At 33.2% G+C, this 49,826-nt stretch carries 40 protein-coding genes; 14 read left to right on the forward strand and 26 right to left on the reverse strand.

The features are described from left to right. Nucleotides 1–46: 46 nt before the first annotated feature. Both ACODSB_RS21285 and ACODSB_RS21290 read right to left on the reverse strand, forming a co-directional pair. Nucleotides 47–1,189 (reverse strand): acyl-CoA dehydrogenase family protein, encoded by a 1,143-nt coding sequence (locus ACODSB_RS21285; protein WP_488938500.1) that lies wholly within the window; start codon nucleotides 1,187–1,189, stop codon nucleotides 47–49. A gap of 14 nt (nucleotides 1,190–1,203) precedes the next feature. Beyond that, nucleotides 1,204–2,079, reverse strand: a complete 876-nt coding sequence (locus tag ACODSB_RS21290; RefSeq protein WP_488938501.1) for a ComEA family DNA-binding protein — start codon at nucleotides 2,077–2,079, stop codon at nucleotides 1,204–1,206. A 286-nt stretch (nucleotides 2,080–2,365) separates the two neighbouring features. On the opposite strand from ACODSB_RS21290, the gene ACODSB_RS21295 reads away from it, so the two are divergent. Then, complete coding sequence (locus ACODSB_RS21295; RefSeq protein WP_053472310.1) at nucleotides 2,366–3,877, forward strand: amino acid permease; 1,512 nt, start codon at nucleotides 2,366–2,368, stop codon at nucleotides 3,875–3,877. A 72-nt stretch (nucleotides 3,878–3,949) separates the two neighbouring features. Here the strand turns inward: ACODSB_RS21295 and ACODSB_RS21300 are convergent, their stop codons facing one another. The 5 genes from ACODSB_RS21300 to ACODSB_RS21320 form a co-directional block, all read right to left on the reverse strand. After that, complete coding sequence (locus tag ACODSB_RS21300; RefSeq protein WP_007810860.1) at nucleotides 3,950–4,177, reverse strand: PspC family transcriptional regulator; 228 nt, start codon at nucleotides 4,175–4,177, stop codon at nucleotides 3,950–3,952. Nucleotides 4,178–4,272: 95 nt separating this feature from the next. Beyond that, the gene (locus ACODSB_RS21305) at nucleotides 4,273–5,544 is read right to left on the reverse strand and encodes a DUF2851 family protein (RefSeq protein WP_488938502.1); all 1,272 of its coding nucleotides are present in this window, start codon (nucleotides 5,542–5,544) and stop codon (nucleotides 4,273–4,275) included. A 74-nt stretch (nucleotides 5,545–5,618) separates the two neighbouring features. Continuing rightward, nucleotides 5,619–6,101: a 3'-5' exonuclease gene (locus ACODSB_RS21310; protein ID WP_488938503.1), complete on the reverse strand. Its 483-nt coding sequence runs from the start codon at nucleotides 6,099–6,101 to the stop codon at nucleotides 5,619–5,621. Nucleotides 6,102–6,187: 86 nt separating this feature from the next. Further along, on the reverse strand, nucleotides 6,188–7,549 hold the full coding sequence (locus ACODSB_RS21315; RefSeq protein WP_180858511.1) for a pyridoxal-phosphate dependent enzyme: 1,362 nt from the start codon (nucleotides 7,547–7,549) through the stop codon (nucleotides 6,188–6,190). 50 nt (nucleotides 7,550–7,599) lie between these two features. Further along, a complete protein-coding gene (locus tag ACODSB_RS21320) occupies nucleotides 7,600–9,579 on the reverse strand; it encodes a putative porin (RefSeq protein ID WP_488938504.1) in 1,980 nt (659 codons plus the stop codon). A gap of 171 nt (nucleotides 9,580–9,750) precedes the next feature. Here ACODSB_RS21320 and rnhB point away from each other — a divergent pair, with 171 nt between their 5' ends. After that, on the forward strand, nucleotides 9,751–10,419 hold the full coding sequence (gene rnhB / locus ACODSB_RS21325; RefSeq protein WP_488938505.1) for a ribonuclease HII: 669 nt from the start codon (nucleotides 9,751–9,753) through the stop codon (nucleotides 10,417–10,419). Nucleotides 10,420–10,768: 349 nt separating this feature from the next. Here the strand turns inward: rnhB and ACODSB_RS21330 are convergent, their stop codons facing one another. From ACODSB_RS21330 to ACODSB_RS21365, 8 genes are all read right to left on the reverse strand, one after another. Continuing rightward, entirely contained in the window at nucleotides 10,769–13,144 is a 2,376-nt protein-coding gene (locus ACODSB_RS21330; RefSeq protein WP_488938506.1) for a TonB-dependent receptor, read from the reverse strand. A 68-nt stretch (nucleotides 13,145–13,212) separates the two neighbouring features. Beyond that, the gene (locus ACODSB_RS21335) at nucleotides 13,213–13,794 is read right to left on the reverse strand and encodes a Crp/Fnr family transcriptional regulator (RefSeq protein ID WP_488938507.1); all 582 of its coding nucleotides are present in this window, start codon (nucleotides 13,792–13,794) and stop codon (nucleotides 13,213–13,215) included. Between the two features lie 133 nt (nucleotides 13,795–13,927). Beyond that, complete coding sequence (locus tag ACODSB_RS21340; protein ID WP_488938508.1) at nucleotides 13,928–14,782, reverse strand: nuclear transport factor 2 family protein; 855 nt, start codon at nucleotides 14,780–14,782, stop codon at nucleotides 13,928–13,930. 172 nt (nucleotides 14,783–14,954) lie between these two features. Continuing rightward, on the reverse strand, nucleotides 14,955–15,554 hold the full coding sequence (locus tag ACODSB_RS21345) for an NAD(P)H-dependent oxidoreductase (RefSeq protein WP_488938509.1): 600 nt from the start codon (nucleotides 15,552–15,554) through the stop codon (nucleotides 14,955–14,957). A gap of 79 nt (nucleotides 15,555–15,633) precedes the next feature. Continuing rightward, a complete protein-coding gene (locus tag ACODSB_RS21350) occupies nucleotides 15,634–16,452 on the reverse strand; it encodes a helix-turn-helix domain-containing protein (RefSeq protein ID WP_488938510.1) in 819 nt (272 codons plus the stop codon). A 202-nt stretch (nucleotides 16,453–16,654) separates the two neighbouring features. Continuing rightward, the gene (gene lipB / locus ACODSB_RS21355; RefSeq protein WP_488938511.1) at nucleotides 16,655–17,356 is read right to left on the reverse strand and encodes a lipoyl(octanoyl) transferase LipB; all 702 of its coding nucleotides are present in this window, start codon (nucleotides 17,354–17,356) and stop codon (nucleotides 16,655–16,657) included. 5 nt (nucleotides 17,357–17,361) lie between these two features. Next, complete coding sequence (locus ACODSB_RS21360) at nucleotides 17,362–18,117, reverse strand: hypothetical protein (protein ID WP_180858530.1); 756 nt, start codon at nucleotides 18,115–18,117, stop codon at nucleotides 17,362–17,364. A 265-nt stretch (nucleotides 18,118–18,382) separates the two neighbouring features. Continuing rightward, complete coding sequence (locus ACODSB_RS21365; RefSeq protein WP_488938512.1) at nucleotides 18,383–19,108, reverse strand: hypothetical protein; 726 nt, start codon at nucleotides 19,106–19,108, stop codon at nucleotides 18,383–18,385. Between the two features lie 256 nt (nucleotides 19,109–19,364). Here ACODSB_RS21365 and lysS point away from each other — a divergent pair, with 256 nt between their 5' ends. Together lysS and ACODSB_RS21375 are read left to right on the forward strand one after the other, a co-directional pair. Beyond that, nucleotides 19,365–21,068: a lysine--tRNA ligase gene (lysS, locus tag ACODSB_RS21370; protein WP_256637129.1), complete on the forward strand. Its 1,704-nt coding sequence runs from the start codon at nucleotides 19,365–19,367 to the stop codon at nucleotides 21,066–21,068. A gap of 93 nt (nucleotides 21,069–21,161) precedes the next feature. Next, nucleotides 21,162–21,302, forward strand: coding sequence for a hypothetical protein (locus ACODSB_RS21375; protein ID WP_165590690.1), 141 nt, complete (start codon nucleotides 21,162–21,164; stop codon nucleotides 21,300–21,302). 322 nt (nucleotides 21,303–21,624) lie between these two features. Here the strand turns inward: ACODSB_RS21375 and ACODSB_RS21380 are convergent, their stop codons facing one another. Further along, the gene (locus tag ACODSB_RS21380; protein WP_488938513.1) at nucleotides 21,625–22,221 is read right to left on the reverse strand and encodes a hypothetical protein; all 597 of its coding nucleotides are present in this window, start codon (nucleotides 22,219–22,221) and stop codon (nucleotides 21,625–21,627) included. 69 nt (nucleotides 22,222–22,290) lie between these two features. Beyond that, nucleotides 22,291–23,310, reverse strand: a complete 1,020-nt coding sequence (locus tag ACODSB_RS21385) for a 2-hydroxyacid dehydrogenase (protein ID WP_488938514.1) — start codon at nucleotides 23,308–23,310, stop codon at nucleotides 22,291–22,293. A gap of 187 nt (nucleotides 23,311–23,497) precedes the next feature. Between ACODSB_RS21385 and ACODSB_RS21390 the strand changes: the two genes are divergently transcribed. Beyond that, on the forward strand, nucleotides 23,498–23,938 hold the full coding sequence (locus ACODSB_RS21390) for a DUF4890 domain-containing protein (RefSeq protein WP_488938515.1): 441 nt from the start codon (nucleotides 23,498–23,500) through the stop codon (nucleotides 23,936–23,938). A 163-nt stretch (nucleotides 23,939–24,101) separates the two neighbouring features. Continuing rightward, nucleotides 24,102–24,842: a DUF4890 domain-containing protein gene (locus tag ACODSB_RS21395; protein ID WP_488938516.1), complete on the forward strand. Its 741-nt coding sequence runs from the start codon at nucleotides 24,102–24,104 to the stop codon at nucleotides 24,840–24,842. 184 nt (nucleotides 24,843–25,026) lie between these two features. Here ACODSB_RS21395 and hemL read toward each other — a convergent pair whose 3' ends face one another. The 4 genes from hemL to ACODSB_RS21415 form a co-directional block, all read right to left on the reverse strand. Continuing rightward, nucleotides 25,027–26,313: a glutamate-1-semialdehyde 2,1-aminomutase gene (gene hemL, locus ACODSB_RS21400; protein ID WP_232682897.1), complete on the reverse strand. Its 1,287-nt coding sequence runs from the start codon at nucleotides 26,311–26,313 to the stop codon at nucleotides 25,027–25,029. 111 nt (nucleotides 26,314–26,424) lie between these two features. Next, the gene (locus tag ACODSB_RS21405; protein ID WP_488938517.1) at nucleotides 26,425–27,318 is read right to left on the reverse strand and encodes a glucosaminidase domain-containing protein; all 894 of its coding nucleotides are present in this window, start codon (nucleotides 27,316–27,318) and stop codon (nucleotides 26,425–26,427) included. Further along, entirely contained in the window at nucleotides 27,311–28,219 is a 909-nt protein-coding gene (locus tag ACODSB_RS21410; protein ID WP_488938518.1) for a 1-aminocyclopropane-1-carboxylate deaminase/D-cysteine desulfhydrase, read from the reverse strand. The genes ACODSB_RS21405 and ACODSB_RS21410 overlap by 8 nt, the downstream gene beginning before the upstream one ends. Then, on the reverse strand, nucleotides 28,216–28,551 hold the full coding sequence (locus ACODSB_RS21415; protein WP_488938519.1) for a hypothetical protein: 336 nt from the start codon (nucleotides 28,549–28,551) through the stop codon (nucleotides 28,216–28,218). The genes ACODSB_RS21410 and ACODSB_RS21415 overlap by 4 nt, the downstream gene beginning before the upstream one ends. Before the next feature lie 117 nt (nucleotides 28,552–28,668). Between ACODSB_RS21415 and ACODSB_RS21420 the strand changes: the two genes are divergently transcribed. The 4 genes from ACODSB_RS21420 (at nucleotide 28,669) to ilvA (ending at nucleotide 33,394) form a co-directional block, all read left to right on the forward strand. Next, nucleotides 28,669–28,860, forward strand: a complete 192-nt coding sequence (locus tag ACODSB_RS21420; protein WP_053470521.1) for a C1orf53 family protein — start codon at nucleotides 28,669–28,671, stop codon at nucleotides 28,858–28,860. A gap of 298 nt (nucleotides 28,861–29,158) precedes the next feature. After that, complete coding sequence (gene hutU / locus ACODSB_RS21425) at nucleotides 29,159–31,135, forward strand: urocanate hydratase (protein ID WP_488938520.1); 1,977 nt, start codon at nucleotides 29,159–29,161, stop codon at nucleotides 31,133–31,135. Nucleotides 31,136–31,292: 157 nt separating this feature from the next. Further along, on the forward strand, nucleotides 31,293–31,829 hold the full coding sequence (locus tag ACODSB_RS21430) for a DUF4136 domain-containing protein (RefSeq protein WP_053470523.1): 537 nt from the start codon (nucleotides 31,293–31,295) through the stop codon (nucleotides 31,827–31,829). A gap of 320 nt (nucleotides 31,830–32,149) precedes the next feature. Continuing rightward, the gene (ilvA, locus tag ACODSB_RS21435; protein ID WP_291143036.1) at nucleotides 32,150–33,394 is read left to right on the forward strand and encodes a threonine ammonia-lyase IlvA; all 1,245 of its coding nucleotides are present in this window, start codon (nucleotides 32,150–32,152) and stop codon (nucleotides 33,392–33,394) included. A gap of 78 nt (nucleotides 33,395–33,472) precedes the next feature. Here ilvA and ACODSB_RS21440 read toward each other — a convergent pair whose 3' ends face one another. Then, nucleotides 33,473–35,623 (reverse strand): RICIN domain-containing protein, encoded by a 2,151-nt coding sequence (locus ACODSB_RS21440; protein WP_488938521.1) that lies wholly within the window; start codon nucleotides 35,621–35,623, stop codon nucleotides 33,473–33,475. Between the two features lie 370 nt (nucleotides 35,624–35,993). On the opposite strand from ACODSB_RS21440, the gene ACODSB_RS21445 reads away from it, so the two are divergent. From ACODSB_RS21445 to ACODSB_RS21460, 4 genes are all read left to right on the forward strand, one after another. Beyond that, a complete protein-coding gene (locus tag ACODSB_RS21445) occupies nucleotides 35,994–36,404 on the forward strand; it encodes a group III truncated hemoglobin (protein WP_488938522.1) in 411 nt (136 codons plus the stop codon). A 10-nt stretch (nucleotides 36,405–36,414) separates the two neighbouring features. Then, nucleotides 36,415–37,497 carry a leucine-rich repeat domain-containing protein gene (locus tag ACODSB_RS21450; RefSeq protein WP_165590665.1) on the forward strand — a complete coding sequence of 361 codons (1,083 nt, stop codon included), beginning with the start codon at nucleotides 36,415–36,417 and terminating at the stop codon, nucleotides 37,495–37,497. A gap of 132 nt (nucleotides 37,498–37,629) precedes the next feature. Beyond that, complete coding sequence (locus tag ACODSB_RS21455) at nucleotides 37,630–38,076, forward strand: hypothetical protein (RefSeq protein ID WP_488938523.1); 447 nt, start codon at nucleotides 37,630–37,632, stop codon at nucleotides 38,074–38,076. Nucleotides 38,077–38,213: 137 nt separating this feature from the next. Beyond that, complete coding sequence (locus ACODSB_RS21460; protein WP_488938524.1) at nucleotides 38,214–39,980, forward strand: aromatic amino acid hydroxylase; 1,767 nt, start codon at nucleotides 38,214–38,216, stop codon at nucleotides 39,978–39,980. 240 nt (nucleotides 39,981–40,220) lie between these two features. Here the strand turns inward: ACODSB_RS21460 and ACODSB_RS21465 are convergent, their stop codons facing one another. The 4 genes from ACODSB_RS21465 to ACODSB_RS21480 all read right to left on the reverse strand — a co-directional run bounded on the left by ACODSB_RS21465 (nucleotide 40,221) and on the right by ACODSB_RS21480 (nucleotide 49,625). Then, entirely contained in the window at nucleotides 40,221–40,850 is a 630-nt protein-coding gene (locus ACODSB_RS21465; protein WP_488938525.1) for a DUF4230 domain-containing protein, read from the reverse strand. Between the two features lie 179 nt (nucleotides 40,851–41,029). Then, nucleotides 41,030–43,345 (reverse strand): translocation and assembly module lipoprotein TamL, encoded by a 2,316-nt coding sequence (gene tamL / locus ACODSB_RS21470; RefSeq protein ID WP_488938526.1) that lies wholly within the window; start codon nucleotides 43,343–43,345, stop codon nucleotides 41,030–41,032. Then, a complete protein-coding gene (locus ACODSB_RS21475) occupies nucleotides 43,329–48,440 on the reverse strand; it encodes a translocation/assembly module TamB domain-containing protein (protein WP_488938527.1) in 5,112 nt (1,703 codons plus the stop codon). The genes tamL and ACODSB_RS21475 overlap by 17 nt, the downstream gene beginning before the upstream one ends. Before the next feature lie 228 nt (nucleotides 48,441–48,668). Next, entirely contained in the window at nucleotides 48,669–49,625 is a 957-nt protein-coding gene (locus tag ACODSB_RS21480; RefSeq protein ID WP_488938528.1) for a GSCFA domain-containing protein, read from the reverse strand. Nucleotides 49,626–49,826 lie beyond the last annotated feature (201 nt).

Here is a 49,826-nt window from a genome sequence, read left to right on the forward strand (position 1 = left end):
CTCTTTACTCTTTACTCTTTACTCTTTACTCTTTACTCTTTACTCTTTACTCTTTCAACAAATTTCTAGAGATAACTAATTTTTGAATTTCAGTTGTTCCTTCTCCAATTGTGCACAATTTAGAATCTCTGTAGAATTTCTCTACCGGGAAATCTTTTGTATAGCCATAACCTCCGTGAATCTGGACGGCTTCATTTGCAATTTTAACGCAGGCTTCTGAAGCATACATTTTTGCCATTGCACCCAATGTTGTGACTGGTTTATGCTGTTGCTTTAAATATGCTGCTTTGTGCAGTAATAATTCTGAAGCTTCAATTTCTGTTGCCATATCGGCTAGTTTAAATGAAATTCCCTGAAAGCTGCTTATTGGCTGACCAAATTGATGTCTTTCTTTTGAATATTTTAATGCAGCTTCATAAGCGCCTTTTGAAATTCCTAATGATAAAGCCCCAATCGAAATTCGGCCTCCGTCTAGAATTTTCATTGCCTGAACAAATCCTTGTCCAACTTCACCTAATCTGTTTGCATCCGGAACACGGCAGCTGTCAAAAACTAATTCGGCAGTTTCACTTGCACGCATTCCTAATTTATTTTCTTTTTTACCAGATGAAAATCCTGTCATTCCTTTTTCTAAAACAAAAGCAGTCATTCCTTTAGAATCTCCTTTTTCTCCTGTTCTAACAATTACAACTGCTACATCTCCAGAAATAGCATGTGTGATAAAATTTTTAGCTCCATTAATAACCCAGAAATCTCCGTCTTTAACAGCCGTTGTATTCATTCCTCCGGCATCAGATCCTGTATTATGTTCTGTTAATCCCCACGCTCCTATATATTCGGCAGTAGCTAATTTTGGTAAATACTTTTTCTTTTGCTCTTCGTTTCCAAAGGTCAAAATATGGTTGGTGCAAAGCGAATTATGTGCTGCAACTGACAAACCAATTGAAGGGTCCACTTTTGAAATCTCTTCAATAACTGTAATATATTCATGGTAACCTAATCCAGATCCTCCGTATTCTTCGGGCACTAAAACTCCCATAAATCCCATTTCGCCCAGTTTTTTAAACAAATCAACAGGAAAAATCTGGGCTTCATCCCACTCCATTATAAAGGGCTTAATATTTTTTTCTGCAAAGTCTTTTATAGATTGAGCAATCATCGACTGCATTTCGTTATAATCAAAATTCATTATGTACTATTTTTTTAGAACTCCAAATATAAACTAATTATTTTTGCTTTTTCAACAGGAAAACCTTTAATTTTTGACAAATCCTCAATATTATTAAAATTTCCGTTCATACTTCTATAGGTGACAATTTGTTTTGCAAGTGTATATTTAAAGTACGGAAACTGTGATAACTCTTTTAATGTCGCGTCGTTTATGGCTATCTTCTTAAAACCTGACGGCATAATTACTTTAAAATGGTTATTAAGCTGGGCAATAACTTCTGGCGAAAGTCCCCAAACTTCTTCAAGCTGTTCCATAGAAACAAAACCGCCTAAAATTTCTTTCTGCTTTAATATTCTTGATGACAAAGCTTCGCCAATACCATATATTGCAATTAAATCTTCTTGACTGGCTTGGTTTATATCTTTAATTATTATGCTTTCTTTTTTGAAAGATGCTTTTTGAACGTACTCTTTTTTCTCTGTTTTAAAATCATTTTTCTTTTGTGTCCAATCCGGGAATTTAAACAAGGGAGACATTACCTTTAATAATGAATCTGAAATTTGTGTTACTTTTTGAAATTCTTCGGCTGAGTTTACATATTTATCTTGTTTTCGGAAAGCCAATAAACGATCTATTTCTTCAACAGACATTCCGAGTTTGTATCCTTTATAATCCGAAATAAAATTTGGGTTGAAAGTATATACTTTTTGTTTGTCCTTATATTTTGTCTCTTTTGCAGCATCTATTTCTTTTTGTAAGGAGAGCCATTTCTTCTCTTCGGGAAAAGTTTTTTCATACTGGTTAAAATCTGCAAAAAAATAAATTAACTGCAGTGTGATGATAATTATAAAAAGTAAAAAAATACCGATTCTTTGCTTGCTTGTAAATTTAAAATATTGATTGAACATCTTGAAATTTGTGATTATTATAAATGTATTGCTATTATAAAAAGTATAAAATACGGGATAAATTTTATATTTATTAGGAAAAATACTAAAAATATTATTTCTGAATTTGATATTTCAAACTCAATCGATATAATAGAGATTAAAATAAACTCAGCTCTTACAGAAGATTGCAAACAGAATAAATCAAAAATTTAAATATTTTATAACTTAAAATATCATAATTGTTTTTATTTTTTACAAAAAACGATACATTTGGAGCTTAATAACAATAAACCAATAAAATAGTATGTCAATTTGGAGAGTTAAACCAATATCAGCCTTTGAGGCCGATATGAAAAAAAGTGATTTAAAAAGAGTTCTTACAAGATGGGGTTTAACTTCATTAGGAATTGGGGCAATCATAGGTGGAGGAATTTTCACTTTAACAGGAATCGCAGCTCATGATTATGCGGGTCCAGCTCTGGCTCTATCCTTTGTTATTGCAGGTATAGGCTGTTTATTTGCTTCTCTTTGTTATGCTGAATTTGCTTCAGTGTTACCGGTAGAAGGTTCTGCATATGCTTATGCATACGGAACAATCGGCGAAATTTTTGCCTGGTTCATTGGATGGAACTTGATTCTTGAGTACATGATGGGTGCCACCACCGTCGCCGTCGCCTGGAGCGGATACTTTGTAAAACTTCTCCATTTATTTGGAATTAATATCCCAATCTGGCTCTGCAATGATTTTCATACTGCTACAGAAAAAATCATTGAACATAATAAAGAGTTTCCTCACGATTTAATTGATCTTCCAACATTTGCTTTTAACTTACCTGCTTTTTTAATTACATGGGTTGTAACTGCAATTCTTGTAAAAGGAATTAAAGAGGCCGCAAGTACAAATAATATTATTGTAATTGTAAAAATTGCTGTAGTTCTTTTTGTAATTGTTTGTGGTGCTTTCTATATTAATACTGATAACTGGCATCCATTTATTCCTACTGAAGTTCCTGCTCTTGATGCGTTAGGAAATGCAACTGGAAAAATGAATTTTGGATTTGGAGGTGTATTAACGGCTGCAACAATTGTATTCTTTGCTTATATTGGTTTTGATGCTGTTTCGACTCAGGCCGGAGAAGCAATTAATCCTAAAAAAGATGTACCATTTGCTATTATCGCTTCTTTAATTATTTGTACAATTCTATATATTCTGGTTTCATTAGTATTAACCGGAATGGTTCATTACGATCAATTAGACAAAGCTGCTCCGGTTGCTTCTGCTTTTAGTGAAAACGGATTAACATGGGCTGTATTTATTATTACAATTGCTGCAACTGCAGGTTTAACATCTGTAATGCTTGTAATGATGCTTGGACAAACTCGTATTTTCTTAGGAATGTCAAGAGATGGTTTATTACCTCCATTTTTCAGCAAACTTCACACAACTTTCAAAACACCTTATAAAAGTACCTATTTAGTTGGAACAATTATTTCGATTGTTGCTGCGCTTACTCCAATTGAAAAAGTGAGTGAAATGTGTAGTATGGGAACATTATTAGCATTTGGAATGGTATGTGTTGCCGTTATGATCTTAAGATATAAAAAACCAGAATTAGAAAGACATTACAAAACTCCGGCAGTTTACTTAGTTGGAACTTTAGGAGTATCTTTCAATTTATTCTTAATGACTCAGGTAAGACACGATACTTGGATCGCATTTTTAAGCTGGGGAACTTTAGGTATTATTGTTTATTTTGCTTACAGTAAAAAACGAGCAAAACTTAACAATCCTCAAAACGAAACCGAAGAAATCTAAAAAAAGATTTATCATAAAAAAACCTGTTCAATTGAACAGGTTTTTTTATTTTTTATATCGTCAACTTTTGATTTATAAATCAAAAACAGAAGTCCTTTTTGCGCGGATTAAATCTTTAAGACGAATCCAGAAAGCCAATGTAAGGTAAACTCCAAAACCTAAACCTGCTGTTACAAACGAAATGTAAATAAAAAATAACCTTACGCTTGTAACACGCATTCCTAGTTTATCAGCCAGTCTGGATGATACATGAAAACCGTATTTTTCAAAAAAGAATTTTAATTTTAAAATAGCAGACATTTTTTGATTTTAGATTTAAGACATTAGATTTTAGATTTCTTTGACTTGCTTAAGGCAAAAGTACAAATTATCTCATTATCACATTTTCTAATTATCTAATTATTTTTAAGCAACTCCATTCCTATTGCGCATTTTAAACACGCTTTATGGTTGCAGTACTCATTTTTAAGTTCTAATAAAGTTTGGGTTTCAAATGCATTTTTAGATTTTATTCCGAAGGAAAAAAACTTATCGATAATCGCATTTTTTTCTGGTGCGACTTCATTCATAAAATCAATTAAATCTTCTGAAGCTGAATCTCCCATTATGTTAGAATAAGCAAACTGAATTGGAATTATGGTATTTATGATTACTAAATCAACAAATGATTTTGATAATGTTTTCGCTTTCTTCGGGCTTTCTTTATCGAATTGATAATGATTCTGCCAATAGGAACTTACTGAAACATTGAGCAGTTCATACACGCTTTTAGCTGATTTTAGCGCAATTATTTTCGAAAACAAGTTTTGATGTTTGTGATATAAATTAGCGAGCTGAGAAAGCCGAATTGTTGGGAAATTATCCGGTCGAAGTTTAAAAAACTGAACGGGATCTATAAATGTTTTTTCTAAATGATATTTATGCAGCAGATAAAAATACCTAAACTTTAAATCTTTAAAATAAACATCTTCTTTTTCTCCATCTAATAAATTTAAAGTTCCTAAAAGCAATGATTCCAGATTTTCGACTTCAAAACTTTCTTTTCTGATGATTGAAAAAGGAATTGATTTTGACATTTGAAGAAAAGCCAAACCGTTTGTATTTAAACCAAAGTTCTTCGCTAAAAGGCAAAACAAAACCGCTTCCCAATCCTGATTGGTTTCTTCCAGCAATTCGTAAACAAATTTTGATTTGCGTTCTAATCGTTCAAAAAATAATCTTTCCTGCCAGTTTTTAAAAACAAAAGCATCGATTTCATGTATTTGTTTTTCGCATGAAATCCAGGTTTTGGGAGAAACCAATGCATTGTAATTATCTAAAACTTCTTTTTCGACATAATCTTTAAGAACCAAAACCGGAATTTCGGTATTGTTTTCCCTAAAAATTGCGGTGTCGTTTTCCCAGACTACATGAAGAATCACATTTTCGTAAGCAGCATCTTTTTCATGATTGTGCAGATACCAATCTGAAGATTTTACGTGAATCTCAACATTTCCAGCCCATTTTTGACTGCCGATTTTAATATGGGCATTAAAAAAATCAGGTCCCGAAAGTTCTAAATAACCACCTGTTTTAATAATGGTAATAGATTCATTTTGAGCCGTTACGAGATTCAAAGTATCAAACTTTTTAAACCTCCAGAGATAATGAAGAAAGTCTTCTTTCATTTTTAGATTTTATATATTTCAAAAATCTAAAAATAGCAAAAAATTAATACTATTCTTACAAAAAATAAAACTATTTATCGAAGCATATATAATTTAGCACAAGCCCTTGCGTCTGAAAGTGCTTCGTGGTGATTTAATTGTATTTTCATTTCGCGACAGCAATCACTTAATTTTGTTGGCTTTAAACCTTTTGCTTTATAAATTTTAACGGTACATTCCCATTTTGGGGCAATGTTTAAATTTTCATAATTTAAACATTGCAGCAACATAGATTTCATTAAAACATTTCGGTCAAAACTTTCGTTGTGCGCCACCACAACCCTATTTTTTAATCTTTTCTCAATTTCAGGATATACCTGAAAAAAGGATTTTGCATTAATTGTATCTTTTGGATAAATACCATGAACACGAATCGTAAACGGATTATATTCGTTATTTGGCGGTTTAATTAAAGTAACGAATTCATCTACTATAATTCCATTTTCAACAGTAACAATTCCCACAGAACATGGATGATGTCCTGTTGCAGTTTCAAAATCTATAGCCGTAAAATTCATTCTTTAATTATTTTTAAAAGATAAAATCCATAAATCTAACTGTTCAAAAGCTAGATTTATGGATAAAAATTATTCTGATAAAGTTCTTATTTAATAGAACCAATAATGTCATATTTAGTAATAATATGATGGTTTCCGTTTCCTAAATCAATTAAAACGGCATCATTTTCTTTTGTAAATAATTTCGAAACCTCTTCGATTGGAGTTCCTAATTTTACAATCGGGAAAGGTTTTCCCATTACTTCTTTAATTGGTTTTTCGGCTACGTTTTTATCGGCAACATAACTTCTAAACAAATCTGTTTCATCAACAGAACCCACAAATCCGTTGATATCAACAACCGGAATCTGCGAAATTTTATATTTACGCATACGTTCAATTGCGTGCGAAACCAATTCTTCTGTACGAACAACGATCAATTCTTTATCGATATGATCTTTAATAACATCTTCGGCCTTTGTTATGTTTTCTTCTAAGAATCCACGTTCGCGCATCCAGTCGTCATTAAACATTTTACCCACATAACGGCTTCCTGAATCGTGAAATAATACCACAACAACATCATCTGGCTTAAAATGCTCTTTTAACTGCAATAAACCTTTGATACAAGCTCCGGCAGAATTCCCAACAAAAATAGCTTCTTCAAGTGCAATCTTTCTGGTATAAACCGCAGCATCTTTATCAGTTACTTTTGTAAAACCGTCAATTAGAGAAAAATCAACATTTTTTGGTAAAATGTCTTCCCCAATTCCTTCTGTTATATACGAGTAAATTTCGTTTTCGTCAAAAATTCCGGTTTCATGGTATTTTTTAAAAACAGAACCATACGTATCAATTCCCCAAATTTTAATGTTCGGGTTTTTCTCTTTTAAGTATTTTCCAACTCCTGAAATTGTTCCGCCAGTTCCAACCCCCACCACAAAATGCGTGATTTTACCATCTGTCTGTTTCCAGATTTCTGGTCCCGTCTGCTCGTAATGTGCCAATGAATTCGACAAGTTATCGTACTGGTTTACATACCATGAATTTGGTGTTTCTTCTGCCAGACGTTTTGAAACTGAATAATAAGAGCGAGGATCAGTAGGCTCGACATCTGTAGGGCAAACGACTACTTTTGCGCCAACAGCACGCAGAATATCCATTTTTTCTTTAGACTGTTTGTCTGAGATTACACAAATCAATTTGTAACCTTTTATAATTGCAACAAGAGCGAGTCCCATTCCGGTATTTCCAGAAGTTCCTTCAATAATAGTTCCGCCTGGTTTAAGTCGGCCGTCAGCTTCGGCATCTTCAATCATTTTCACAGCCATTCTGTCTTTAACAGAATTTCCAGGATTAAAAGTTTCGACTTTTGCTAGTACTAACGCATCAATTTCAGCAACAATTTTGTTGAGTTTTACCAATGGCGTATTACCAATTGTTTCTAAAATATTATTTGAAAAGTCCATTTTTATTTAAGTTTAATATTTGGTTTTTTAAGTAAAGTTACGCTTCGTTTTTATTGGAAGAAATTCCAGACTAAACCAAATCTGATTACAAAATCACGATATGGATTATTAGGTGTTGAGTAATAATTAGTGCTTGAAAATAAAGCATTTAAATGTTCTCCTTTTACATAAAAACGTGTCTGGCGAATTCTTGCATTTATGAAAACATCAAAAGTGGCATAATTTCCAATTTCTTTTTTATCCTGCACAAAAAACTCTCCAATAACAGGGTTGTAATCGTTAGCATAATATTTAGTAAAGTAATTAAATACAACTCCTGCCTGAGCATATAATGCTTTTTTGAAATAATAATTTGAGTAATAAAGCGTGTTTCTGGTTACAAAATCAGGTACATTTAAAATCAAATCTGATTGATCTACTTTTTGATATAAAAGTGTATTGTCCAAAGCAAAATTTCCAAATTTAAATTCTCTATTTGCTTTTATCTCTAAATAATTAATTGCATTTCCGTATTGGGCCGGTTTTATGAGTTGAGTTCTAACCGCATCGTCATCAGCATCAGATACATCTTCAAAATACAAATGATCTTTTAAAATGGTATAATTAACTTCGGCATTTAACCAAGGCGTATTAATGCTGGCTCCTAATGAATTGATTTTTTCATTTTTAAAATCATTCGACCAGTTGTACGATACATAACTGCTTTGGTACAAATTATAATTGTTGTTTGGCAGTTTATTGATGTTTCTGTATCTAAAATCAAACTGAATTTTATCGTTTAATTTATAACGCAGTTTTGCATCAAGATCAGAAAGCGATTGATTGGTGATTGATCTTGTGTACAAAAATCTACCGTTCCATTTATTTTTTTGATATTCATACTGTCCGCCTACATTATTAATCTGTAGAAATAAATTATCCTGAATTGTTCTTCCGTCTTTAAAAATAATAATTTTATCATACTGATAATTAGACCTGTAATCATCAACAAAGAAATTAAATTTTCCTAAAAGAGAATTTTCATAAGCAACTCCAACTTTATTATAAAGTCTTTCAAAATGTGTTTGATCGTTTATATTACTCGTTACATAGGATTCCCCAAAACGTTTTACCGGCTCATCGATTCCATCAACCGCAGAAAGTACAGTTGGCTGATTATATTCGAAAAATTTGTTTTCGTAATTTAATTGATGGTTTACATATAAATTATTGTCTCCATGTGTAGGATTTATTCTAAAAGCGTGATCAAAAAATAAACGTCTTCCTTTTAAAAATGATTTAGCATCTGTTAAATAAACCTGCAGACGCTGACGGTTTTTAAAATCGGGATCGTCGCTTTCAAAATCTTCCGGAGTTGTAATTCCACCGTTTTCTTCATTCGAATTATCCTGATATGTATAATGTGCATTTAATGCATATCTTCTGTTAGTAGTAGCGTAACTCGTTGTAAATCTAAAGTTTCCGGCACTTACTAATTGATTTATATAATCACCTTCTGAACGTAAACCTCTGTATGCAATAGAAAAATTAAGGTTTTTAGACACATTCAGTGTGATGAACGAATCAACATTTTGTCCTTTATTAATCGTTGTATTAAAAAACAATTCTGTAAAAGGTGTCGCTGCAGAGTAATATCTCACTTCGTCTGCTTGTATATAATTCGAATGCATGGCGCTAAAACCAATTTCCGGATACGGCGAAAAACTCGTTAAACTATATTGTAATGTATTTAACGGCTGACCAATATTAGAGGATTCTAAAAGTCCAAAAAGGTCTTTTCGAAGATGATTTTGTTTGTAAGCACTTTTTATTGTCAGCGACGTATCAGCATAAATAGTATCATGTTCCAGCGTAATAATTTGATACTGATCAATCGTTGCAATTTTTGCCTTCTTCTTTTTAACAGTATCTGTTATACTAGAATATTGCGTATTCATATCTAAATTATTTTTAGAAGCTGGTTTTGGTTTTTCCTGAGAAAACAATAATGCTGGTACAATTAATAGATATAGAAAAATGAATATTCTCATTTGATGGCTTTATATGTAATTATTTCGACAAAATTTGTTGAGCAAAGGTAAAAGATAAATATGTATAAATAAAAAAACACTTCAATTTATACAATTACCTTGGCAGACAGTATGAAAACGAATATTTTTGCATAAAATTTTATGATATTTGCCTTTTAAAATTTCAAAAAAATGCTTGCAAAAAATTTCTCGGGATTTGTTTTAGAAACTGGAACTGACGAGGCCGGCCGAGGCTGTCTTGCAGGTCCTGTAACTGCCGCAGCTATAATCCTGCCTGAAGATTTTGAACACGAAATTTTAAATGACAGTAAACAATTGTCTGAAAAAATGAGGTTTTTTTTAAAACCAATTATCGAACAGCATGCCGTATGTTTTGCTGTAACGCATTTATTTCCAGATGAAATTGACGAAATAAATATCCTGAATGCTTCGATGAAAGGAATGCAGGAATGTATTTTAAAATTAAAGCATGTTCCTGAATATATTATTGTGGATGGAAATCGTTCTATAAATGCAAAATTGGGTTTGAAAAACAGTTTTGGAAAACAGTTTTCTAAGGAAGAAATTGCATTACTAAAATCAATTCCCAATCAAAGCATTATAAAAGGCGATGCCAAATTCCTGAGTATTGCCGCGGCTTCTGTTTTGGCAAAAACGTACCGCGATGAATATATGGATCAAATTCATGAAGAATTCCCCATGTACAACTGGAAACAAAATAAAGGTTATCCAACAAAAGAACATCGTGAAGCCATTAAGAAATATGGCCCAACAAAATATCACAGAATGAGTTTCAGGCTTTTGCCGGATCAATTAGAACTCAATTTCTTTGAAGAATAAAAAAAGAAGCTGTCTTAAAAGTCGAGACAGCTCATATACTACAATTATTTTGTTTGTTTTTAGTGACTTAATTGGCCACTTTTTTAATATCCGATTTATCATTCCATAGGAATGTTTCGTTGGTAGATAAAAAATAAAGATCAGTCACATTTGCGTTCCGTAGGAACGTTTGATTATTAAAAAACAATTTAAAAATCAAACGTTCCTACGGAACGTAATCCATTATAACAATATAATTTCTAGCAATGAAATGTTCCTACAGAACAAGGAAACATGTAAAATAAAAAAAAGGCTTATCTAAATTGATAAGCCTTTTTGGTTTTAAAAATCTGCCCCAACACATTTTTAACTAAAACTGAAATTTATATCCAAAATCTGGCGAAAAACCAATTTGATCTTTTTGGTTTACGCTGTTTGTTAATCTGTTATATTCTCTTGTAAATACGTTAGTATTATTGGTTACGTTTTGAAGATCGATATAAAACTGGTGAAATCTCTTTTTTGTTTTACTGTTTAATTTAATTCCGAATTTTACATCTAATCGCAAATACGCATCATATTGCTTGCTGAAAGCATTTGCATCGTCTCTAATTTCATAACCTGCATTGTTTGATGCTGCTAAATCAACAGGCGTATAATAACGTCCGCCCGCAGTTGTAAATTTGGTATCGATTGAAAATACATTTCTTTTTGCTTTTCCAACTTTAAATTCTTTTCCGCCTAAAAGATTGATTACGTAACCATTATTAAAAGGAGAATTTCGTTCGATATTATCACTTCCTTTATATTTACTTTCAAAAAGAGAAGTTGTAAACAAGGCATAATAACCTTCACTAAAGAATTTTTCAACCGTAAATTCAATTCCCCGATTAAATCCCGTTCCTTTGCTTACCAAAGAAGTTTTATCTATCGAATATCCAAAATCGGCGCCTTCTGTTAAAGAAGAATAACTGCTTGGAAACGATTCAACCGCAGCTTTGCTAATATCCTGATAATACAATTCGACTTTTCCACGCCATTTATTCGCCAAACGAACATCATAACCTAAAACATAATGCTGACTTTGTACTAAATCCAGATTTTTATTGGTTTGAACCTGAGTTCCATTTACAAATTCATTCAAAAATAAAATAGGAACGGGAACACTTTGATGGTGAATTCCGAAACCAAAACTTACGGTGTTTTTAGGAGTTAAGGCGTATGATAAAGCAGTTCTGGGTTCAAAAACAAACTGCTCATTAATTGAAAAATACTGCCCGTGAATTCCCGCGTTGAAAGTTAATTTTTCCGTCAAGCGGAATTGCCCCTGCGCAAACGGCTGTACGACATTATAATTTCCGTTGTTATTAATTAAAGGAACAAAATCTGGATAACCGTCTCCGTCTGAATCCTGTTGTCTATCTCTTGAAGACATTTTTGCATCGAGTGTATAATTTTCATACAATAATCCCGCTCTAAAAGTTATTTTTTTATTGATTTTAGAATTGAATAAAGTCGAAAATGTAAATCTGTTTTCATCGTTTTTAATATCCGAAAACGGAAGCCTGTTTTCTGTTGGAGTGCCATAATTGTAATAACGATAATTTTTATACGAGTTATTAGCATTCGAATAACCTACAATGGTTTTTAGATACGATTTTGATCCAATCTCTAAATTGTGTTTTAATCCGAAAGAAGCAAATCCTGATGTTACATAACTGTCTTCGTCCTGCGGTGCAAAAGGATCTTCTTTGTCAATTTTATCACCAAGAAAATCAATATCAGAAACGCCGTAAATTCCGAAAACAGAAAAATTCCCCAATTTACTTTTTCCAAAATCAACATTAAAACTAATATCGCTGTAATTGGGCTGTGCATCAGTTCCGGCCAATCCGGTAATGCCCACAAAACCATATCTTGCCGCGGCAACAAACGATCCGCCTTTTTTACCCAGGGGTCCTTCTGCCATAAACTCTAATCCCGGATAAGCTCCGGCACTAATCATATATTCGTATTCGTCGGGATTTCCTTTTCTAAAACCTAAATCAAAAACACCCGCAATTGCGTTTCCATACTCTGCCGGAAAAGCCGAAGTAAGGAAATCAGAATTTGCTAAAAGATTTGGATTTAATGCCGAAACCGGACCGCCCGTTGTTCCTAAAGTTGAAAAGTGATTTGGACTTGGAACCGGCATTCCTTCAATTCTCCATAACATTCCAGACGGAGAATTCCCTCTCACAACAATATCATTTCGGCTGTCGTCTCCGGTCGAAACTCCGGCGAAATTAGAAACCAAGCGCGCCACATCACTTCGTCCGCCTGCAAATCTTGTAACTTCTTCTGTAGTAAATTGTTTTGTCGAAACCAATGCCATTTTATTTAACGGCTTTGCTTTGTTTGTCCCGGAAGTTACGACGATTTCATCAAGTGTATTAAACTTTTCAATTAGCGAAACTGTCAGCAGATTATCTTTTCCCGTAGTTACATCAAGATCTGAAACAGAAGTATTTTCATATCCTGTAAAACTTATATTGATACTCTGTCTCCCAAGCGGAATATTAATTAATCTAAAACTTCCTTCTGTATCTGATTCTGTTTGAATACTTTCATTTCCAGCTAAAGAAATAATGGCTCCGACGATAGGTTTTTCAGATTGCTTGTCTATTATTTTTCCCCTAACAACGCCCGTTTGAGCGTAGGAAATCAAGCCCAAAAGGCTTAAGACAATTGATATTATATTCTTCATTTTATTTTTGCTTTATTGGTTATAAAAGCAAAAATAGAATGCTGAGATTTCTTAAAAATTGACTTCGGTTAAGATTTGCTGCTTAAAGTAATTCGGGTTCTGATTCGGCTTAAACTTTCCGGCTGAATTCCTAAATAACTCGCAATATGTTTTAAGGAGACTCTTTCGACTACTTTTGGGCAGTATTTTAAAAAACGTAGATAACGTTCTTCCGGAGATAATAATGACATTGCCATATTTCTTCCCGTTAAACCTTTAATCGTGCGTTCCATCATAATTCGCAGGAAAGAATTAAAAACAGGATATTGCAAAACCAATTTTTCAAAATCTTCTTTGTAGGCCAAATAAACTACCGAATCTTCGAGAGCTTCAATATTTAATAAAGTAGGTTTGCCGTATAAAAAACTTTCGAAGTCTGAATACCAATCGTTTTCAAAAAAGAAATTTCCGGTTGATTCTACACCGTCAACCAAATAATAATAACGAATACTGCCTTCAGCAATAAAAATTCCGAAATTACAAATATCTCCTTCTACCAAAAGATGTTCGTTTTTTTTGACAGTTTTAAAGCGAAGTATGCTTTCAAAAGCCAAGCTTTCTTCTTCATTAAATTCTATCATTCGGGATAAATCTGTAATAACACATTCCATGATTATCAAGGTTTTAGAAATGAAATAGTTTTTAGTTGTTAAATAAATAACTTAAACTATCGAAAAAAATTGCGCTAAAAACTTTAATAAACAGAAACATAACATACTACATCGTTATTTAACTTCCCGTATGTTATTTTCTGCTTTTTAAGAATTCGGCAAATTGTTTAGTATCAAAATAAAATGGCCTGATTGCGGTAATTTTTCCGTTTTTCAAATCAAAATGTTCTGAAATAGGCATTGAAAGATATTTACCAGATTTTTTTGATTTGCATTTTATGGTAAAATAAATAATAACTTCATTTTTAGTTGCATCGCTAAAATAAGTAGGTTCTTTTTCAATTTCTAAATCAAAAAACTCAGCAGATTTTGCATACATTTTAGTCCATTCGTTAAACCCAATATAAGTTCCGCCGTAAGGCAAACCTTCTGCTTGACTATAAACTGCACCATCTTCAATTATTGCTGCCATTTTTACAAAATCCCTTGTTTTAAAAAGACATTCATAATACTGTGCTACAACTTTATAATTATCAGCTTCAAGATTTTGTAAAACTTCAGCATCAGACAAAGTAACTTCTGTATTCCAAAAACCAATAATTTTACTTACCTGACCTTTTCCATTTAATCTGGCAAAATCGCGGCCTCCCATTATAGGTTCTTTTTTCTTTGCGTCAATAATTTTCCACTCCCAGGTTACATAATTGTCTTTTACAACTTTTGCACCCGATGTCAATACAGCATCAGGAAACTTTTTATAAAACTCATTTATTACATTATTTAAAGCTGCCTGACCTTTTATAGAAGCCGAAGGATCTTCAAAAGTACTGTCGTCCAGCCAGATTGATTTGATTAATTTTAATCTTGCATCACTATTTTTCTCCTGCCAAACTTTTTCATAAATCGCAATTGGATTTAATTTATCTTTCTTTTGAGCAAAAAGGCCATTCAGCATAAAAAGGAAACATACAAAGTAGATTTTTCTCATAAGTTGTTAGATTATATTTAGTTAAAAGCTTATATTTTAAGTAGAAAACCAAATTTACCATAAAAACATTAGAAAACCACGATATTGCTGCAATTTACCATCAATTCAAAATCCTGAGCGTTTACTGACCATTTTTAGATTTTTTGCAATAATTCTTTTGAAAAATAAATTTCTATTGAAAAACAGAAACTTCATCAGCTAGTTTAAAAGCCTTTTTAAGTTCCTTTTCCCATTCTAAAACGCTTTCTGCCGAGGCTCTGTCTGCCTTGTCAAAATAAAAATGTTGTTTGATTTCAAATCCGCAATATTTGAAAACTCCAATATCTGAAGTTAATTCCAACGCTTTATCCATTCCCATTGCTTCGTATTCAGCATTTGATTTTCCGTGAGAATTTACAATAATGGCTTTTTTTCCTGTCAGCAGACCTTTTTGAACGCCCTGATCGTATCGATACGCAAATCCATAACTAAAAACGCGGTCAATGTAACCTTTCATAATAGCGGGCATTCCCGTCCACCAAATTGGATAAACAAAAATAATCTGGTCTGCCCACGAAATAAATTCCTGTTCTGTTTTGATATCTTCGGCAACTTGTCCCATTCTTTGTCCCTGCATATCCTGCAAAGAGAGAACCGGATTAAAATTGATTTCATTTAAATCGCGAACCACAATTTCTTGTCCTGATTTTTCTAAAGATGCTACGATTGTATTTTTGAAGAAATGGTTTAAACTTGCTTCGTTTGGATGTGCGTAAATAATTAAATTTTTCATGTTTTCTAGTTTTAAAGATTGAACATGACAAATGTATAACGCAGGTTTGGGGAGTAATTGTAAGAAAACGAAATCGGCTTTACTGAGGTTTTGAACTGCAGATGTCGTTTTGAAATTTAAGAAATTTTGTTGGCGAAATATTCATATAATATTTAAAGTCGTGAATAAGCTGGCTTTGATCGTAATATCCGCATTCGTCAACAATCGTTAACCAGTCTATTTTTAATTCGTTTAGAATATTTTTCTGAATTTGATCAACAGCTTTTAAAAACCTTTCATACCGATTGGCTTCTTTAACGGAATAACCAAAAACTTTCTTTTGATTCAATTGAATATTTCTTTCGCTTTGGTTTATCTGCGAAGCAATCGCTTTTATGGGATTCAAATTCTCGTTCTGAAAATCGTTTAAAAGAGTTGTAATTGTGGTTTGTTCCCTTAAATAAGGTTTGCAGAAATCTAAAATATAATCTACACGTTCTTTTGGATCATCAATATTCTGAAGTTCATCCCATAAAACCGTAAAACAGTTTTCATTAATTAAATCATCGGGATGAATGGGCATTGAATCAAAAAGTGCGTTGCCAAAGAATCTGTAAAAAGCATCTTCTTTAAAATTGGCAACTAAAATCTGGGAACCGGGTTCCAGAGTATAATCAAAAGCTTGTTTGATTGGGCCTAAAACAATGCATTTTTCAACTTCCAGAAAAGTATTCTGCTGCGATTTTAAAGAGGATTTTGTTCCGAAGTTAAAAGCCATAATGCTTTGAAAACTTGGCAATAAAGTTTTGATTATGGGAAATTCTGTTTTATTTTCGGCAAAGTAGAAATGCGAAAAAACAGTTTCAAATGCTGAAGGAACGGCAATTCTGTAATTGTTATTTTCTTCAGCATTTTTCATACTTATCTTCTAAAGTTTTTTAATCCGTTTCTATCTAAAAAAATTAAACACATAGAAACATAGCTTTTTAATGTGTAAAAAAGAGAATCAAGAGAAACTCATTTCTCACACATAGTATCTATGTATATTTAGAGTAAGTGAAACGCCTTTTTTAAAGTTACAAAATCTATGTTTCTATGTGTTTAAATTATATTTAACGCTTTTATTTAATAAACTCCGCTTCAAACAAATTAGCTACATGTTTGATAATTTTAGCCTTTACTTCTTCTTCGTCAACTTTTGCTACGCCAAGTTCTACGTTTAAAGAGGTAACGCCTTTTCCGCGAATTCCACACGGAATAATATTATCAAAATAACCTAAATCGACATTTACGTTTAAAGCAAATCCGTGCATGGTAACCCAGCGTGAAGCGCGAACGCCCATTGCACAAATCTTACGTGCAAACGGAGTTCCAACTCCAAGCCATACTCCGGTTTCGCCTTCGCTTCTGCCCGACTCTAAACCGTATTCTGCTAAAGTTAGAATCATTGCTTCTTCCAGAAAACGTAAATATTTATGAATATCCGTAAAGAAATTTTCTAAATCCAGAATAGGATATCCTACAATTTGTCCCGGTCCGTGATACGTAATATCACCGCCGCGATTGATTTTATAGAAAGCAGCCCCTTTTGCTTCGAGCTGTTTTTCGTTTAATAATAAGTTTTCAAAATCGCCGCTTTTACCTAAAGTATACACATGCGGATGTTCTACAAACAACAAATAATTTGGTGTTGGCAAGTCAAGTTCTTCTCTTCTGTTTTTGATTTTTAAGTCAACAATATCCTGAAAAAGTTCTTCCTGATATTCCCAAGTCGATTTATAATCCCGGTTTCCAAGATCTTGAAGTTGAATTTTTGTATTCATTTTAATTATTTTTCAAACTCAACGTCAAAGTTAAGTTTGTCAGGATTCTCCATATAATCCGTGAAAGTGTATTGAATTGTAATTGATTTTCTATCGTCGCTGAATAAAGCATTCGGGTTCGATACTTTTTTTATTTTCTTCGGAAAGTGATATTTGATAATATAATTAGATGAAGCGAACATCATTTTAGACATATCTGGTGCCGAATCTTTTTTTACTTCTGCCAGTTTCTGTTTATCGATTATGGCTTTTCTGGTAAATTTCTTTCCGTCGTAAGTATAACTTAGTTTGCTGTTATTGTTTCCAAAATTACTCCCCATTGGATTTGCCGCTGCTGCCCCGCCTTCTAATTTTTGAAGTGTACTTGCCGTTTGCAAAATATCCTGAAGTTCGTTTACGCTTTTAAAATCAGTCTCAAAAGTCATTAAAAACTGTTTTTTCTCAGCGCTCATTTTAGTATGAACTACAAAATTTTCAAGCTTTTTAATTTCCTGCTGTGCTTCGGGAGACATTTTTGCGATGCTGTCTTTTTTATCTGCAAATAATTGTTTGAAGGTAAAAGTAGAATCAATGTCTTTTTTAGCGTCGGCTCCCATCTGGCTGCCAACTTGGTCACCCGCCATTTCCATCAATGCAGAACCATCCATGTCTACAGAGAATTTTCCGCTTCCGTTATCGTTAATGTAAATATTTTCAGTGAAAGTACAGCTTGTTAATGTCGCTATTAAAAAAGAAAAACTAAGTAGTTTGTATAATTTCATCGTAGTATAATTTTTTATCAAATATACGAAGACTATTTTATTTTAAAGATACTAAGATTCTGAGATTCTAAGGTACTGAGATTGGAGTGTGGTTTTTAATGTTTAACTGGAAGATTGACCACGGATTTTACGGATGAAACGGGTTTAGACAGGTTATTGTTTAGCTGAACTTTGTCAAAGTTTAAAACTTTGACAAAGTTGCCCACAGTAAAAAAAGAAATCCGTGTAAACCCGTTTCATCCGTAAAATCCGTGGGCCATAAAACTTACTCTAAAACCACTTCTAAATTTGTCATTTCGGGATCTCGTAAACAATCTGAAAACTGAAATTCTAAGGTTAAAGATTTTTTATCAGGGCTGATAATCGCTTTTTCATTTGAAACTGATTTTATCTTTTGAGGAAAAGTATATTTTAAAGTATAAGTCTGAGTTAATTTTAAATTTCCGTATTTAGATTCATAGTTTTTATATCCGTCTTTTGCTTTTTGCAGTTCTTCTGCATTGATAATCGAAACAGAACGTTTGAAGGTTTTTCCGTCAAGATTATATGAAATCTTGTAATAATGAGTTTCTGCAGTTAAGGCATAATTATTTTGAAGATCGTCTGCATAATCTTCTGTTTTATACAAATCCGGAATTTCTGAAACTTTATCAAAATGAAGCGAAAATACACTTCGAAATTCTTTCTCAAACGAACTCTTTTTAAGATGTACTTTTACATTGCTATATTTTTGAAATAGCTTTTGCTCCTCGGGCGTATATTTTAAAAATGTTTCCTTGTATTTTTCAATGTATTCCTTAAAAACATATGTGGTGTCCTGAAACACATTTTCACGTCCGTACGATTCTCCCGCCAATTGCATATAACTATTTTCTTCGCGAAGCTGCTCCATTTTAATATCTCCGCTTCCGTCAGAATTAATTGTAATGGTTTCGGTAATTTGACAGCTTGTTAATAGAATTAGAAATAGAAAGGCTGATAGGTATTTCATTTTTTTTGGAAGGTTCTGAGGTTCTAAGTTGCTAAGATACTGAGTTTTTTTATTTAATTTCTTACAGAAATTTCGGTTTGTGTGTCCTTGCGAGGAGCGAAGCAATCTCACGATCAAAATGAAAACAATCCATCCATTTTCCCATTCATTTTAAAGATTGAAATCCAATAAATTGCTATTACAAAAAATCTAAAACCTGCATTCTAAAATCTACATTCTTTTCTTTATCTTTGCACACTTAAAAAAAGAGCACAAAATGGCATTATCAGAACAAGAAATCATCAGAAGAGAAAAACTTCAAAACTTACGCAGTCTGGGAATCAATCCTTATCCAGCTAATCTTTTTCCTGTAAATCATACTTCTAAGCAAATAAAGGAGTCATTTGAAGAAGGTAAGAAGGTTATCGTTGCGGGTCGTTTGATGAGCGTGAGAGATCAGGGAAAAGCTTGTTTTGCTGAATTGCAGGATAGCGAAGGACGTATTCAATTGTACGTGAATCGTGATGTTTTGTGTGAAGGTGACGATAAAACTTTATACAACCAAGTATTTAAAAAATTAACTGATTTAGGTGACTTTATTGGTATTGAAGGAGAATTGTTTACTACACAAGTTGGTGCAAAATGTATTCGTGTAAGCGGATTTACTTTCCTGAGTAAAACATTACGTCCGCTTCCTTTACCAAAAGTTGATGAAGAAGGAAATGTACACGATGCATTTAATGATGCTGAGTTACGTTACAGAATGCGTTATGTAGATTTAACAGTGAATCAACATGTTAAAGAAACTTTCATCAAACGTACTAAGTTATTTAGCGCTATGCGCGGGTACTTTAACGATGCAGGATATCTTGAAGTTGAAACTCCGGTTTTACAGCCAATCCCGGGTGGAGCTGCAGCACGTCCGTTTATCACGCACCATAATTCGCTTGATATTCCGCTTTACATGCGTATTGCAAACGAATTGTACTTAAAAAGATTAATTGTTGGTGGATTTGAAGGTGTTTATGAGTTCTCTAAAAACTTCCGTAACGAAGGTATGGACAGAACGCATAATCCTGAATTTACGGCAATGGAAATATATGTAGCTTACAAAGACTACAACTGGATGATGGAATTTGCTGAAGGATTGCTTGAACATTGTGCCATTGCGGTAAATGGAACAAGCGAAGTTACTTTTGGCGAGCACAAAATCAACTTTAAAGCGCCTTATGCACGCGTTACAATGACAGATTCTATCAAACATTTTACTGGTTTTGATATCTCAGGAAAAACGGAAGAAGAATTGTTTGAAGCTGCAAGAGGAATGGGAATTGAAGTTGACAAAACAATGGGTAAAGGAAAATTAATTGATGAAATTTTTGGAGCAAAATGCGAAGGAAACTACATTCAGCCAACTTTCATTACTGATTATCCGAAAGAAATGTCGCCTCTTTGTAAAGAACACCGCGACAATCCTGAACTTACAGAGCGTTTTGAATTAATGGTTTGTGGTAAAGAAATCGCAAATGCTTATTCTGAATTAAACGACCCAATTGATCAGCGTGAGCGTTTTGAAGATCAAATGCGTTTATCTGAAAAAGGTGATGATGAAGCAAACGGTGTTATCGATGAAGATTTCTTAAGAGCGCTTGAATACGGTATGCCTCCTACTTCTGGAATGGGAATTGGTATGGATCGTTTGATTATGTATTTAACAAACAATGCTTCTATTCAGGAAGTTTTATTGTTCCCGCAAATGCGTCCGGAGAAAAAACAAGCTCAAATTGAACTTTCTGATGAAGAAAAGGTAATCATTACTTTATTGAAAGGAAATGAAAATAAAATGGAATTAGGACAACTAAAAGTTACGGCTAACTTAAGCGGTAAAAAATGGGATGCGTCTATGAAAAACTTATCGAAACATGGTTTGACTAAAGTTGTCGTTGACGGCGAGTTTAAAACTGTGGAATTGGTGGAGTAATTTTTAGTCTTATTTTATTACAAATACAGCCCGATAGGTTTATAACTTATCGGGTTTTTTATTTAAAATTGTATAACCTTAAAAAATCGAATTATGAATACTTTAAACGTTTATCAGTTTAACCAACTTGAATTAGATATGCTTAAAGAAAGCGAAGAAGATATAAAATATGGCAGAGTTATTTCTCAGGAAGATTTAGACAAAGAAGATCTTGAATGGCTTTCTCAAATATGATATTAACCTCGACAGGAAACCATCGGTTTTTTTATGTCTTATTGTTGTCGAATTAGATTGCGTAGACGCACTGCTGTGCGTCTCTACGGAATATCTTTGTGTACTTTTTTACGCATAGTAAACCCGACAGGTTTTAAAAACCTGTCGGGTTTATTTTTACAATTCATATATCCAACTGAAACCTCATCAACTGGACTAAAGTCCAGCCCTACAATATAAATCGAGCTGAAGCTTTTTTTTTAGTTCCGAAGGAACAAATCATATTGTAGAGCTGGACTTCAGTCCAGTTTAAATAAATTTATATTTACATTAAAATTGGAATTTAAAACGAATACTTCCCCAACTTCTTATCATAAATATCCAAAACCTTTGTACTTTCTTTTGGAACATCTCCTTTCCATTTTTCCTCAACAGATGGATTTGTTGGATATTTTCCATTTTTCATTTTTAGATGATGAAATAAACCGCCACTTTTTAGTATAAGATCATAAAATTTTTCCGTTGAGGAAGTCGTAACATAAATTGGAAAATCGGTAACGGTGAAATGATTAATTACACTTCCATCATTATTTAAAATATAACCGGAACAGCCTCCGCTTCCGCAGAAATAGGAATTAGAGAAACCAACAAAATATTCGTTTTTCTTATCATTATTTAAATCAAAAGCTTCGTAATAAAAAAATCGGTCTTCTTTTGTCATTGTGAGAATATCTTTCTTTAATAAAGCATTCAATTGTTTCCGAATCAATTCGGCTGCTTTATCATCTTTTGCGGGAGCATTACTTACATCGGCAGTTCCTCCAATTGTTTTATATAATGTATCCTGAACAATTGTTTTAATAATACTTTTTGATTCCGTTTTACTTTGACAAGAATACAATGCCAGAATTGCGAATAGAATTAGAATTTTATTTTTCATAATCTGATATTTTAAATCTACATCTTCCTTTACAACTAATTAAATTACGAAAAATATTCGACAAGCTCATTAAACCAGCTGTGCCGCTTTATTTTCAATATCATTTTGCGTCAATAATGATTTTATATTATTGAAAGTTACCAAAGCAATCTGCGTTAAAGCTTCGTTGGTAAAAAACGCCTGATGCGCCGTTACCAAAACATTCGGAAAACTCATTAAACGCTGAATCGCATCATCCTGAATAATGTCGGCAGAAAGATCTCTAAAGAATAATTTCTCTTCCTGTTCGTAAACATCAATTCCTAAATAACCTATTTTACCTTCTTTTAAACCTTCAATAACACAGGCCGTTTCTATTAATCCGCCACGGCTTGTATTGATAATCATAACGCTTTCTTTCATCAAAGCAATTGAATCTTTATTAATAACATGCTTAGTTTGATCGTTTAGCGGGCAGTGAAGTGAAATGATATCGCTCGATTTAAATATTTCTTCTAAACCAACAAACGAAACGCCGTCTTTCACCATTTCATCATTGGTAACAATATCATACGCCAAAACTTTACAGCCAAAACCCAAAGCGATTTTAGCAAAAGCTTTTCCAATATTTCCAGTTCCGATAATCCCAATTGTCTTTCCAAACAAATCAAAACCTAACAATCCGTTTAAGGAAAAATTTTGCTCCCGAACTCTGTTATAAGCTTTATGCGTTTTTCGGTTTAAGGTTAAAATCATCGCCATGGCATGTTCTGCAACTGCCTGCGGCGAATAAGCCGGAACGCGGCACACTTTTAAATTGTATTTTTTGGCAGCTTCTAAATCTACATTATTAAAACCTGCACAGCGTAGTGCAATGATTTTTACTTTTTTCTCTGCCAATTGTTTAATTACAGCTTCGTTGACAATGTCGTTTACAAAGACACAGACAATTTCTGCTTTTTCAATTAAAATTACCGTTTGTGGATTTAATTGTGTTTCGAAAAAATCCAGTTCAAAACCAAAATCGGCATTGTATTTATTGAAGAAAGTTTTATCGTAGGGCTGCGTTGAAAAGAAAGCAATTTTATGGTTTGATAAAGAAGAGTTCATGATAATTTGTTTTTGGATTGTATTTTATTGGTTTCCTAAAAATAAGAAAATATTTTCAATATGCAGGAAAGCCTCAATCTTAAATATTTACATTTCAAAAAGTTAAATAAACAACAATTCAAACAATATTAATTAAACCTATTCAGTTTAATAAAGTCTAAACACTATAACCTTAAAAGAACAAATCATGAAAAAATTATTTATCGCAGCTATGCTATTGATCGGAATAGCAAGTTTTGCACAAGATGGCGACCAAAAGCCGGCACGTGAACAAAGAGAAAAATTAACTCCCGAACAACGTAACGAGAAACAATTACAAAAGTTAACTACAGAATTGGGTTTAGATGCAAATCAACAAACGCAGGTAAAACAACTACTGGCTGAAAGAAGCGCTAAAGCAGAAAAATTCAGAGAATCAAGAGAAGCAAGAAAAGACAGCGATGTAAAACCAACTGATGCTGAAAAAGAAGCTTTTAAAAATGAATTGAAAGCAGAAAAAGAATCTAATGAAGCAAAAATGAAAGCAATCTTAACTGCAGATCAATATACGAAATGGCAATCTTTAAGAGAAAAAAATAAAGAGAAAGCCAAAGACAAAATGAAAGATTACAAAAAAGAAAACAACTAAATATAGTTTACAAAAAGAGGCGGCTGCGCCTCTTTTTTATTTTCAAAAATGATTTATGTTTTCCTTAATAGTTTCTGTTAATTAAAAGATAAATCTGACAATCTCATTAAACTTAATAAATCTGTTGATGTCTAATTGCTATAAACCTTTAAAAAAAACGAAAATGAAAAAATTATTTATCACAGCTTTATTATTCGTTGGAATAGTAAGTTTTGCGCAAGACATCAATCAGAAACCGGCACGCGATCAAAGAGAACATTTAACTCCGGAACAGCGTAATGAAAAGCATTTACAAAAATTAACTTCTGATTTGAATTTAGATAAAAAGCAGCAGGAGCAGGTAAAACAACTTTTGGCTGAAAGAAGTGCTAAAGCAGAAAAATTTAGAGATGCCAGAAAAGACAGTAAAACAAAACCTACTGATGCAGAAAGAGAAGCTTTTAAAAAACAAATTACTGCAGAAAGAGAAGCAAACGATGCTAAAATGAAAGCAATTTTAAATGCGGACCAATACACGAAATGGACGGCTCTAAAAAAAGAGCATGAAGGCCACCGAGGAAAAGGAGATCATAAAGATCATAAAACGCCGCAAGAACGAAATCAGTCACATTTGCAAAAATTAACGACTGACTTAAACTTAAACGCTGATCAGCAAAAACAAGTAAGTGAACTTTTATCTGAAAGAAGTACCAAAATGGAAATGCTTAAAAAAAGCAGAAAAGATTCTGATGCAAAACCAACTGACGCTGAAAGAAAAGCCATGAAAAAACAAATGGAAGAAGATCACAAAGCTGCCGATGCAAAAATGAAATCTATTTTAAATGCAGATCAATATAAAAAATGGACTGCCATTAAAAAAGAACATAAAGACAAAATGAAAGATCACCGAAAAGATAAAATGTAATTGAGATCAAAAAAAAAGAGGCTTTTTAAAGCCTCTTTTTTGTTTTTATAAACACGGATTTCACAAATTGACACCGATTAACTTGTTGTTGCAATAAATTCCACAAACTAGGCTAAATGAAAATTTGTGAAAATTCGTGAAATTCGTGTTATCCCGTGGGCTTTAAAAACCTCTTTTTTATTATTTAAAATGTTTTCGAAACCTTATCGATCGCATTAATAGTAAAGTCTAAATCTTCGTACGTTAAAGCATCAGTAATAAACCATGTTTCGTATGCAGATGGCGCGATGTAAATTCCTTCCTGCAATAATCCGTGGAAGAATTTTTTAAACGTTTCGTTATCTCCTTTTGCAGCAGTTTGGAAATCTGTAACCGGATTTGCATCAAAGTGAACAGAAATCATAGAACCTACTCTATTGATGGTAAAAACAACATTATTTGCTTTTAAAACCCTGTCAATTCCTGCTTCTAGATAAGCCGTTTTTTCTTCTAAGCGCGTAAAAATTTCACGGTCATTATCTAACGCTTTTAACATTGCATATCCAGCCGCCATTGCTAACGGATTCCCAGATAAAGTTCCTGCCTGATAAACCGGGCCAAGCGGTGCTAAATAATTCATGATTTCTTCACGGGCAGCAAAAGCTCCAACCGGAAGTCCGCCGCCAATTACTTTTCCGAAAGTTACAATATCAGCATTGATGTTATACAATTCCTGAACTCCTCCGCGAGCTAAACGGAAACCTGTCATAACCTCATCAAAAATCAATAAAATTCCGTTTGCAGTACACAATTCTCTTAAACCTTCTAAGAAACCTTTTGCTGGCGGAATACATCCCATATTTCCTGCAACTGCTTCGATAATTATCGCAGCGATTTCACCTTTATTAGCTTCGATTAAAGTTTTCACATTCTCTAAATCATTGTATTTAGCTAACAAAGTATCTTTTGCAGTTCCTTCTGTAACGCCCGGACTATTTGGCGATCCGAAAGTTACAGCACCACTTCCTGCCTGAATCAAAAATGAATCAGAATGTCCGTGATAGCAGCCTGCAAATTTTATGATTTTATCTCTTTTTGTAAATCCACGAGCCAGACGAATTGCGCTCATACAAGCTTCTGTACCAGAATTTACAAATCGGATTTTATCAATATTCGGAACCATAGAAACGGCCAAAGCTGCGATTTCTGTTTCTAGTTCTGTCGGCATTCCAAATGAAGTTCCCAGTTTTGCTTTTTCGATTACGGCATCAACAACAGGCTGATAAGCGTGACCCAAAACCATTGGTCCCCAAGAGTTGATATAATCTATTAATTTGTTTCCGTCTTCATCATATAAATAAGCACCTTTGGCGCTTTTTACAAAAATTGGAGTTCCGCCAACTGCCTTAAATGCTCTAACTGGTGAATTTACTCCTCCTGGAATTACTTTTTCTGCTTCAGCAAAAAGCTGACTACTTCTTTTATATAACATTTTTTATTTTAGATTTTTGAATTCAGATTTTAGATTGTAAACTGAAAACTTATTTTTGGATTATTAGATTATTTCAAAACCAGACTGAAAACTGAGACTGCGACTGAAAACTTATTTAACCTTCAACCTTTGCCCAATTGAAATGGCATTATCAGTTAAATTATTTTTTTGCTTTAAGTCATCAACCAATAAATTGAATTTTTTTGAAATTGAATATAGCGTATCTCCTTGTTGTACTTCATACAAATTAGGATCGTTTGAATTTGAATTTGAACTTTTAGCCGGAGTTGTACTTTTAGTTGGGCTTGCAGTTGTTTTACTAATTGGCGTATAATTTTTTCCGGTAACCTGACAATCATATTGATGCAGATTATAACGCTCGATATAACTGATTAATTTATCGGGATAATTAGGATCTGTTGCATAACCTGCTGCTCGCAAACCTTTTGCCCACGATTTATAATCGTCTTTTTCGTAAGTGAATAAAGTTGCATATCTGTTTTTTCCAACTAAAAATAAAGCATGATCTCTGTATGATTCTGCGGCTTCAGGATATTTTCTAAAACATTCCTGTGCCGAGTCATCGTCGTGACGAACACTTTCTCCAAGCCAGTCTTTGTGACATTTAATTCCGAAATGATTATTCGCTTCAAGCGCTAAATCTCCTTTACCAGCACCCGATTCTAAAATTCCCTGCGCCAAAATAATACTTGCCGGAATTCCGTAGGTTTTCATATTTCCCATTGCAATATCTTTGAACTGCAAAATGTAATTATTGATTAAATCGCTGGTTACAACTGTTTTTGAAGTAGATTGAATAACCTCAGTTGTATTATTTGTAGAAGGGTAATTTTTAACTGCTGGTTTGCTGTAGACTGGTTTTTTCGTCGTCGCTACTCTTGGCTTTTGAACCGTCGTTTTTTTCGTTGTAGCGACAGCTGGTTTGCTTGACGAACAGCTTGCCAAAACTAGTATTGTAAAGAGCAGTACAATTTTTTTAATCATTTTTTTTAAGTATTGGTAATTTTTTCTGCTTCAACTTTATATTCATTCCTTCAATTCCCTGTAATCCGCCGGTGTGAATGAGTAGTATTTTTGAATGTGCAGGAAAATAATTTTTGTTAATTAAATCTATAACGCCAAAAACCATCTTTCCTGTATAAATTGGATCTAAAGGCACTTTTGTTTCTTCAAAAAAACCATTGATAAATTCAATTAATTCTAAATTTATCTTGCCATAGCCTCCAAAATGATAGTCAGAAATTAAATTCCAGTTATCTTTTTTTGCAAAAATACAAATTTCATCGTTTAAAAAGTCACCTTTTAACGCCGGAAAGCCCAAAATTTTCTGATTTTCCTTAGCACTATTTATTAATCCGGAAATTGTCCCACCCGTTCCAACAGCGCAGCAAACGTAATTAAAAACCGAATCTTCATTAGTTAAAATCTCTTCGCAGCCTTTTACAGCCAGTTCGTTTGTTCCGCCTTCGGGAACTAAATAAAAATTGCCAAACTTATCTTTTAGCTTTTCTATATAGGACGTTTCATTTTTTAAACGATATTCTTCGCGAGAAACAAATTCAAATTGCATTCCGTTTTCCTGAGCGAATTTCAAAGTTGGATTTTCAACGATTTTATCAAAAAGTTCATCGCCGCGAATAATGCCGATCGTTTTAAAACCCTGCTCTTTTCCGGCAAAAGCTACTGCCGCAATATGATTGGAAAATGCGCCTCCAAAAGTCAATAACGTTTCTTTATTTTCGGCTTTTGCCTGAAGTAAATTGTATTTTAATTTTCTGAATTTATTTCCCGAAACAAATCGATGAATTAAATCTTCACGCTTTATTGTCAAAGAAATATCATTGGGAAAATCAATAGAAATATGTTGATTGAAAACTGGGTTCATTTTAATTTAATGTAATGTAGAAACTGAAAAAATGATCGGTTTTTTAAATATGTAAAGTCGGTTTCTTTGGCGTAAGCTTCTCTTTCAAAACTGATATTTCGATAGGCCAGTTCCGCATTTTTATATTGAAGTAAACGAATTAAATATTCAAGAAAATACCAGACAAAAAACGGAATTACTAAAAGTTCTAACTGCTGTCTTAAATGTATTTTTTCATGATTAACAAAAACTGCATTTGCTTTATCAAAACCATATTTTACAATCACAAACGGAAATACAGCCATTCCGCGATATCCTTTCGGAATTAAATATTTGGCAACAATCAGAAACATTGGCTGTAAAATTTATAAATTTGTAGCTATAAAATTGTTCGATTTCAATAAAATCATAATCAAATATTTATATTTTTGATTTTTAAAGTTACCGAAACACGAACGCGAAGCAGATTTATGAAAGAGCAAAGTAATGAAAATAAATTAATCGAAGGCGAAGATTTTTACTATACTCCCGAAGGTTACAAATGCTTTACTGAAAAACATCATTTAAAAAGAGGCTACTGCTGTAAAAGCGGCTGCCGTCATTGTCCGTACGGTTTTGATAAAAGAACGGGAGAAATCAGAAAATCAAATCCCAAATTTTAAATTCCAAATTCCAATCTAAAATCTAAAATCAACAATCTAAAATATCATATGGATATCCATTCAAGAAAATTCAGGATTAAAATCCACAAGTCTTATCACAGGTCGGATATCCGTTATCCTTAGTTTTTTAATATAAATCCCAATCCCGAAACCTCGGGATAAATTCCAAATTCCAATTGTATCAATTAACTGTTGGTCGAATTTGAACTTCAAAGGAATTACATAATTTAAAAAACAAAAAAATTAATCTGTTGTTAATCTAACTAAAATACCTTAGCAACTCAGCATCTCAAAAAAAATGACTTTTCAAGAAGAAATAAAACAGGGAATTCCAAATATATTACCTCAAAAAAAGGAGTACGATCCGGCTATTAATCACGCTCCGAAAAGAAAAGAAATCCTTTCGGCAGAGGAGAAAAAACTGGCTCTTAAAAATGCATTGCGTTATTTCGATCCAAAACATCACGCTGAATTAATTCCCGAATTTTCAGAAGAATTAGAAAAATACGGACGTATTTATATGTACCGTCTTCGTCCGGATTACAGAATGTACGCGCGCCCTATTGATGAATATCCGGGGAAATCATTGCAGGCAAAAGCGATTATGCACATGATTCAGAACAATCTGGATTATGCTGTGGCGCAGCATCCGCATGAATTAATTACGTATGGCGGAAACGGAGCTGTTTTTCAAAACTGGGCGCAATATTTATTGACGATGCAGTATTTGTCTGAAATGACAGATGAGCAGACTTTAACTATGTATTCAGGACATCCGATGGGATTATTTCCTTCGCATAAAGAAGCACCGAGAGTTGTGGTTACAAACGGAATGGTGATCCCAAATTATTCTAAACCGGACGATTGGGAAAAAATGAATGCGCTAGGAGTTTCGCAATACGGACAAATGACAGCGGGAAGTTATATGTACATTGGCCCGCAGGGAATTGTACACGGAACTACGATTACTGTTTTAAATGGTTTTAGAAAAATAAAACAAAATCCAGAAGGAAGTTTATTCGTAACTTCTGGTCTTGGAGGAATGTCTGGTGCTCAGCCAAAAGCCGGGAATATTGCGGGATGTATTACAGTTTGTGCCGAAATAAACCCGAAAATCACTAAAATTCGTCACGAACAAGGATGGATAAATGAAGTTGTGACTTCTACAGATGAATTAGTTGCCAGAGTAGCTTTGGCGAAAGCCAATAAAGAAACGGTTTCGATTGCATATTTAGGAAATGTGGTGGACGTTTGGGAACGTTTTGATCAGGAAAATATCAAAATTGATTTAGGTTCAGATCAGACTTCGCTTCATAATCCGTGGGCTGGAGGTTATTATCCTGTTGGAATTTCTTTTGAAGAAGCAAATGATTTGATGGCTAATAATCCGGATTTATTTAAAGAAAAAGTTCAGGAAACATTACGTCGTCACGCAGCAGCAATTAATAAACATACCGCAAAAGGAACGTACTTTTTTGATTACGGAAATGCATTTTTATTGGAAGCTTCTCGTGCCGGTGCAGATGTAATGGCCGAAAATAATATCGATTTTAAATATCCTAGTTATGTTCAGGATATTATGGGGCCAATGTGTTTTGATTACGGATTTGGGCCTTTTAGATGGGTTTGTACTTCGGGAAAACCAGAAGATTTACAAAAAACAGATACTATTGCAAGTCAGGTTTTAGAAGAATTGGCGAAGACTTCTCCAAGTGAAATTCAGCAGCAAATGCAGGATAACATTAAGTGGATTAAAGGTGCGCAGGAAAATAAACTGGTTGTAGGTTCTCAGGCAAGGATTCTTTATGCTGATGCTGAAGGCAGGATTAAAATTGCTGAAGCTTTTAACCAAGCGATTGCAAAAGGTGAAATTGGCGCTGTTGTTTTAGGACGCGATCATCATGACGTTTCTGGAACTGATTCGCCTTATAGAGAAACTTCAAACATTTACGACGGGTCTCGTTTTACGGCCGATATGGCAATTCAAAACGTAATTGGAGACAGTTTTAGAGGAGCGACCTGGGTATCAATTCATAACGGCGGAGGAGTTGGCTGGGGAGAGGTTATAAACGGCGGATTTGGTATGGTTCTTGATGGTTCTAAAGAGGCTTCAAAGCGTTTAGCATCAATGCTTTTTTGGGATGTGAACAACGGAATTTCAAGAAGAAGCTGGGCCCGAAATGATGAAGCTATTTTTGCTATAAAAAGAGCTATGCAAGTCGAGCCTTTATTAAAAGTAACTTTACCTAATATTGTTGACGAAAGTTTACTTTAACTTTTGTAAAAGAAATTTTAAAGTAACCATAATGTCATCCTGAGCGAAGTCGAAGGCTTATAGAAACAAAAAGGGCTTCGACTTCGCTCAGCCTGACAAACGTAAAAGTTGCTTTTATGATAAAACAACCAGAACAAGAACATTTAATTCTAATAATATGAAAACATTCAAGTTAGTTCCGATTTTTCTGCTTTTGATACTTTCATCCTGCAGCAGTGTTACTGTTTATTCTGATTACGACAAAAATGTCGATTTTGCGCCTTATAAAACTTATGCTTTCTTTAAGCCCGGAATTGACAAAGTTGAGATTTCAGATTTGGATAAAAGACGTATTCTTCACGCCATTGATAATGAAATGGCGGCAAAAGGTTTCACAAAAAGTGATAATCCTGATTTATTAGTAAACATTTTTACTAAATCGAGAGAACAGGTAAACGTAAACCAATTTAGTGCTGGCTGGGGTTACGGCTGGGGCTGGGGTTGGAATCCTTATATGATGTACGGTGGACAAACTACTGTTTCGACTTCTACAGAAGGGACTTTGTACATTGATTTAATCGATGCTAAAAAGAAAGAAATGATTTGGCAAGGTGAAGGTTTAGGAACTTTGACTAAAAACGTTGATAAAAAAGACGAAAAAATTGCTGAGTTCGTAAACAAAATTTTAGCGCAATATCCACCGGTTAAAAAGTAGTATTCAGTTTTTTTACAAAACCGCTGTTTATTACTTTGAAAAAAATAAGTACATTTGTTACTCTATCAGTTAAAAATGAAAAACTTTAATAACATTATTATCGCGATTATCAGCATTATTGCAATTCAGCAATGATGGCGAGGTGTTATATAAATAAGTAAAATATAATTTATAAAAACCTCCCACATCGGGAGGTTTTTTATTTTTAAGAATAATTAAAAGCCGCCACGAATTACACGAATTGACACGAATTATTTTTCTTTGGGATAATAAAAATTAGTGCAAATTCGTGTAATTCGTGGCAAAAAAAAACAAACATTATGAGTTTATTTAACGAAGTACTTAATGCAAAAAAGCAACTCGAAAATGTAGTTGCCGCGACGCCCCTTACCCAAAATTTAAATCTTTCAGACGAGTTTAAATCTACAATTTTATTAAAAAGAGAAGATTTACAAATTGTTCGTTCGTATAAAATCAGAGGCGCTTACAACAAGATTTCTACGTTAAATGATAAGGAAAAAGCAAACGGAATTGTTTGTGCAAGCGCAGGAAATCATGCGCAGGGTGTTGCTTATTCCTGTAATTTACTGCATATAAAAGGCAAAATTTACATGCCGAAAACAACTCCAAAACAAAAGGTAAAACAAGTACAATTGTTTGGAAAATCGTTTGTTGAAATTGTTTTAACCGGAGATACTTTTGATGATGCTTACGCTTCGGCAACGGCAGATGCAATTAAAAATCATAAAACCTTTATTCATCCTTTTGATGATGAAAAAGTTATTGCCGGACAAGGAACTGTTGGGCTTGAAATTCTGGAAAGTTATACAAAACCAATCGATTATGTTTTTGTTCCGATTGGCGGCGGCGGACTGGCTTCTGGTTTATCTGAAGTTTTCAGGCATTTAAGCCCGAATACTAAAATTATCGGCGTTGAGCCAAAAGGCGCTCCTTCGATGAAAACTTCTATTGAAGAAAATAAAAATACAGCGCTGAAAACGATCGACAAATTTGTTGATGGCGCGGCTGTAAAACAAGTTGGCGATAAAACTTTTGAAATCTGCCGATATAATCTGGAAGATATTATTTTGGTTCCCGAAGGTAAAGTCTGCACGACCATTTTACGATTGTACAATGAAGAAGCTATGGTTGTTGAACCTGCGGGTGCTTTGACCATTGCAGCTTTGGATTTTTATAAAGATAAAATTAAAGGTAAAAATGTAGTATGCGTTGTCAGCGGAAGTAATAATGACATTGAAAGAACCGCCGAAATAAAAGAACGTTCTTTACTTTATGAAGGTTTAATGCATTATTTTATGATTCAGTTTCCGCAGCGTCCCGGAGCTTTAAAAGAATTTGTAAACAATATTTTAGGACCTGACGATGATATTACTTATTTTCAGTTTGCCAAGAAAAACAGCCGTGAAGTTGGTTCTGTTATTGTTGGTTTAGAATTGAAAAAGAAAAAAGATATTCTGCCTATCAAAATGAAAATGACGCAATACGGATTTGAATTTCAATATTTAAACGATAATCAGGATTTGTTTACACAACTAATTGGATAAAAAATAAAAGGCTGCCTAAAAATTAGACAGCCTTTTAAACATCAATATAAAATTACTAATTGAATTCTCGATTTGTAATTATTGCTTTAATACTTTTTTAGAATAAGATCCCTGATTATCCGTTACTCTTACTACATAAACTCCTTTTGGAAGTCTTGAAATTTCGATTTCTGTTTGATTTCCTTTTACAAAGTTTACATTCTTCTTCAAGATGCTTTGTCCAGCAATATTAAATATTGCTACATCTGCGCTTCCTTCATGATTGGTATCAATTTTTAAATAATCGTTTGCCGAATTAATGAAAATTGCCATATCATTTGTGCTTTCAGCTTCTTCAGTTATTGTCAAAGCTTTTTTTGCTGTCGCTTCCACCTGAACAAACTGCCATTGCTGATTCAATCCGCCAGTATAATCCCAAACCTGAATATTAGCTCCATTTGCTGTAGAAACATTTTCGACATCAAGTGATTTACCTGTATTTACATTGGTAACTTTATAATATCCACCGCCAAGACTTGCAACCGTCCATTTAAATTCATTAGAGCTAGAGAACGTTTTTTGCTGTACTTTTAGTCCATTTGCTGTTCCATTATTTTCAACTGCCAAATACATTCCAGTTGATTTTACAATGATGTAATAATTTCCTGCTCCGTCAGAAACAAATTTCCAGCGCTGGTTATTTCCGCCGCCGCGTGTTACATCATATTGCTGTATTCTTCCGCCGCTTGCAGTTGAATTATCTGCTACATCCAGTCCTTTATTACTGTTTCTTGAAATAATATTATAATACCCCGGAAAACCTGTTGGTGGCGGTGTTCCTGCTCCCCACGTAAAAGTAACTGCTGATGATCCCGGAACTGTATAATTAAATGCTGATGATCCTGAAACCACTTTTATGGTATTTGATCCTCCGGAATTGTAAATTACAAGTGCTGTTGAGCCATCAGGATTTTTGAATCCAACTGACAAAATACTGCCGTTTGTACTTGAAGAACCAATTCTTACTGCACCCGGTTTAACATATTTAGAGATTTGACCAATGATATAATAGGCCACATTTTTAGTATAACTTGTACTATTATTTACTGTAATCGCTCCTAAACAAGTATTACATCCTCCAGGTGTACGTGGCCCTAAACTTGAGTTGTTTGCAGCATTCCATTCTAAAACTGTTTTAGACCAGTTGTTTGTACTCCCTATAACAACGTTTTGCATGTGCCAGCCAAAATCTCCTCCAAAGCTTCCACCAGAACCTGTATATTGTTCTGTAAAATAGACGTTTTTGTTAGTTGAATTTCGTACTGTAGACATCGCTGAGATATTTCCTAAATACAAGTGAAACGCCGCTCCGTCGACATAACTGCTGTTGTTTAAAACATCAATTGGATAAGCTGTATTATCGCAATTGTGATCAAAAGCAATAATTTTGACACCTCCGTATCCAGCTGCAGCCATTTGTGGCCCAAGTTGTTGATTGATGAAATTCTTTTGTTCGGTAGAATTCATCAGCATACTTGGTTCGTTGTTTGGATTTTCAGGTTCGTTTTGCGGAGTGATTCCCCAAATCGGAATTCCCTGCGCCTGCATTGCAGCAATGTATTTTACAAAATATCTTGCATAAGCAGCATAATATTGTGTCTGCAGACTTCCGCCAACCCAAGAACCGTTGGTTTTCATCCAGCGTGGCGCTGACCAAGGTGTTGCCAAAATTTTGATGTTTGGATTAATCAGCTGAATCTTTTTGATAATCGGAATCAGATATGTCAAATCTGGTCCGTTTAAGCTAAAGTTATTCATATTAGTATCTCCGGAAGTTTCGTTATAACTATAGGAAGAGTTACTTAAATCTGAAGCTGCAATACTAATACGAATTACACTTGCGTTTAATCCTGTATTAGGATTATACAAATCATTCAGTAATTGATTTTGCTGCGTTGCTGCCATTCCGCTGATCACTTCGGCGCTTCCTTCGGTAAGAGTGTAACCAAAGCCGTCCATTGTTTGATACGTTGTTCCTGCATTTACAGTAACTGTAGAAGGATTTGTTCCTGAGTTTGTTCCGAAACTTACAGTTGCCTGCTGTTGTAATAATCTCGTCTGATCACCTGATGTTATAAAAGGTGTAACCGTCTGTGCATTTGTTTTGGTAATAAATAAAAGCATTACAATAATGACTTGTGTCATAAAAGCTCTTACTCGGTTTGTAGGTTTTTGAGTAATTTTGTGCATCTTTTTTGTGGTTTTTGTGGTTTGTTGATAGTTAAATTTTTCTCATTTTATTATGATTATTTTTATTAAAACGATTCAAAAATATATCAATTTTCACGAAATCGTTATAATTACAACTTTACAAATACACATCATTTATAAATATTACCTTAACAAAAACACATCTTTATTTTTTATAAATAATTTAAAATATTAAAAACCATAAAAAACTTACATTTAAATTTCAGCATTTAGAAAAGTTTTAAAATCAGTAATTAAATTATCGTTTTGAATCTAAAAATGCAACTTATAATTATTTCATAAATGACAAATATCATGGAACGAACCTAAAGTTATATCGTATTTTTGCATTTCAATTTTATTAGAAAACATGGAAACGCTTAAAGATATTTCGACCATAGAAGATATTAAACAAATGGTGAACAGCTTTTATGATAATGGTAGAAAAGATGATCTTATTGGTCCTATTTTCAATGATAAACTTCAGGATCGCTGGGAACCGCATTTGCAAAAAATGTATGGTTTTTGGCAGACTATTTTATTTGATGTTCGCGCTTATTCCGGAACACCTTTTCCTCCGCACAAACAATTACCGGTTGATAAAACTCATTTTGACCGCTGGATACAAATTTTCAATACTACAATCGATGCGCAATTTGCAGGAATAATTACGGAAGAAGCAAAAATGCGTGCTACAAATATGGCTTTTATGTTCAATCACAAAATTGAGTATTTTAGAAATGCCGAAAATGAGTTACGAAATTCATCTGGTAAATCTTAAAGCCCAACTTATGAAGAAAATATTAGAAAAAATTCTCAATGAAAAAGATACAATAAAAAAAATAGATTTATCTGGACAACATACACTAACAGAAATTCCAGAAATCATTAAAGATTGTCTTCAACTTGAAATACTTAATATTTCTTATACCGAAATTAATGAAATCCCAGATTTTGTCTTTAAACTTCCAAAACTTAAAGAATTAAATTATTTAGGATGTACAAAATTAAAGAGCCAACCTAAATCTTTTTTTTCCAATCAAAGTCTTAAAAAATTATCCATTTATATTTCAAAAAAACACATTCTTACAGAAGAATTAAAAGATCTATTATCTTTAAAATCGATTATATTAAATGGAGAAATAAATCAAGTTCCTGATTTAATTTATGATTTGAACAATCTTGAAGAATTAGAATTCTTTGACACCAAAATTTCGACTGTTTCGAAAAAAATAGAACAATTAAAAAATTTAAAAAAAATCTCTTTTTGGCAAGCATTGTTTTTGGATGAGAAACCTATTAAATTAAAACTTGATGAAATTTTTCTAAATATATCAAAATGCAATAATTTGAAAGAACTGAATCTTAATAAAAATGGCATTACAGAAATACCTAACAATATATCATCACTAAAACAATTACAAAAATTTTCTGCTGGTGACAATAAACTTACTTCATATCCTGACTCCATTTATAGATTAAATAAACTTAGGGAAATTGATTTAGGAATAAATCAGTTAATTGAAGTTAAAGAAGGAATTGGAAATTTAAAAGAATTAAGAATTCTCAAACTAAACTCAAACTGGAAAAATAAAATTGACACCAAAAATCTATTTAACGAAATAAGTCAACTTGAAAATCTAGAAATTTTAGAATTATGGAGTTGTCAAAGCATAAATAAAATACCAGAAACTATATCTGAATTAAGAAAACTGAAAAAACTTGATTTAGATAATAATCTTTTAGAAAACTTGCCTAAAAGCATTTTAACCATGAAACAACTTAAAACATTAAGAGTTTCGACTAATAAGATTTCTCAAACAGAAATAAATGAAATAAAAAAGCATCTAGTATCAACAAATGTTATTGCTTAAATATATCTGTTGAAACAAAAAAATAAAATGTGTTCAAAAAAATCATAAAAACTAATTCGCAAATAAGAAAAAGATTTCTAATTCAATATATTTGATTAATTGAATTAAACCCAAATCTATATTCTTTATTTTATGAAAAAACTTATCCTGTTCTTTATAATCTGTTTCTCTTTTTTTAATCACTTAAACGCACAATCACAAGCTCCAGCTTTTAATTTATATAAAGGAACTGTCGACGGAAAAATAGCTGTAACCGTTTATATCAAAACAGAAGAAAATCCATGTACTGCCGATTTGATGTATACTTCTATGTATCGATATGATAAATCGAAAAAATGGATTCAGCTTGATATTACGCAGAATAAAAAGAAAGAAAATGAATTTGTTTTAGTTGAACACGGATTTAGTGGTGTTTTAATTTTAAAGAAAACCGGAAATACTTTTACTGGTTTATGGATTAGTTCAGATACTAAAAAGCAATTACCAGTCGACTTGAAAGAAGCCGCAATGACAAAGAAAGAGCTTGAAAACTTCGAGAAAACATTGGATAAAGTTAATTATGAAAATAATGACTGCTAAAATTTAGTTTTCTGCCAAGTTCAAAAAATCTATAAAAACGCAATAAAAATCACTTTAGAATAAAAATTTTGTGATGAATAGCAAAAAATAGCGACCTAAATTCGTAATTTTACATTCTAATCTACAACGTTTTCGAAATGAATGCATCTATAGAAACCAATCCGTTATTAGAACGATTGCCAAAACATTTAAAGCAATTTATTAAGCCTCAGGATTATAGTAATTATACACCTATTAATCAGGCGGTTTGGCGATATGTTATGCGTAAAAATGTAGATTACCTTTCTAAAGTAGCGCATCATTCGTATTTAGAAGGTTTACGTAAAACCGGAATCGAAATTGATTCTATTCCGAGTATGTACGGAATGAACCGTATTCTAACTGAAATTGGCTGGGCTGCAGTTGCTGTTGACGGATTTATTCCGCCAAACGCTTTTATGGAGTTTCAGGCTTATAATGTTTTGGTTATTGCTTCGGATATCAGACAATTAGAACATATTGAATATACACCAGCACCAGATATTATTCACGAAGGTGCAGGCCACGCTCCTATTATTGCCAATCCTGAATATGCGGAATATTTGAGACGTTTTGGTGAAATTGGCTGTAAAGCAATTTCATCTCACAAAGATTATCAAATGTATGAAGCGATTCGTTTGCTTTCAATTTTAAAAGAAGCCGAAGATACGCCGCAGGATAAAATCGACGAAGCCGAAAAAGCAGTTGCTGATTTACAAAACGATATGGGCGAATTGTCTGAAATGGCTCAAATTAGAAACCTCCATTGGTGGACGGTTGAATATGGCTTGATTGGAACGGTTGAAGATCCGAAAATTTACGGCGCAGGATTACTTTCTTCGATTGGAGAAAGTGCCTGGTGTATGACCGATAATGTAAAGAAAATCCCTTATGATATTTCGGCTGCAAATCAGAATTTTGACATTACGCAATTGCAGCCACAGCTTTATGTAACGCCTACTTTTTCTTATTTAAGTTTAGTTCTGGAAGAGTTTGCTAATAAAATGGCACTTCGCACCGGAGGACTTTCGGGAATTAAAAAATTAATTCAATCCAATGCTTTAGGTACAATTGAATTAAGTACGGGTTTACAAATTTCGGGAGTTTTTACAAATGTTATTGAAGAAGAAGGAAAACCGGTTTACATTCAAACAACCGGAAAAACAGCTTTATCATATCGAGAAAAAGAATTAGTCGGTCACGGAACTTTAACGCATCCACACGGATTTGGAAGCCCGATTGGGAAACTGAAAGGTTTTAATCTGGCAATTGAAGACATGAGTCCGAAGGATTTGCAGGCTTATAGCATTGTTGAAAACGAAACTGTAAAACTGGAGTTTGAAGGTAATATTATTGTTGAAGGTGAAATTATTACGGGTTCCCGAAACTTACACGGAGAAATTATCCTGATCAGTTTTAAAAATTGTACTGTTACTCATGGCGAAACTGTTTTGTTTCAGCCTGACTGGGGAAATTACGATATGGCAATTGGTAAAAAAGTGATTTCTGCTTTTTCTGGCCCAGCTGATGTAAACAGTTTTGATTTAATAAATATTGTTCCGACAACTAAAACCATAAAAGCAAAACATACTGATAAACGTGATGAATTGGAGAATTTATATGCGTCAGTTAGGGATATTAGAAAAAATAAAACTTCTAAAACGGAGTTGAAATCTATTTTTGAAAACCTAAAAAATAGTCATTCAAACGACTGGTTATTATCTGTTGAAATTGCGGAGCTTTTGAAGGATTCAGATGAGAAACAGCTTTTACAGGAAGTATTGGTTTATTTAGATCAATTGAAAGAAAAACGTCCTGAAATTGCGCATTTGATTTCTGGGGGATTGGATTTGATATTTGATAATTCGTTGCCACAAAGGCACTAAGACGCGAAGTTTTTTGCCCGCAGATTTTACTGATTTAAACTTATATGCGCTGATTTATTTTTCATAAAGTTTTCCACAATCTTGTCATTTCGAGGAACGAGAAATCTTCGCAAGTAACTCCGCAACGAGAATCCAATCTTTGTCGAGTTTCTCGCGAAGATTTCTCGTTCCTCGAAATGACAAACATTAAGATTAATTATTACTTTAAACTTCGCGTCTTAGTGCCTTTGTGGCAAACCTCTACAGCTTCAAATCCTGATTCAACTCAGTCTCAGACTCAATAGTTTTTCCGTTGTATTGTAATTTCCAACCCATTGAATTTGTCATTATTAAGATTTTTGACAGTTCGCTTATTAATCTATTTTGGGCGTTTGTTTTTAGGGTTGATTTTTCGATTTTTTTAGCCAGGTTGGCTTTTACCGATTTATTGATTTTATTGTAATCGTCGCCCGTAAACGGATTTAGTTTGCTTTGTTCGACATCATAAAACTGAATGTCTGGATTAATTGTGATTTCTTCTTTTGGGATATTTAGAATTGTGATGGTTTTGTTTTTTTTGTCGATATCGTATTTCATTTTATGCAAATCGTAGGCAACGGTAACATTGGCATTGACCACAATAAGTGCCTTTTTTTCAAATGAAATCATATCCATCAAATACTTCTGCTGATTTTTATAAGTGATCACTTCAGAGAAATGTCCTTCGGTAACAACCAATTTTCCAACATTTAAAATTTGCTGCTGAATTAAATTGGTATTATAATCGATTGTAGAATCGTCGTCTTTTTTAAACTGGCAGTATTTAAAAGCCAGAACAATGACTAAGATAGTAATACCGATACTAATAATTCTTTTGATCAAGTTTTGCATTCTTGTAAAATATTTAGACGAATTTACTTCTTTTTTTTGAAGGTGACTAAAGTTTTTTCGCCACGAATTCCACTAATTTTAACTAATTCTATGCGCTGTATTTATTGGTCAATTCATAAATTAAGCATCTTCAAGAAAATTCGTGAAAATTCGTGAAATTCGTGGCGAAAAAGAAAAATCTAGAATGGATATCCAATAGCAATATTCAAGATTAGATTATCTTTTCGCCATGGTCCGCTTCCAAAATTAATATCATCAATTACCCATCTTTGTCCGTCTGGGAGCGCTGGATTTCTAAGAGGGAAAGCCAAATCAGTTCTTAAAACAAGGAACGATAAATCAAAACGCAATCCTGCTCCTGCTCCAATGGCAAGCTCTTTCATAAAATCTTTTGAGATTTCGGCTCCGGGTTTATTAGGATCTGCATTTAAAAGCCAAATATTTCCTGCATCTATAAATAAAGCGCCTCTTACAACACTAAATAATTTTGCACGATATTCCGTATTGAATTCCAGTTTTAAATCGGCCGATTGATCTGGCGTATAATTGTTATTTGTCGTTGGCGGAATCACATAACTTCCCGGCCCTAAAGTTCTGGCTCTAAAGGCTCGAATACTATTGGTTCCTCCTACTACAAATTGTTTTGATGTAGGTAATGTATTTGAATTTCCATAAGCAAATCCAGCACCAACGATTAATCGGCTGGCTAATTCACTTTCTTTTCCTAATTTCAAATAATGCCTAAAATCTGATTTGATTTTCACATATTGGCTAAACGGAACATCAAATATGGTTTTTACTTTATTTGGATAATCTGCTCCTGTAACTAATCCCGTTATATTTCCCGCCAAATCTAATTCTCCATTAAAATAGATCGTATTTTTTCGGCGTTTCTGCATTGTGTTTGTATACGTATAACTGTAAGTCGGGCCAAAAATCAATTGTTTTTCGATTACCTTTTCTAATGCAGGATCTTGCTTTATATCTTCTAAATATTCAGCCGTAACATGGTTTGGACTCACATAAGTTATATCCATCACATTTAATTGATGTTCTTTTCGAATATTTTCTTTCCATAAATATCCAAAAGAGGCATTAAAGGAATTCAACGCATACAATTGTGTTCTTTTTTGATATTCATATCGTAGTGTCGCTTTGGTTCTTGGCACATATTCACTGTTTCCCTGAATATTAAAAGGCGATATAAATCTCGGCCAGGTCAAACTAACTTCTCCTCCAAGTTTATAAATATTTTTCCCTTTGTTAACTCCACCAAGCTGGAAATCGGCACCGCCAAAAACAGAAACTGTAAATAGTTCCGCCCCTTTAAAAAAGTTTCGGTTATTCCAGTTTAGATTAACTTCTGTCCCTGTATAACTGGCTGAATTAGTTTTTCCTAAAACCTCAACCCTAATAAACTTTTTAGGCAGAAGCGTTAAGTAATAATACGAATCTAAAGTCTTTGGAATACTGTCTGATGGTTTAAATTCATTTTTTACAAAGCTGAATGTTCCCAGATTTACAAAACGGTTTAAGGTTAAATTATGATCTTTTCTATTGTATAAATCTCCTTTTTTAAAATATATCGTTCGATCGTAAATCCTTGGCTTAAAGGTTTCAGTTGTATCGATGATTGTAAAATCTTTGTATTTTGTAATATCTCTTTTTCTATAAACCACACTGTCATTCGAAAGAGAATAATTGGGATACACATAAATATTATTGATTTTATACGCTGTAAGGGCTTTTGGCGGCGTATCTGGCTTTATTACAATTCTAACTTTTACTTCGTGATCGCCTTTGCTGCTGTCTACCTGAGCCAAAAGGTAATCTGGGTTAAAATAAAAATAGCCTTTCTCTTTAAGTCTGACGTCAATTCGTTCTCTTTCGGCTTTTATAACGTCCAAATCATACGGCTTTCCAACTTTCAATAAACTTCTTCGGCTTGATCTTCCTATAATTCTGGACATTGCCAAAGAGTCATCAGGAAAAGTCACGCTTTTAATGATATATTGTTTTTTAGGAATAACGGTATATTCTGCCGTAACTCGTTTGTTTCGAACTGTAGAATCGGCGCTGACACGGGTTTTAAAATAACCTCGGTTTTCGGTAAAATTTCTTAAAACAGAAGCATTATAATCTAAATCGACTTTACTGAAAAGTACAGGCGGCTCACCTACTTTATTTCGAAGCCAATATCTGGTTCCTTTTTGTTTTTTAGGCTCTCCGGCAAGATTGTATATCCATAATTTAGGACGTAATCCTAAAATTTGTTTGTTTGGTTTTGGACGCAATAAATCTTCTAATTCTTTTTCGAGTGCTTTTCTTTCTTTTTTCTTTATTAAAGAATCTTTGACTTTTACAGAACCGCCAACGTAAAGCAAATCGCCTTCTGGCAGATATTTAGTATTACTGCAGCCTAAAACAAAAAACAGGCAGAACAGTACAAAATACTTTATATATTGATTTTCTATATGATTATGTTTTTTGTTCATTTCCTTCAATTTGATTTTCCTGCTGATCTTCTTCTAATTTTTCCTTTTCTTTTGCTTCTTTCTTTTTTTGTTTTTCTTTCTCTTTACGGACTTTTTCTTCACGTATCATTTGCTTTTCTTGTTCTGAACGATGAAAAAGCTCTCTGAATTTATTGTAACTCATCGTAATGATGAAAGCAACACCCGTTTCTACAACCTGACCTTCAACTGCTACCTGATATTGATTTTTTCTGTAAGCACGAACCATATAACGTCCGTCTTTTGTAAGCTGATAATCGAGTGCTACGTCTCCGGCAATATTCGTACTTTCTTCGTTCGCGCGTTCTGCACCTTCAACGCCAAAACTACTTCCAACGGTTACTTTTAATCTATCATCAAGCAGTTTTTTTGAAACGGCAACATTCAAATCGGTTCTGTTTTGCATGGTTCCGGAAGTATAATCTTCGGTTGATTCTAAATCAAAATTGACTTCAAATCCGTTAATTAATTCGCCTGCCAGATTGTTTAATTGCTGCGAAAGAATCTTGCTCACACTTTGTCTTGCTAACGATTCTGCATTTGTACCGCCGCTTTCACTAGCAAACGGATTTTCGCCCACAAATCGATTTAATAATAAAAGTGCAAAAACCTGTTTATTTAGTTCTGCCGGATCTTGTTCTAATTGTTTCAGCTTGGTTTGTGTAAGCTCAACCACATCTGAAGAAACATCGTAATTCCCTTCCGGAAGTACAATTCCAAAAGAAATTTCCGGCTTCATTAATTCTCCCTTCATTTTCAGTAAAGTCTGAAACGGAAGTTTTTGTTTGTATGTATTCCTTACGGCTGAATCATCATTCCCAAGCTGATTTCCGAGCAAATCGATTGGCGCAGCATTTACTTTATAAATTGCCGTAATATTTAAATTTGCCATTGTAGGTTCACCGTTCCAGGTAATAAAACTTCCTTTTTGAATATCAAATTTTCTTCGGATTCCGTTAAAATTCATTTCATACGCACCATCTGTAAACTCGTATTTTCCGGTCAAAGTTGTTTTTCCAGATTTGTCGATTCCGCCAACTAATTCAGCTTCACCTTTCAGTTTCAAATAATCACCGTTTCCTTTGTCAATAAGCAAAGTCAATTCTGCTTCTTTATCAATCGAAATGGCTACATTCACGTCCATTCCTTTCACATCAGATTGATTCAGTTCATTTTGCAGCTCAACAGTTTGTTTCAGGTACATATTATCTTCATCAACAAACTCTACAATTCCTTCACGATCTGCAATAGATGGATCTGACTGCGGCATGACAACCGTAAACTTGGTTTCTTTATTGATTTTAATTGTTCCGTCGACAACCGGACTGTCCAGATTTCCTTTAATATTTAGTTTTGTATCCAAAAACATATCGCCATAAAACAAATCGTTATCGACTTCTTTAGAATGTATGGCTCTAAAATCATCTGCTGTAACAACTAAATCAAAATTATAACTCTTGAAATCAGGGGACTGAACCGTTCCGTCTACAGATAATTCGTTGTCGTTTTCGTCATTAAGCGTGAATTTATCAAACGTAATTACATCATTATTAAAAGTGATTTTTTCATTATCGGTTTTAAAGAAAGAATTCAGCTGTGTGATTCTAAAACCGGCATCGTTAAAGTTTAATTCGCCCGCAATTTTTGGACTTGATGCGTTACCTGCAACTTTAAAATTTCCGGATAAATATCCCGTTCCGTCTGTTACGTTACCCATTGTAAAACCCTGAATACTTTTGATATACAATTTATTGATATCTAAATTTAAATCAAGATTTCCGTCATCCATTTTGTAATTTCCAGTCAGGTTTACTTCATTTCCTTCTCCAGCTAATGCCACATTTGCATTTAATAAATTATTGGTTTTATTATCCACTTTTATTTCAATGTCACCAACTGCATCCCCTCTAAAAGCAAAATCATCAATTTTTAAATCAGAAGTAAAAGTTGGGTTTGTCATTACATTTTCAACAACAGCATTTCCGTTAATTAAACCCTGCATTAACAGTTTATCTTTTTTAACCATATTCATAATGGTTTCGATTTTGAAGTTTACAAAATCGACTTGCAGCGGCGCATTGTCCTGTGTTCCCTGCGATTGAATTTTTAATTCATTTCCGTTATTATTCAGGAAAAATTTATTGACGTAAAGACGTTTGTCTCCAAATTCAATTGCATTTTCAGGATCTATATTCCATTTATCGTAATTTAAAATGAAGTTTTCGGCATCGATTTTAAATATGTTTTTAGAATCTTCTGCTTTAAATTCTCCTGCTATAAAATATTGCTGTTTCTCTTTTGCATCCTGAACTTCAAGCGCATAAGTCAAAATATTATTTTCTACTTTTCCGGATAAACTAGTAAACGGAATTTTTAATGAACCGCTTTCAATAGTGGCAATAGAAACAGAATATTCTAAAGCATTTTCTTTGGCTTCAATATTAATTTTTCCGTCGGCAATTGTGTTTTCCGCATATACGATTCTTGGAATTGTTCCTCTTATTTCTAATGAATCAGTTAGGTTATTGTATTTTCCAGTAATTTTAATTGGCTCTAAACCTGTCAGTTTTGGAATCAGTTTAAAAAGAATTGGATCGTTATCAACCGTTACTGTAAAAGCCAAACGCTGCTCGTCAGATTCTCCGTTTGCTTTTGGAGTTTTTAAATCGATATATTTTGACAATGATTTTTTTATCGCTGCTGTCAAAGTGGTCAATTTGTATTTTCCATCAACCTCAGCTTTTAAAAACTGAGAAGATATTTTAATATTGTTTCGGGTATTATCTGAAAAAGCAATGACACGAACCGAATCTAATACGATTGGTTCTTTATCCTGCAAAATCTGAATGTTCGAAAGAAATACTTTTCCGTTCAAAAAATCCGGATTACTGTTGGCAATATCCGCATCAACATTACCGCGAAGTTTCATTGGTCCGGCATGAAGATTTAGTTTTTCCAGATCGGCAATATCCAGGTTTAGTTTTAATTTTATTGACGGATATTTTTCTTGTGTATTTCCGCTCGCAACCAAATCAAAATTTAAATTCGGATCTTTCATTCCAGATTTTACTGCGAATGAACCGTTTGCAATATTTCCTTTTAAAGCTAAATCTCTATACGTATATCTGTTGAAAACCGCTTTCTGCACAATTCCGTCCAATTCTGCTTTTGCTGTTTTCGGGTCTAAACCATTTCCTTTTACTTTCGCTTTAAGCGTAATTTTTCCAATTGAATCATTTTTGATTAATCGGCCTAAATCAAAATCAAGTAAATAAACCGTTGCATCGTATTTCTCTTTTTTCTTAACGCGCTGATCGAATAAAGCATCAACTTTTGCATTTCCGAAACTGCTATTTAAGGCCAAATTGGTTTTGAAATTCTGAACAGATCCTTTAAATTTTCCCTGCAGATTTATTTGCGACGGAAGCTGAATGTTTTTCGGAATTGTTCCGGCTGGTACAAACGTATTTATGTCTTTAAAAGTCGTAGCCATTTTTTTGATATCTAAATCATAATATGCTTTTTGCGCATCAGGCAGTCCGGTTATTTTTCCCGAAAGGGAAACTTTTGTAGTTCCAATTCCGCTCATTTCGAATTTCGGAATATTCAAATCTTTTACTTTTCCGCTCACACGACTGTTTATGTATAAAACAGCATTTGGATTACTCTTAAAAGGATTTGTTTTCTGTAAATCGGGAGCAAATAACAAAATGTCTTTAAACCCTATTTTCGAATCTTTTAAATTAGCATCGACAGCAAGATTTGCAATATCTTTTTGAAGTGCTTCGAGTGATTTATATTCTACCTTAATTTTATCTTTTACAAGGGTTTGCGGTGTTTTTAAATACAGATTATTTAAATAGGCATTTTTTGGACCGTAGAAAAAATCTGTTTTTAAAGACTGAATGTTCAATCCGCTTTTTTCTGTTGCTGCCAGTGATTTTATATTGCCCGAAATAATATCGTTACCATAATATAATTTCTCGGCTTCAAGATTGAATTTACTTAGATTTAAATGGCTGTAATCGATTCCTTTTAAAGTTGGTTTCGATTGCATATTATCAAATTTAAAAGCAATGTTTTGTATGTTGACTTTATTTAGTTTGGCTTTCCAGCCTGCTTGTTTTATCGCTGTTGTGTCTAAATTTGGCGTTTGTATTTGTTTATCTTTTACTCCTAAACGCAGATTTCCGCTAAGATTTTTTAATTCGAAAGTATCGAAATCTAAAAGTTGTTTGTTTAAGTCGATTTCATTTACAGATAAATTCAGATTTCCGAGTTTTATTCCCGAATCTAATTTTGAATCTTTATTATCATAAGCAACATCAATTTTTGACAAACTGATTTTTCCCAGTTTTAATTTGAAGTCTTTGCGTTTTGAAATTGTATCTACGGTTTTTACCGAAACAACTGCAATTTGTTCCACAACATCTTGATTTAAAACTAATTTTAATCCGTTTAAATCGATATTCGGAATATCAAAATCCATTTTATCCAAATCGAATTTATTGAATTTAGTATCGAAATGCGTCAGTTTTACGGCAATATCGTTTTTAGCATAATCATCTTTAAAATTAAATTTGATGTTATCCAGATTTACTTTTACAACTGAAATTTTAAATGGTTTAGCATTTGGATCTTCAACTTTGGGTTCTTTTGATTCGAATGCTTTTATGATATAATCGAAATTGAAAACCCCGTCTTTATTTCGGGAAATATTGGCTTTTACATTTTCAAGAGAAACAGAATTGATTTCGAGTTCACTGCTAACCAATTTAAAAAGGTCAACATCGACTTCTAAACGTTTACCTGCCAGCAAAGTATCTTTTTTTTGATCTTCAAAATAAAAACCTTCCAGAACTACATCTTTGGGGAATTTGATAGAAATATGATCTAATGAAACTTTGGTTTTTATCTTTTTATGGAGATAGGAAATCGCTTTGTCTTTGGTGAAATTTTGAACAGAAGGAACCTGAATTAATATAATAAGAAGTAATAAAAGTGCAACTACAGAAACCACGCACCATAATAGTATACGAAGTGTTTTTTTTACGTAATAAATTGGTTTCTTATTCATAGGTCAATAAAATACAGGATTTAATTGCTTCTGAAAAAAGCATGGTTACACATCTTACAAAAATGGAAAATTTAAGCCTTTAACAATTTACATAATTATTGGGAATTATTCTAAAATTTCACTGTAAAATAGTTAATTTCTTACTTTTGAGTTTTAGCCACGAAGGCGCTAAGACACAAAGTTTTTTTATGCCTAAATATTTCATAAATGTTTGGTGCTTGCTGAAAATTAAAATTTAATATGGGAAATCTTTTCTTCTAAAAGATTCATTTTCTGCTGAAGTTTAGCTAAGAATTTTTGGTGTTGCTCTGATTCGGGGTTGAAGCTTCTGTGACGCAGGCTTTTTTGAATTTCATCTACTTCCTGCATTATTGAGATGCTTTCTTGCGAAATATAATTTTCGCTGAAAAGTTTCCAGATATAATCGATCGCGATTTGGTTGGGGTGAAGCATATCTTCGTTATAAAAACGATAATCGCGAAGTTCATCCATCAGGATTTCGTACGATGGAAAGTATTCAGTATTCAGTTTAAAGTGTTCCCTATTTAACGCAGAATGCAGCGCTGAAAATAAATGTGATTTACTTAATTGATTTTCTACAAAACCATCTTTGATATGGCGTACTGGCGAAATCGTGAAAATGAAATTGATTTCTGGATTTAAAGTCTGAATTGAATCAATTGTGTTTTGAATACTTTTTTGAATTACATCAACTGATAGTAATTCTTTTAAAAATTGTTTTTGAGGAACTTTATGACAATTGGCAGCGATTTCAGTGCTTTCGATATTTCTGTAAATCCATGAAGTGCCAAACGTAATAATGACGTGTGTTGCTTCTTTGATTTTTTTGTTAGTTTCTGAAATGGCTTTGTTGAGTGTTTCTAACAATTCTTGTCGGTCTGCATTACTTAAATCTGAATGAACTTCGAAACTATGCCAGCGTTCATTGTGAAAAAAAACATCTTTTTCTGTAAACAATTCATCTTTACAAACCCGACTAAATAATTTTTCAATTGAAACGGGATTGAATATAATTCCAAACGGATTTGTTTCGTTTTGAAACTTGAAATAATCAAATTTCTCGGCCATATTTTCTGCAAAACAAGAACCTACAGAAAGTATCTTCGAATTATAATCGATTGGATTGTTACTTTTTGAAATTGGAATTTGGGTTCTGAATTGCATGGCATATTATTTAAACACGAATTTCACCAATTTTTACCAATAAAAAAACCAAATACATGAAGTATTTGGTTCTGGGTAATTAATATAAATATTTTGTAATGGTTGTTACTTGTTTTCCTCCTTTATAATATGTTCCTAAGATTGGATTGGATATGCAAACAAAAACTGGAGAAAAAGTTAAGCTACATTTTTATAATTAGT

The organism is Flavobacterium sp. FG68 (genome assembly GCF_057808895.1).

Excerpts from the sequence above, each read along its gene's own strand:
- ACODSB_RS21285 (WP_488938500.1), bottom strand. The coding sequence starts at position 1,189 with ATGAATTTTGATTATAACGAAATGCAGTCGATGATTGCTCAATCTATA.
- ACODSB_RS21290 (WP_488938501.1), bottom strand. The coding sequence starts at position 2,079 with ATGTTCAATCAATATTTTAAATTTACAAGCAAGCAAAGAATCGGTATT.
- ACODSB_RS21295 (WP_053472310.1), top strand. The coding sequence starts at position 2,366 with ATGTCAATTTGGAGAGTTAAACCAATATCAGCCTTTGAGGCCGATATG.
- ACODSB_RS21300 (WP_007810860.1), bottom strand. The coding sequence starts at position 4,177 with ATGTCTGCTATTTTAAAATTAAAATTCTTTTTTGAAAAATACGGTTTT.
- ACODSB_RS21305 (WP_488938502.1), bottom strand. The coding sequence starts at position 5,544 with ATGAAAGAAGACTTTCTTCATTATCTCTGGAGGTTTAAAAAGTTTGAT.
- ACODSB_RS21310 (WP_488938503.1), bottom strand. The coding sequence starts at position 6,101 with ATGAATTTTACGGCTATAGATTTTGAAACTGCAACAGGACATCATCCA.
- ACODSB_RS21315 (WP_180858511.1), bottom strand. The coding sequence starts at position 7,549 with ATGGACTTTTCAAATAATATTTTAGAAACAATTGGTAATACGCCATTG.
- ACODSB_RS21320 (WP_488938504.1), bottom strand. The coding sequence starts at position 9,579 with ATGAGAATATTCATTTTTCTATATCTATTAATTGTACCAGCATTATTG.
- rnhB (WP_488938505.1), top strand. The coding sequence starts at position 9,751 with ATGCTTGCAAAAAATTTCTCGGGATTTGTTTTAGAAACTGGAACTGAC.
- ACODSB_RS21330 (WP_488938506.1), bottom strand. The coding sequence starts at position 13,144 with ATGAAGAATATAATATCAATTGTCTTAAGCCTTTTGGGCTTGATTTCC.
- ACODSB_RS21335 (WP_488938507.1), bottom strand. The coding sequence starts at position 13,794 with ATGGAATGTGTTATTACAGATTTATCCCGAATGATAGAATTTAATGAA.
- ACODSB_RS21340 (WP_488938508.1), bottom strand. The coding sequence starts at position 14,782 with ATGAGAAAAATCTACTTTGTATGTTTCCTTTTTATGCTGAATGGCCTT.
- ACODSB_RS21345 (WP_488938509.1), bottom strand. The coding sequence starts at position 15,554 with ATGAAAAATTTAATTATTTACGCACATCCAAACGAAGCAAGTTTAAAC.
- ACODSB_RS21350 (WP_488938510.1), bottom strand. The coding sequence starts at position 16,452 with ATGAAAAATGCTGAAGAAAATAACAATTACAGAATTGCCGTTCCTTCA.
- lipB (WP_488938511.1), bottom strand. The coding sequence starts at position 17,356 with ATGAATACAAAAATTCAACTTCAAGATCTTGGAAACCGGGATTATAAA.
- ACODSB_RS21360 (WP_180858530.1), bottom strand. The coding sequence starts at position 18,117 with ATGAAATTATACAAACTACTTAGTTTTTCTTTTTTAATAGCGACATTA.
- ACODSB_RS21365 (WP_488938512.1), bottom strand. The coding sequence starts at position 19,108 with ATGAAATACCTATCAGCCTTTCTATTTCTAATTCTATTAACAAGCTGT.
- lysS (WP_256637129.1), top strand. The coding sequence starts at position 19,365 with ATGGCATTATCAGAACAAGAAATCATCAGAAGAGAAAAACTTCAAAAC.
- ACODSB_RS21375 (WP_165590690.1), top strand. The coding sequence starts at position 21,162 with ATGAATACTTTAAACGTTTATCAGTTTAACCAACTTGAATTAGATATG.
- ACODSB_RS21380 (WP_488938513.1), bottom strand. The coding sequence starts at position 22,221 with ATGAAAAATAAAATTCTAATTCTATTCGCAATTCTGGCATTGTATTCT.
- ACODSB_RS21385 (WP_488938514.1), bottom strand. The coding sequence starts at position 23,310 with ATGAACTCTTCTTTATCAAACCATAAAATTGCTTTCTTTTCAACGCAG.
- ACODSB_RS21390 (WP_488938515.1), top strand. The coding sequence starts at position 23,498 with ATGAAAAAATTATTTATCGCAGCTATGCTATTGATCGGAATAGCAAGT.
- ACODSB_RS21395 (WP_488938516.1), top strand. The coding sequence starts at position 24,102 with ATGAAAAAATTATTTATCACAGCTTTATTATTCGTTGGAATAGTAAGT.
- hemL (WP_232682897.1), bottom strand. The coding sequence starts at position 26,313 with ATGTTATATAAAAGAAGTAGTCAGCTTTTTGCTGAAGCAGAAAAAGTA.
- ACODSB_RS21405 (WP_488938517.1), bottom strand. The coding sequence starts at position 27,318 with ATGATTAAAAAAATTGTACTGCTCTTTACAATACTAGTTTTGGCAAGC.
- ACODSB_RS21410 (WP_488938518.1), bottom strand. The coding sequence starts at position 28,219 with ATGAACCCAGTTTTCAATCAACATATTTCTATTGATTTTCCCAATGAT.
- ACODSB_RS21415 (WP_488938519.1), bottom strand. The coding sequence starts at position 28,551 with ATGTTTCTGATTGTTGCCAAATATTTAATTCCGAAAGGATATCGCGGA.
- ACODSB_RS21420 (WP_053470521.1), top strand. The coding sequence starts at position 28,669 with ATGAAAGAGCAAAGTAATGAAAATAAATTAATCGAAGGCGAAGATTTT.
- hutU (WP_488938520.1), top strand. The coding sequence starts at position 29,159 with ATGACTTTTCAAGAAGAAATAAAACAGGGAATTCCAAATATATTACCT.
- ACODSB_RS21430 (WP_053470523.1), top strand. The coding sequence starts at position 31,293 with ATGAAAACATTCAAGTTAGTTCCGATTTTTCTGCTTTTGATACTTTCA.
- ilvA (WP_291143036.1), top strand. The coding sequence starts at position 32,150 with ATGAGTTTATTTAACGAAGTACTTAATGCAAAAAAGCAACTCGAAAAT.
- ACODSB_RS21440 (WP_488938521.1), bottom strand. The coding sequence starts at position 35,623 with ATGCACAAAATTACTCAAAAACCTACAAACCGAGTAAGAGCTTTTATG.
- ACODSB_RS21445 (WP_488938522.1), top strand. The coding sequence starts at position 35,994 with ATGGAAACGCTTAAAGATATTTCGACCATAGAAGATATTAAACAAATG.
- ACODSB_RS21450 (WP_165590665.1), top strand. The coding sequence starts at position 36,415 with ATGAAGAAAATATTAGAAAAAATTCTCAATGAAAAAGATACAATAAAA.
- ACODSB_RS21455 (WP_488938523.1), top strand. The coding sequence starts at position 37,630 with ATGAAAAAACTTATCCTGTTCTTTATAATCTGTTTCTCTTTTTTTAAT.
- ACODSB_RS21460 (WP_488938524.1), top strand. The coding sequence starts at position 38,214 with ATGAATGCATCTATAGAAACCAATCCGTTATTAGAACGATTGCCAAAA.
- ACODSB_RS21465 (WP_488938525.1), bottom strand. The coding sequence starts at position 40,850 with ATGCAAAACTTGATCAAAAGAATTATTAGTATCGGTATTACTATCTTA.
- tamL (WP_488938526.1), bottom strand. The coding sequence starts at position 43,345 with ATGAACAAAAAACATAATCATATAGAAAATCAATATATAAAGTATTTT.
- ACODSB_RS21475 (WP_488938527.1), bottom strand. The coding sequence starts at position 48,440 with ATGAATAAGAAACCAATTTATTACGTAAAAAAAACACTTCGTATACTA.
- ACODSB_RS21480 (WP_488938528.1), bottom strand. The coding sequence starts at position 49,625 with ATGCAATTCAGAACCCAAATTCCAATTTCAAAAAGTAACAATCCAATC.